Source organism: Pseudomonas sp. LP_7_YM, from assembly GCF_004364435.1.
In the GTDB taxonomy this organism is placed as follows: domain Bacteria; phylum Pseudomonadota; class Gammaproteobacteria; order Pseudomonadales; family Pseudomonadaceae; genus Aquipseudomonas.
On the sequence record NZ_SOCT01000010.1, the window covers coordinates 1 to 57,671 of the forward strand.

The following is a 57,671-nucleotide window of genomic DNA, read 5'->3' on the forward strand; positions in this document are numbered from 1 at the left end:
GCAATCTGGCGTTTCTGGGTCGCAATGACGACCAGGTCAAGATCCGTGGTTTCCGGATTGAGCTGGGTGAAATTGCAGCCCGATTGGCCGAGCATTGCTCCGTCCGCGAGGCGGTTGTAGTGGCGCAAGGCGAGGATACCAATAAGCGTCTGGTAGCTTACGTGGTGGCGCAGTCCGAAGTACAGGATACGCCGATAGACTCCGAGTCTGGCGTTGCGCTAGCGGGCGCGCTGCGTGATTACCTGAGTAGCCGTTTACCTGACTACATGGTGCCTTCTGCTTTTGTGCGAATGGAAAGTTTACCGCTGACAGGCAATGGCAAGCTTGATCGGCGGGCGTTGCCGGTTCCGGAGGGCAATGATTTTGCGCATGCGGTCTACGAGGCGCCGTTGGGCGAGATCGAGGTCACCCTTGCCTTGATATGGTCAGAATTGCTTGGCGTCGAACAAGTTGGTCGCCATGACAACTTCTTTGCCCTTGGCGGCCATTCACTTTTGGCGGTGCGGTTGATCGAGCGGTTGCGCCGGCAGGGCTTGAGCCTTGCTGTGCGTGATCTATTTCAGACGCCGGTGTTATCGGTGCTGGCTAGCACCCTTGGCCAACACCGCGAGGTGGTAGTGCCGCCCAATTTGATCAAGCCCGAGACGTGTAGAATCACGCCCGACCTGCTGCCATTAATCGATCTCGACCAATCGGATATCGACGTTATCGTTTCACAGGTACCTGGAGGGGCAGCCAACATCCAGGATATCTACGCGCTCTCACCCATGCAGGACGGCATTCTGTTCCACCACATGTTGGCAAAAGAGGGTGACCCCTATTTGCTGGTTGCCCAGATGGCCTTTTCTGATCGTGAAACCCTGGAACGCTATCTCTGCGCGGTTCAGCAGGTGGTAGACCGTCACGACATTTTGCGTACCTCCTTTGTTTGGGATGGGTTGTCTGGAGCCGCGCAAGTTGTCTGGCGACAGGCTCCAATCTCCATCACTGATATTGTTCTTGATCCGGCGGACGGCCCCGTTACCGAGCAGCTTTCCCGGCGCTTTGATTCTTGTCGGCACCGGATTGACCTGACCCAGGCGCCGGTGCTGCGCTTTATCGTCACCCATGACCCTGCTACAGACCGCTTCATTCTGATGCAGCTGCAGCATCACTTGATTGACGATGCTTCTTCATTGCAATTTTTTTATAACGAAGTGCAGGCTTTCCTCGCCGATCGCGGTGAGAAACTGCCGTCGCCTCAACCGTTCCGCAACCTGATCGGTCAGGTGCGGTCGGGTAAAAGCGTGGCCGAACATGAATGTTTCTTCAGGTCTATGCTGGCTGACTTAGAAGAGCCGACGTTGCCCTTTGGATTGGCAGAAGTGCATTTGGACGGCGCGCAGGTGGGGCAGACCCACCGCATGATTTCGGCTGAGCTCAATGACCGGTTGCGGGCGCAGGCCAGGCGATTGAATGTGAGTCTCGCCAGTCTGTGTCACGTTGCTTTTGCCCAGGTACTGGTGCGCACCAGCGGCCAGGAAAAGGTCGTGTTTGGTACTGTACTGTTTGGACGAATGCAAGCGGGCCACGGGTCAGATCGAGCCATGGGCATGTTCATCAACACGCTGCCGATCCGATTTGACTCAAGCGGCATTGATACCGCTGGGAGTGTCCAGCAGGCTCATGCCTGTCTGGCTGAGTTGCTCGCTCACGAGCATGCTTCGCTGGCGCTGGCACAAAGGTGCAGTGGGGTCGCTACAGGCACGCCGCTGTTCAGCGCGTTGCTCAACTATCGGCACAATGACCTTGCGGGTGCAGACAACATTGTCCAGACCATGGAGCAAATGCCAGGTGTTGAGTTCCTGAGTGAACAAGAGCGGACCAATTATCCGTTCACATTGTCAGTTGAAGATTTCGGTCAGTCCTTAGGGTTGACCGCTCAAGTAGTCACACCGTTCGATTCTGATCGTGTGTGTGGCTACATGGAGCAGGCGTTGCACAGCCTGGCGCAGACTCTGGAGCGCTCGCCGCACCGCCCGGTTCGACAGCTGAATATTTTGCCTGCGTCCGAACGTACAGTGCTGCTCAATACGTGGAACGCGACGGATGCATCCAGCCCGGATCATCTGTGCATTCATCATTTGTTTGAGGCGCAGGTGGCGCGCACTCCAAGGGCAACGGCGCTGATCTTTGAGGGCGAGGCGCTCAGTTATGCTGAGCTTAATGCCAGGGCCAATCGACTGGCACATCAACTGGTTGAGCGGGGCGTCGGGCCAGACCAACGGGTGGCGATCTGTGTCGAGCGCTCGACAGCGATGGTTGTTGGGCTTATGGCGATCCTTAAGTCAGGCGGCACCTATGTACCGCTTGATCCGGCTTATCCGGGAGATCGACTGGCTTACATTCTTACCGATACGGTGCCGGTTCTGGTACTGGCCGATGCGGCCGGGCGGCAGGTGCTAGGTGAGGCATTGCAGCCCTATACCGTGCTTGATCCCAATGAGATCTCGACGAAGGCTGATGCTAATTTCCAGGTGACCGGCTTGACACCCCGCAACCTCGCTTATCTGATCTATACCTCGGGTTCAACCGGACAACCCAAAGGCGTGATGATTGAACATCGTGGATTAGTCGCATCGACATTGGCAAGAACCACGGTATACAAGCCAAGTTTAGACACTGTATTTTTACTGCTGTCATCCATGGCGTTTGACAGTTCCGCGGCAGGCATTTTCGGAACGTTAACAACCGGGGGGGCCTTGTGTTTACCAGGCAGTAAAGCTGTCGTAGACCCACACATCATCAGCCGCCTTTTGATTGAAAACAAAGTCACCTCAGTGCTGCTGGTGCCATCTCTCGCAAGATTGGTTTTGCCGCAAGTCGCCCAACTTGGATATGGACAACTGCGTCAGGTAATCGTGGCAGGTGAAGTGTGTCCTGCGAAGTTGGTCCAGGAAGTGACCTCAGCATTTACTGCGGTTGAATTATTCAATGAGTATGGCCCGACGGAGGCGACAATCTGGGCGGCGGTCCATCGCTGTTCCTCTGATGACGTTGATCCGGTTCCGATAGGTCGTCCGATTTCAAACACACGAATTTACCTTCTGGACGCGTATGGCGAGCCTGTTCCGCTGGGTGCGGTGGGTGAGATGTACATCGGGGGCATGGGCGTTGCGCGTGGATATCTGAACTTGGCCGAACTGACGGATGAGCGCTTCTCGCTCGATCCATTTGCCGGCAAGCCCGACGCGCGAATGTATAAGACGGGGGACTTGGCTCGTTACCTGCCGAACGGGAACCTGGTGTTCCTGGGCCGCAATGACGACCAGATCAAGATCCGCGGTTTGCGGATCGAGCCGGGTGAAATTGCGGCCAGACTGACCGAGCATCCTTTCATCCGCGAGGCGGTTGTAGAGGTACAAGGGGTGGACTTGGACAAGCGACTGGTTGCTTACGTGGTGGCTCGGCCAGAGGCCTGGGTAAATGATGTCTTTATACTCAGCGCCGACTCCGGGGTGGGTCTATCGCTAGCTGGACGACTGCGTGATTACTTGAGTGAACGTCTACCCGACTACATGGTGCCGTCTGCTTTTGTACTGATTGAACGCTTGCCGCTAACCCCGAATGGCAAGCTTGATAGGCGAGCATTGCCTGTTCCCGAGGGGGAGGCCTTTGCCCATGAGGCGTATGAGGCACCGCAAGGTGAGATCGAGACGATCCTGGCTGCGATTTGGTCAGGATTGCTTCGGCTTGAGCAGGTCGGTCGCCATGACAACTTCTTCGTCCTCGGCGGCCATTCGCTCATGGCCGTCCAACTGATGCAGAAAGCCAGGAGTTATGGTTTGGAGTGCTCGTTGAGCGACATTTTTGAACACCCTCGATTGGCTAACCTTGCCACTCAGATTGCGCAGTCTCCTGTGCTCAACCTGCAGAACGGGGCGATCACGGTGCGCGCTGGCGGGACTGAGCCCCCGGTCTTTTTCGTGCCCTCGGGATTAGCCGATTATTCGTATGCTATATCGCTGGCCCAAAATATCCGCGCCAGCTGCCCGGTCCATGTACTGCCGTGGTCGGCCATTGGCGATTCCCTGCCTCATTCAATGGAGGACATGGCCGAAAGAATGATACCGCTCATCCGGGCGATCCAGCCTGAAGGGCCCTATCGGATCGCGGGATATTCCTCTGGAGGGATTCTTGCTTATGCCATCGTCCATGCGCTTATGTGCAAAAAGGCCAGCGTTGAATTTTTAGGCTTTATTGATGTTCCTGCGCCGCATAAGTTGCTTTATAAGAATCAGGATATTAAGCACTACTTTATCGAGCATGTTAAGGCTGTGGCGCCTGAGGCGGAGCGTCCTAAATTCGATATTTTAAATCCCGGGGATGAATTTGCTGAGTTGCTTAAGAAAGCACAGGGTTTGGGAGGCTATGATTTAAATGCCGACATCTCGGTGGAAACAGTCAAATGGCAAGCCATTTATCATTTTTCGCAGATCGCTGGCGCCTATACACCCTCTCCATTGCAGGTCAATATCCATCATTTCTACGCGGCTGACCGTGAGCGCACCTCTCTGCCGCAGGTTGATATGGCAGGTGGGTGGAGAGAGCGTTTACCTGACTTGGCGATTAATCATGTTTCTATTCCTGGAGGGCATGTCTCCATGATGGAGGACGTCGGTAATCGCATGTACTTGGCTGAAGCATTGAATCGAGCACTTTGTAAGCGGTAATGATTGAGCGTTTCGCTCATTTACGTGCAGGTGGGCTTGTCACTGCCCACTTGTATATTTGCTCAAGTAACCACTCAGGCGCCTGTCTACTGCTCCATTAGTGCGTCGCCTGCAGCGGGCTATTCATCAGCGTTAAATTATAAAAAAGGAGCAATTATGGCGAATCCCTACCGCGAACTTATCAACACTCCGGGTGTGATGGGGTTAGTGATCGCAAGTTCCATTGCCCGTCTGCCACAGGCAATGATCGGCATCGGCATCATTACCATGTTGGTGCAGCAGACGGGTCTTTATTGGCTGGCGGGCTCGGTCGCCGGTACTTTTACCTTGGCGAACGCGCTTATCGGTCCACAGGTGTCGAAACTTGTTGATATGCGGGGGCAACGCCGGGTTTTGCCCTTTGTGACGGCCTTCAGCATTGGTATGTTGCTTGCGCTGATCATTGCCGTCTATATGAGGGCTCCCGCCACACTGCTGTTTATTCTTGCGGTATTGGCGGGCACGATGCCAAGCATGCCCGCCATGATAAGAGCACGCTGGACGCAGCTTTTCCGTGGCAAGCCACAGTTACACACGGCCTTCTCTTTGGACACGGTTCTAACTGAACTCGCCTTTATCATTGGCCCACCACTTGCCATTGGTTTGAGCGTCAGCTTTTTCGCCGAAGCCGGGCCTCTTGTAGCCGTCCTGTTGCTGGTTGTCGGCGTGACTGCTTTTCTTATGCAGCGGCAGACAGAGCCGAAGGTGGTCTTGGGCATTAAACGGAGCGCAAACTCAACCCTGCTTATCCCCGGCGTTCGCACTATCGTGCTGGCGCTCTTGGCGATGGGTGTGATTGGTGGATCCGTCGACGTGGCGGTTGTTGCCTTCGCCAACGCACAGGGCTGGCCGGCGTCAGCCAGTTTCATCCTGGCAGCCTATGCGCTCGGCTCAATGATCGCGGGTCTGACGTTCGGCGCTTTAAGGATTGCTTTGCCGATTGAAAAGCAGTTCTTTAGCGGGGTGCTGATAACGGCAGCCACTGCGGTGCTGCCCATTCTTTCACCGGACGTCTACATCCTTTCCGGGATGCTGTTTGTGGCAGGTATGTCATTTGCGCCAACGATGGTCGTCGTCATGAATCTCGGTACGATCATTGTTCCACCGTCCAGGATCACCGAAGGACTTACGTGGATGACGACAGGCATCAGCATCGGCGTAGCGCTCGGTGGCGTATTGGCGGGCCTGGTCATCGACGCCTATGGCGCGCAGGCAGGGTTCGGTGTTGCGATTGTGGCGGGCGTGTCTATGGTGGTGATCGTGCTTTTGGGCCTGCGTACACTTCGTGCCACGTCTGCGGTTTGTGCCGAGCTGAACTTCTAGTGATCAGCACTCTGGACTTCGTCGGGGCATCGATCTGTCGGCCATGGACAATGCCCCTTCACGAAAAAAACACCCCGTCGAGAGAGGTGTTAGTGAGATTCGCAAATTTTTGCTTACACTATTTATTCGGTTATGGGGCATAAGCCTCGCGCAGGCTTATCAGGTAGGCGGAGAACTAAACCGTAGAGTTCCTAGACGGCTGCTCAACGGTCGCGGTCTGATCCAAAGTGTTGTGGACTGCGTCGGCCTCACACTCAGGAAACGGTTTGGTGTGATCCATTTCTTCCATCTCACCCATCGCCCGGTACTTCTTGCGTAACTCGTGCAGTTCTTTCTGATCCAGATTGTCCAGGCTCAATACGGCGTTCTGCGCGTCCTTGGTCACACGCAACAGTTCATCGATCTTGATGTGCATCTGGTCGGTGTCGCGGTTTTGAGTATTTTGTATCAGGAACACCATGAGGAAGGTGATGATGGTGGTAGAGGTATTGATGATCAACTGCCAGGTGTCGTTGTAATGAAACAGCGGACCCGTTGCAGCCCACACGCAAATCAACAGAATCGCGACGAGAAAGGTACGAGGGCTCCCGGTCCATTTCGATAATGCTTGCGCGAATTTGGAGAATTTCATTGCCAGTGTCCTTAGCTATCAGGGTTGATATTCAAGGGACCCCCGGACGGCTTCGAAATTTCTTTTTACAACATGAAATCTGCGGATGACTTCACAACCAGCCGAAAATTGCGCAGGCATTTTCGCTGCTGGCCTGGGCCAGTCGCTCGGCCGAAACGTTCATGATGCCGGCCAGTGCCGCACAGATTTTCGGTAAATGTTCGGGGCTGTTGCGCTGGCCGGGAAACATCGCCGGCGCCATGTCCGGGGCATCGGTTTCCAGCACAACGCTGTTCAGTGGCAGCTCGGTGAGAACCCGGTGCATGCGTAACGCCTGAGGCCAGGTTGCGGCTCCGCCCAGTCCGAGTTTGAACCCCAGTTTGATGTACTCCCTGGCCTCCTCACGACTGCCTGAGAAGGCATGCACGATCCCGCTTCGCTTGAGTTTGAAGCGCTTGAGCGTGGCAATGGTGTCGGCGTGGCTGCGACGCACGTGGAGCAAGGCAGGAAGATTGAGATCAGCGGCCATCTTGAGCTGGTTGTCGAACAGCGCTTGCTGCTGCGCTCTGTCCAGTGACTCGACGAAGTAGTCGAGGCCGATTTCGCCCACCGCACAGAGCTTGGGGTGCCCCGCGTACCTGGCGAGCCGGTCACGTAAATCCTCCACGTGCTCGGATCGATGCTCATCCAGATAGATCGGATGCAGGCCCAGCGCGGCGTAAATGGAAGGTTCGCTGAGTGCCAGATCCCACACCCGTTGCAGATTGCGCTGATGGACCCCCAGCACCACGATGCGATCTACTTGCAGCGCTCGGCAATGACTGAGCACGGCTTGACGATCGGCGTCGAAATCCTCGAAATCCAGATGCGTGTGGGTGTCGATCAACATCACGCTCAGGCCTCGTGAATGCGCTGTTTGAAAGTACGCACGATGGCATGGACACCAGGTTCGTACTGAGCCTGCTCGACGGCGGACAGCGCCAGTGTCAGTGCTTTCTCGGCAATCAAATGGTGTTGCTGCGCCATGGCATTGACGGGCAGCGGCAAGAAGTCCAGCAACTGCGTATCGCCGAACGTGCCCAGATGCAGCTGGGCGGGGTTCAAGCCGCGGGCGTGCAGCAGGTCGAATACTCCCTGTAACAAAACATAGGAAGTGGTGATCAGAGCGTCGGGAAAGTAGCCCAGGCGGTCCAGCATTTCGCCGGCAATGCGCAGCCCGCATTCGCGGCTGAAGGATTCGCCATGCTCGACGATGACCGAGCCGTTAAAGTTGTCCAGCGCGTCCTTGAAACCGTCGGCCCGGGCCTTGCTCACACTAAGCTCCGGGCGCGCACCGATCAGCGAGATATGCCTTGGTCGGGTTTCCAGCAGGCTGCGAGTCAGTTGTTGACTGGCGTCGTGGTCGTCGCTGACCACCGAGCAGAAGTGCTCGGGGTCCATTTCACGGTCAATGGCGATGACTGGAATGCCGTGTTTTTGCAGGTCACGATAGCTGTCATCGCTGGCAGGCAGGCAACTGGCGACAAACAGCGCATCGCATCGACGAGCACGAAACAGCTGCAACAATTGCAACTCGCTGATGGGATCATCGTCGGAACTGGCAATGAGCAACTGATACCCGCGGGCACGTGCGCCCTGTTCCAGCTGCTTGGCGATGCGCGCGTAGCTGGGGTTTTCCAGGTCCGGCAGGATGAAACCCAGTGTGCGCGTGTGCCGGCTGCGCAGGCCTGCAGCTTGCGGGTTTGGACGGAAGCCATGGGCCTCGACCACCGCACGCACGCGCTCGACCGTCGCATTGCTGATGCGCTGCTGTTCGGCCTTGCCGTTGATCACGTAACTGGCGGTAGTGACGGATACACCGGCCAGACGTGCAATATCAATGAGTTTCAAGCGGACGTTCCTTTTATTCTTTGGACGGAATGCGGGCAGGATTTTCATCGATTCATGGTCATCATTACAGCAGACCTGCGTCAGTCCGGATTTTTCGGACGCGGCTTGAATCAATCGACCGGCAGTGCTTCATTCCGCCGAGAATATCGAGTAACGTGCCGGCGCATTTAGATTAAACGATTCAGCAAACAGGTTTGTGGCGGTAAACGGTCCACAATGCGGGTCTAACGTTTAACACCAACGCTGCAGTCATTGGCCATTCGAGGCCTCAAAACAAGAATCAGGAGAAAGCGATGCTCGAGCTGACCGTTGAGCAAATTTCCATGGGCCAATCGGCCGTGGACAAACTCGCCGCGTTGCGATTGCTTGCTGATCTGCTGGTGGCCGACGGTCTGGTGGCCCCCGGTTATCTGCAAGGCCTGCAGGCGCGTGAGCAGCAGGGCTCGACCTTTCTGGGGCAGGGCATCGCAATTCCCCACGGTACGCCGCAAACCCGCGATCAGGTGTATGCCACCGGCGTGCGTCTGATGCAGTTTCCGCAAGGCGTGGATTGGGGCGAAGGGCAGATGGTTTATCTGGCCATCGGCATTGCCGCCAAGTCCGACGAACACCTGCGCCTCCTGCAACTGTTGACCCGCGCCCTGGGTGAAAACGATCTGGGCCAAGCATTGCGTCAGGCGCAGGATCCAGAGTCGCTGCTCAAGCTGCTGCAAGGCGCGCCGCAGGAGCTGGCGCTGGACGCGCAGATGATCAGTCTTGGCGCCTCGGTCGATGATTTCGAAGAACTGGTCTGGAACGGCGCGCGGCTGTTACGTCGCGCCGAATGCGTCCACAATGGCTTTGCCGCCGTGCTGCAACAAGTTGAACCGCTGCCGTTGGGCGATGGCCTGTGGTGGTTGCACAGCGAACAGATGGTCAATAAACCGGGTCTGGCATTCGTCACCCCGGACAAGCCGATGCGTCATCTGGGGCAGCCGCTTAGTGGTCTGTTCTGTCTGGCTAGCCTGGGGGAGTCTCATCAGGCGCTGCTGGAGCGCCTTTGCGCGCTGCTGATCGAGGGCCGTGGTCAGGAGCTGGGGCAGGCCACCAGCAGCCGCGCCGTGCTTCAAGCACTGGGGGGCGAGGTGCCGCCTGACTGGCCGAGCCAGCGCGTCACGGTGGCGAACTCCCACGGGCTGCATGCGCGGCCGGCAAAAGTGCTGGCGCAACTGGCCAAGGGTTTCGAAGGCGAAGTGCGCGTACGCATCGTCGACAGCACCGAAAGTCCGGTGTCAGCCAAGAGCCTGAGCAAGCTGCTGAGCCTGGGCGTCCGTCGTGGCCAGCAGCTGGAGTTCATCGCCGAGCCCACCATCGCGGGGGATGCCTTGCCGGCACTGATCGCGGCGGTGCTCGAAGGCCTGGGAGAAGAAATCGAACCCCTGCCGAGCGAAACGATCCCAGCGCCAATTCCCGCTGCAGTGGAAAAGCACCTGAGCGCTCCCGTCGCCGGTTCGCACGTCCAGGCCGTCCCGGCCGCGCCCGGGATCACCACGGGTCCGGCTCATGTGCACGTGTTGGCGGAGTTTGATTACCCGTTGACGGGCCAATCCCACCATGTCGAGCGAGAGCGTCTGCATGGCGCGCTGGCGCAAGTCCGCGAGGACATCGAAGGGCTGATCCAGCGCAGCACCGCCAAGGCCATCCGCGAGATTTTCATCACACACCAGGAAATGCTCGACGACCCCGAGCTGGTGGATGAAGTCGTTCTGCGCCTCAAGCAGGGTCAAAGCGCTGCCGCTGCGTGGGCGCAAGTGATCGAGTCCGCTGCCCGGCAACAGGAAAAGCTTAAAGACGCATTGCTGGCCGAGCGCGCTGCGGATCTGCGTGATGTCGGTCGCCGCGTATTGGCACAGATCTGCGGTGTCGATGATCTGGTCGAGCCCGAAGAACCCTACATTCTGGTTATGGAAGAAGTCGGTCCTTCCGACGTGGCCCGGCTCGATCCGGCACGCGTTGCCGGAATCGTCACCGCACGCGGTGGCGCCACCTCCCACAGCGCAATCGTCGCCCGAGCGCTGGGTATTCCGGCGCTGGTAGGGGCCGGTGATGCAGTGCTGTTGATCAAATCCGGCACAGTCCTGCTGATCGATGGCCAGCGCGGCCGCCTCGATGTAGCGCCGGACGAGCAGACGTTGCAACGCGCATTGCTCGACCGCGACACCCGTGAGCGTCGGCTGAAAGCGGCGGCTGCCTTGCGCAAGGAGCCGGCTATCACCAGAGACGGCCACGCTGTCGAGGTGTTTGCCAATATCGGTGATAGCGCCGGGACCCCCGCTGCGGTCGAGGAAGGTGCCGAGGGTATTGGCCTGCTGCGTACGGAGCTGCTGTTCATGGCCCACAGCGCTGCTCCCGATGAAGCCACGCAAGAGGCCGAATACCGCCGCGTGCTTGATGATCTTCAGGGCCGGCCACTGGTGGTGCGAACCCTTGATGTCGGGGGCGACAAACCCTTGCCTTACTGGCCGATCGACAAGGAAGAAAACCCGTTTCTGGGCGTGCGCGGGATTCGTCTGACCCTGCAACGCCCCGAGGTAATGGAGAGCCAACTGCGTGCGCTTCTTCGCGCGGCTGACAACCGTGCGCTACGAATCATGTTCCCTATGGTCGGTACCGTCGAAGAATGGCGTCTGGCGCGGGACATGGCCGAACGCTTGCGTGCGGAAATTCCGGTGGCAGACCTGCAACTGGGCATCATGATCGAAGTGCCATCGGCAGCACTGCTGGCTCCTGTGCTGGCCAGGGAAGTGGACTTTTTCAGCGTCGGCACCAACGACCTGACGCAGTACACCCTGGCCATCGACCGTGGGCATCCAACCCTGTCAGCTCAGGCCGATGGTTTGCATCCAGCGGTGTTACAGCTGATCGACATCACCGTGCGGGCCGCCCACGCCCACGGTAAATGGGTCGGTGTTTGCGGCGAGCTCGCAGCGGACCCTCTGGCCGTACCGGTGCTGGTTGGTCTGGGCGTGGATGAGTTGAGTGTCGCAGCGCGCAGTATTGGCGAGGTCAAAGCCTGCGTACGTGAATTGAATGTGACCGGTGCCCGAAAGCTTGCGCAAGCCGCGTTGGCCGTCGGCAGTGCCGCTGAAGTGCGTGCCCTCGTGGAGGGGTTGTAATGGCGAAAATTCTGACATTGACCACTAACCCGGCCCTGGACCTGACGGTGCAGTTGGGCCCGTTGCAAGTGGGGCAGGTCAACCGCAGCGAAGCGATGCTCAGCCACGCGGCGGGCAAGGGCATCAACGTCGCCCAGGTGCTGGCAGACCTTGGGCATACACTGACCGTGGCGGGCTTTCTGGGGGTCGATAATCAACAGCCGTTCGAGTCGCTGTTTGACCGGCGCGGTTTCGTCGATGAGTTCGTACGCGTGCCGGGGGAAACCCGGAGCAACATCAAGTTGGCCGAAAGCAGCGGTCGGATCACCGATCTGAACGGCCCCGGCCCGCAGGTGAGCCTTCAGGCGCAACAGTCGTTGGCGACCCGTATCGAACAGATTGCGGGCGACTTCGATGCCGTGGTGGTCGCAGGCAGTCTGCCCAGAGGGGTCGATGCGCAGTGGCTTAAAACCTTGCTGCTGCGACTCAAGGCGATGGGCCTGAAGGTCGCGCTGGACACCAGTGGCCAGGCCTTGCGTGCAGGACTGCAAGCCTCGCCCTGGCTGATCAAACCCAACACCGAAGAACTGGCCGACGCGCTGGATGCCCCGATCATTTCCATCGCCGCCCAGGCTCAGGCTGCAGCTGCCCTGCGGCAGCGCGGGATCGAGCATGTGGTGATTTCGCAAGGCTCCGAAGGCGTGCATTGGTTCAGTGCCGACGTAGCATTGCAGGCACTGCCGCCCAAGGTCAGTGTGGCGAGCACTGTAGGTGCGGGCGATTCACTGCTGGCAGGGATGGTTCACGGTCTGCTCAGCGGACACAAGCCCGAGCAGACGCTGCGCACCGCCACTGCGATTGCCGCGATGGCGGTGACCCAGATCGGTTTCGGCATCAATGACACTGTGCAACTCAAGCGGCTGGAAGGCGGCGTCAATGTGCGCGCCATGACCGAATAAGAAGAGAGGAAGTGTGATGAAGTTAGCCATTGTCACGGCATGTCCGAACGGCAAGATCAGCAGTGTCCTCAGTGCACGACTGCTCGACGCCGCGGCCCAGCGTCAGGGCTGGAGTACCTGCGTCGAGGTGCATGACCCTCGCCATCCCGAAAAGCGCCTCAGCGCGCAGGAAGTCGAAAGCGCCGACTGGGTGCTGGTGGTCAATACCGGGCCGCTGGACCTGACCCGTTTCGCAGGCAAACGTCTGTATCAAGCGACGCCTTCCCGAGCATTGCAGGATATCGATGCCTTCATGGGGTCGGCGGGCGAACTGGCAACGCTGTATACCGCCAGCGAAAGCGCCGAAACAGTCGCCGTCGCTACTGCCGCCAAGACGCCGCGTCTGGTGGCGGTAACAGCCTGCCCAACCGGCGTGGCGCACACATTCATGGCTGCCGAGGCGATCCAGCAGGCGGCCAGGAAACTCGGCTATGACCTGCAGGTGGAAACCCAAGGCTCGGTCGGCGCACGTAACCCGCTTAGCGATCAGGCCATTGCCGACGCCGACGTGGTGCTGCTGGCCGCCGATATCGAAGTCGCCACTGAACGATTCGCAGGCAAGCGCATTTATCGTTGCGGCACCGGAATTGCGCTCAAACAGTCCGAAACGACATTGAAAAAAGCCTTGGCTGAAGCTGCGGTCGAATCCACCGCAGCAGCCTCATCGGCACCCGCCAAAAAAGAAAAGACCGGGGTCTACAAGCACTTGCTGACCGGTGTGTCGTTTATGCTGCCGATGGTGGTGGCGGGTGGTCTGTTGATTGCGCTGTCATTCGTTTTCGGGATTCATGCCGCCGAAGAGCCGGGCACGCTGGCGGCCGCGTTGAAACAGATCGGCGCCGGTGCAGCCTTTCAGTTGATGGTGCCGCTGTTGGCGGGTTACATCGCCTATTCCATCGCTGATCGTCCAGGGCTGGCGCCGGGGATGATCGGCGGAATGCTGGCGACGACCCTGGGTGCCGGCTTCATCGGCGGGATCATCGCAGGGTTTCTGGCGGGCTACAGCGCAGCGCTGGTCAATCGCTATGCGCGGCTGCCGGCCAGCGTCGAAGCTCTCAAACCGATCCTCATCATTCCACTGCTCGCCAGCCTGTTCACCGGTCTGGTGATGATCTATGTGGTCGGTAAACCAGTGGCGGACATGCTGGAAGGTCTGACCCACTTCCTCGATACCATGGGCACCGCCAACGCTGTTTTGCTGGGTGTTTTGCTCGGGGCCATGATGTGCGTCGACTTCGGTGGACCGATCAACAAGGCTTCATACGCGTTCTCCGTAGGGTTGCTGGCATCGAGCAGCGGCGCACCTATGGCGGCGACCATGGCCGCCGGTATGGTGCCGCCCATCGGGATGGGCATTGCCGCGCTGATTGCACGCGGCAAGTTCGCCCAGAGTGAACGCGAAGCAGGCAAGGCGTCGTTCGTGCTGGGGCTGTGCTTCATCTCCGAAGGCGCGATCCCGTTCGCTGCGAAAGACCCGTTGCGGGTGATCCCGGCCAGTGTCGTCGGTGGCGCACTGACCGGGGCACTGTCGATGTTCTTCGGCTGCAAACTCATGGCGCCCCACGGCGGACTGTTCGTGCTGCTGATCCCCAATGCGATCAACCACGCGTTGTTGTATCTGCTGGCTATCGTCGTTGGCAGTGTGGTGACGGGCGTGTTGTATGCGCTGCTGAAACGACCTGAGGTGGTTGAACTGGACGCGGTGCCAGCGGGGGCCTGATTTCTGGCTTCTGCGCAAAGGGGAGTCCGGCTTGCCAGGGAGGGGGTGCGCAGCGGCCACAGAACCGGCTGACGCGGTGTGGCTGTCATGCCGCGTGTTCCGGATTTGCTACCGCCTGGCGCCAGCGCCGGTCAGCCGGACTCCCACGCGCTGCGGCCAGAAGCATCTGCGTGAGCCCGTTGTCACATTCTCCCAACAATCCATTGTTAGGTTCCCTTCTTTGGCATTCGCTTGAGGGGGATGAAAATGACTCAGTTGGACCTGACACGCCGCCGCATCATTCAAGCCGCTGGCGCTGGATTCCTGTTGCCGGGCTTGGCGCCTGCGGTCATCGCGTCGTTCAAGGATCGACCGAAAATGACCGACGGCGTGCAGTCCGGCGACCTGCTGGGAGATCGCGCCATGGTCTGGAGCCGCGGCGATCGGCCTTCGCGCATGGTGGTGGAATGGGACACCCGCAGCATGTTCAGCAATCCGCGCCGCGTAGTTTCAACGCTTGCCGATCAACGCAACGATTTCACAGCACGTGTGGAGCTGACCGGCTTGCCCGCCGATCAAGCGATCTACTACCGAGTGTTCTTCGAAGATGCGCAAAGCGGCGTTGCCAGCGAGCCTTGGTTCGGGCATTTGCGCAGCGTACCGCAGGCCCAGCGCGACATTCGTTTTGTCTGGAGTGGCGACACGGTGGGGCAGGGCTTCGGCATCAACCCCGATATTGGCGGGATGCGCATCTACGAAGCCATGCGCCTGCGTCTGCCGGACTTCTTTATCCACAGCGGCGACACCATTTACGCCGACGGCCCGGTGCCTGCCGAAGTGGTTACCGAAGGCGGGCGTATCTGGCGCAATATCACCACCGAAGAAAAGAGCAAGGTCGCCGAAACCCTCGACGAATACCGCGGCGCCTATCGCTACAACCTGATGGACGAAAACCTGCGCCGCTTCAACGCCGAAGTTCCGCAGATCTGGCAGTGGGACGACCATGAGGTGAGCAACAACTGGTCTCCGAGCAAGCAGCTGGACGAACGCTACAAGGTCAAGGACATTCAACTGCTGGCCGCGCGTGAACGCCAGGCATTTCTGGAATATGCGCCAAAGCGCCTGCAAAGCGCCGACAATGGCGGTCGGATTTACCGCAAGCTTGCGAGGCGTTGTTCCAGACATTGAAAACCCTGCGTCTGGAAATGGCCTCTCGCAAATGAATTTACACCTATACAAGACTTTGCCCCTGTATCTTTTTGCGGTTGTACGACAACTGCGCAAAACCTGGTAACACTTACCACCTCGCTGGCCTATCATTAGCCACCTAACAACGGCTCAGGGTTTGGCGTGCATGCTGGCAATTTTTTGGGAAACCCTGAACATCACCGCACCGGTATTCGCCATGCTGTTTCTGGGCGTGGTGCTCAAGCGGGTAGGCTGGATCAACGATAGCTTCATTCACACCGCATCCTCGCTGGTGTTCAATTGCACCATGCCTGCACTGCTGTTCCTGGGCATCATCCACGCCGACCTGCAGGCGGCTTTGCAACCGGGTGTGCTGATCTATTTCATCATTGCGACGGTGCTGGGGTTCGCGCTGGTCTGGGGCTGGGCGATCTATCGTGTGCCTTTCATCGAACGCGGCATCTACGTGCAAGGCGCGTTTCGCGGCAATAACGGCGTCATCGGCCTCGCGCTGGCGGCGAGCATGTATGGCGATTACGGCATCTCCCTCGGCGCCATCCTCGCCGCACTGGTGATCCTGTTCTACAACACCCTCTCGACGGTGGTGCTGGCGGTCTACAGCCCGGTGATCAAATCCGACCCGTGGAGCATCTGCAAAAGCGTCGTGGCCAATCCGCTGATCATCAGCATCGTCGCAGCGACCCCCTTCGCCTACTTCGGCATCGGCTTGCCGAAATGGCTCGATACGTCCGGCAACTATCTGGCGCAGATGACCCTGCCGCTGGCGCTGATGTGCATTGGGGGCACGCTGTCGCTCAAGTCCCTGCGAGAGAGCGGCGGGCTTGCAGTGAGCGCGAGCATGATGAAGATGGTCTGGCTGCCGCTGGTCTGTACTTTAGGCGCCTGGTTGCTGGGTTTCCGTCATGCCGAACTGGGCATTCTGTTTCTGTACTTCGGCGCGCCGACGGCATCGGCCAGCTTCGTCATGGCCCGTGCCGCTGAGGGCAACCATGCCCTGGCTGCGTCGATCATCGTCATGACCACGCTGGCGGCAGCGGTCACCACCAATATCGGGATTTTCATTCTGCAGTGGGGCGGGTGGATCTGACGTGGACGCCGCATTCCGCGGGAGCACTGTCGAGGGTTGGTTCAGTGCTGCCGTCGCCATGCGCGAACGGTGCTGACCAGCACGCACACACCCAACGTCGGCAACGCATAGTGAGTCATCAGGCGCTCCAGCCGCTCCGCCAGCGGCATGCCGGTGGCGAACGAGATGATATGCAGCCCATATACCGCATATAGCCCCAGCAGCAGCAGCCCCTCGAGCCGAGTGATCCGATACCCGGAATAAAACAGTGGCAGGCACAGCACGGCGACGCCAAGCATCACCGGCAGATCGAAATCCATTGCATTGGGAGAGATCGACAGCGGCCCTGATGCGATCAGCGAAGTGAGCCCGAGCACGCCCAACAGGTTGAACAGGTTGCTGCCGATGATGTTGCCCACTGCGATATCCCGTTCCCTGCGCAGTGCGGCGATCAGCGAGGTCATCAGTGCGGGAAGCGAAGTGGCTACGGCAATGACCGTCAGGCCGATGACCCGCTCCGACAGCCCCAGATCCTGGGCAACTACTACTGCAGACTCCACCAGCAGGTGACTGCCTAGAATCAGCAGCGTCAGTCCGCAGGCCATCAACCCCAGGCGGCCGAGAATCGGCCAGACCTTACGCCGCGTGGTCTCGTCGTGGGCGCTGAAATGTCGTGCGCCGTGAGCGAACTGTCGTACCACCACCGCCAGATAGCCGGCCATGGCCAACAACAGAATGACCCCGTCCAACTTGCTCAACACGCCATTCCAGGCCAGCCCGGTAACCAGAGCGGTAGCGCCGATCATCAATGGCAGGTCGACTCGCACCAGTTGCCGGGCCACGCGCAGCGGGATGATCAGCGCCGACAGGCCGAGGGTCACCAGAATATTGAAGATGTTGCTGCCGATGACGCTGCCCACCGCGATGTCGGTGCTGTCGGTTAGCGCCGCTTGCAAGCCGACGGCCATCTGCGGCGCGCTGCTCCCGAGGGCGACAACGGTCAGGCCCAGAAACAGCGGACGGGTTTTCAGCAGGGCAGCCAGCGCTACGGCGGCACGCACCGACAGGTCGGCACCGATAATCATCAACAGCAGGCCGCCTGACAGGGCGATCAGGGTCGGCAGCGGCAGGTTTGATAGCGCGAGAATTCAGGGCACCTTTCAGTCGAGAGCTTGAACGCGCACTTGGGCGGTTCCGCTGCGCAGCATACCCAATTGTTCGGCGGCTGCGCGGGATACGTCGATCAATCGCCCGCGAACATGCGGGCCGCGATCATTGATACGGACGATGACCTTGCGATCGTTGTCCAGGTTGGTGACTTGCACGCGGGTGCCAAATGGCAGTTGGCGGTGAGCGGCAGTCAGGGAATTCTGGTCCAGGCGTTCACCACTGGCAGTGCGTTTGCCCTGATGACGCGAACCGTAATACGAGGCCGTTCCGGTAGCGTTGTAACCGTGTGGATCGATGATGCCTTCACTGGCGCAACCGGCCAGCAAAGAGAGCAGCGCAAAAGCGCCAAGGAGCCTCCACATGGGTCGCAGTCCTGATCGTGCCCACGCTCCGCGTAGGCATATAGCTCGTGATGCTGCGCGTCGCAAAAAACGGACGCGGAGCGTCGGAAGGGCCGTTCCCACGCTGAACGTGGGAACGAGCAAACACAGGTCGGGCGTTAACCTTCCAGCTTGCGCTTGAGCAGTTCGTTGACCTGCTGCGGGTTGGCTTTGCCTCTGGACGCTTTCATGGCTTGTCCGACGAAGAAACCGAACATCTTGCCGCGCTTGGCTTCATCGGCTGCGCGGTACTGTTCGACCTGCTCGGCGTTGGCCGTCAGCATGTCGTCGAGAATCGACTCGATGGCGCCGCTGTCGGTCACTTGCTTCAGGCCGCGCTGTTCGATGATCTCGTCAGCGCTGCCTTCACCATTGGCCATCGCCTCAAAGACCATTTTGGCGATCTTGCCGGAGATGGTGTTGTCAGTGATGCGTTGCAGCATGCCACCCAGTTGCTCGGCGCTGACCGGCGATTCGTCGATCTCCACGCCTTGCTTGTTCAGCAGTGAACCCAGTTCGACCATGACCCAGTTGGCGGCAAGCTTCGCGTCACCGCCGATGCTGACTACCTTCTCGAAGTAATCCGCCTGTTCACGGCTGGAGGCCAGCACGCTGGCGTCATACAGCGACAAGCCGAATTGCGACTGGAAGCGCTCGCGCTTCTGCGGTGGCAATTCCGGCAGCGTGGCGCGGGTCTGCTCAAGGAACGAATCCTCAATGATCACCGGCAGCAGGTCAGGGTCGGGGAAGTAACGGTAGTCGTTGGCTTCTTCCTTGCTGCGCATGGCGCGGGTTTCGTTGGTGTTCGGGTCGTACAGGCGGGTTTGCTGAATGACCTTGCCACCGTCTTCGATCAGGTCGATCTGACGCTGGATTTCGCTGTTGATCGCCTTCTCGATGAAGCGGAACGAGTTGACGTTTTTGATCTCGCAGCGCGTACCGTATTCGACCTGGCCTATCGGGCGAATCGACACGTTGCAGTCGCAACGCAGCGAACCTTCGGCCATGTTGCCGTCGCAGATACCCAGGTAGCGCACCAGTGCGTGCATTGCCTTGACGTAGGCAACGGCTTCCTTGGCCGAACGCATGTCCGGCTCGGAAACGATTTCCAGCAATGGCGTGCCAGCGCGGTTCAGGTCGATACCGGTCATGCCGCTGTAGTCTTCGTGCAGGCTCTTGCCGGCGTCTTCTTCAAGGTGCGCGCGGGTGACGCCAATACGCTTGATGGTGCCGTCTTCCAGGGTGATGTCCAGGTGACCCTTGCCGACAATCGGCAACTCCATCTGGCTGATCTGATAGCCCTTGGGCAGGTCCGGGTAGAAGTAGTTCTTGCGGGCGAACACGTTGTGCTGGCCGATTTCGGCGTCGATGGCCAGGCCGAACTTGACCGCCATCTGCACCGCTTCCTTGTTCAGCACTGGCAGCGTGCCGGGCATGCCCAGATCGACGAGGCTGGCCTGGGTGTTGGGCTCGGAGCCGAACGTGGTGGCGCTACCGGAGAAAATCTTCGATTGGGTGGTGAGCTGGGTGTGAATCTCCAGCCCGATGACGACTTCCCATTGCATGTGTTTTCTCCTTAGAAGCCGGCCGGCGAGCGGGTGTGCCAGTCGGTTACCAACTGATATTGGTGAGCGACATTAAGCAGGCGGCCTTCCTCGAAGTACGGCGCGAGCAGTTGCACGCCCACCGGCAAGCCGTCGGCGAAACCGGCTGGCATCGACAGGCCAGGCAGGCCCGCGAGGTTGGCGGTGATGGTGTAGAAGTCTTCCAGGTATTCGGCGATCGGGTCGGCGTTCTTGGCGCCGATTTTCCAGGCCGGGTTCGGCGTGGTCGGGCCGAGGATTACGTCGACGTCCTTGAACGCGTTCATGAAGTCGTTCTTGATCAAGCGACGAATCTTCTGTGCCTGCACGTAATAAGCGTCGTAGTAACCGGCGGACAGGGCATAGGCACCGACCATGATCCGGCGCTGCACTTCAGGGCCAAAGCCTTCGCCACGGGAGCGCTTGTACAGGTCAGTGAGGTCTTTCGGGTCTTCGCAGCGATAGCCGAAGCGTACGCCGTCAAAACGCGACAGGTTGGAAGACGCTTCTGCGGGGGCGATCACGTAGTAGGCAGGGATTGCATGCTGCAGATTCGGCAGGCTGACTTCCTTGACCACTGCGCCGAGCTTTTTAAGCTCCTCGACGCAGGCCTGGACCAGATCGGCAATGCGCGGATCGAGACCGGCGCTGAAATATTCCTTCGGCACGCCGATGCGCAGGCCCTGCAGCGAACCGTCGAGGCTGGCGCTGTAATCAGGGACTGCCTGCTCGATGCTGGTGGAGTCGTTGATGTCGAAACCGGCCATGCCCTGCAGCAGCAGCGCGCAGTCTTCGGCGGTGCGTGCCATCGGTCCGGCCTGATCGAGGCTCGACGCGTAGGCGATCATGCCCCAGCGGGACACCCGGCCGTAAGTCGGTTTCAAACCGGTGAGGTTGGTCAGCGCAGCAGGCTGGCGAATCGAACCGCCGGTGTCGGTGCCGGTCGCGGCAGGCAGCAGGCGTGCGGCAACGGCAGCAGCCGAACCGCCGGAAGAGCCACCTGGCACGTGGTCCAGATTCCACGGGTTTTTCACTGCGCCGTAATGGCTGGACTCGTTGGCCGAACCCATCGCGAATTCGTCCATGTTGGTCTTGCCCAGCGTCACAGTGCCCGCAGCAGCCAGTCTGGCGACGACGGTGGCGTCATACGGCGCCTTGAAGTTGTCGAGCATCCTGGAGCCGCAGCTGGTGCGGATGCCCTTGGTGCAGAACAGGTCCTTGTGCGCCAGCGGGGCACCCAGCAGCGCGCCGGTTTCGCCTGCGGCACGACGGGCATCGGCGGCCTGGGCTTGGGTAATGGCCAGGTCTTCAGTGATGGAAATGAAGCTGTTGACCTGCGGATCCACCTGCGCGATACGCGCCAGCAGGGTGCGGGTCAGTTCTTCGGAGGAAAACTTTTTTTCGGCGAGTCCGCGAGCGATCTCGGCCAGAGTCATTTGATGCATTGCAGGCTCATTCCCTTAGTCGAGGACTTTCGGAACCAGATAAAGGCCGTCTTCGACCGCTGGTGCGATGGCTTGATAGGATTCGCGGTGATTGGTCTCGCTGACCACGTCTTCACGCAGGCGTTGCGAGGCTTCAAGCGGGTGCGCTAGAGGTTCGATGCCGGTTGTGTCGACCGCCTGCATCTGGTCAATCAGCCCGAGAATGCTGTTCAGTGCTTCAGTAGTACGCGGGATATCGGCGTCATTGAGGCCCAGTCGAGCCAGATGAGCGATTTTTTCCACGTCGGAGCGATCAAGCGCCATGGGGTTCTCCAGTGGAATGCGTACGGAATGCGCCGTACGTCAGATTGCGGAACACTACGCGATTTAGACGGTCATAACGCCGCGATCGTCGAGGGTAGTGCTCGGAAAACCGCCAATTTAGCATATTGGCTCCTTGCCCAAAATCCCTGTCGTTGTTAGAGTTTGCCGCACTTTTTTACCCACGCGTTCCCTAGGGTCCCTTTCCCATGTTCAAGAAACTGCGTGGCATGTTTTCCAGTGATCTTTCCATCGACCTGGGCACTGCCAACACCCTTATTTACGTGCGTGAGCGCGGTATTGTCCTGAACGAGCCATCGGTTGTGGCCATCCGGACCCACGGAAATCAGAAGAGCGTTGTTGCTGTCGGGATGGAAGCCAAGCGTATGCTGGGCCGTACCCCGGGCAACATCGCGGCCATTCGCCCGATGAAAGACGGCGTGATCGCCGACTTCAGCGTGTGCGAAAAGATGCTGCAGTATTTCATCAACAAGGTTCACGAAAACAGTTTCCTGCAGCCAAGCCCGCGCGTGCTGATCTGCGTACCGTGCAAATCCACCCAGGTTGAGCGTCGCGCCATTCGCGAATCGGCCCTGGGTGCAGGTGCACGTGAAGTATTTCTGATCGAAGAGCCGATGGCCGCTGCCATCGGTGCCGGCCTGCCGGTCGAAGAAGCCCGCGGCTCGATGGTCGTCGACATCGGTGGTGGTACCACCGAAATCGCTCTGATCTCGCTCAATGGCGTCGTTTATGCCGAATCCGTGCGCGTCGGCGGCGACCGCTTCGACGAAGCGATCATCACCTATGTCCGTCGTAACTACGGCAGCCTGATCGGCGAGTCCACCGCAGAGCGCATCAAGCAGGAAATCGGCACGGCCTATCCCGGCGGCGAAGTGCGTGAAGTCGACGTACGCGGTCGTAACCTGGCCGAAGGTGTGCCACGTGCCTTCACCCTGAACTCCAACGAAGTGCTGGAAGCGTTGCAGGAATCTTTGGCAACCATCGTTCAGGCAGTCAAGAGCGCGCTGGAGCAATCGCCTCCGGAGCTGGCCTCGGACATCGCCGAGCGCGGTCTGGTGCTGACCGGTGGCGGCGCACTGCTGCGTGACCTGGACAAACTGCTGGCACAGGAAACCGGCCTGCCGGTGATCGTCGCCGAAGACCCACTGACCTGCGTTGCGCGTGGCGGTGGTCGTGCGCTGGAAATGATGGACAAGCACACCATGGACCTGCTCTCCAGCGAATAAGTCGCCGGATTGCTACTGTGTGAGCTGAACGGGTGGCACTTTGCGGTGCTGCCTGTTCGTGTCTGATCTGCTGATGTCCTGCTGCTGTATTGAAAGCTCGATGCTGCAAGTCTGGCACTCCGTATTTCCATCAACCGCACCAGGCCGGTTTCATGTCCCATGAATAAGCACAGCCAAACACAAGCATCCCTGGAAGGAGCGGCCCATTAAACCGCTTTTCTCAAAGGGCCCGTCGTTGGGCGTTCGTCTCTTGGTGCTGGTCGTCCTCTCCGTGGCCGTCATGGTGGTGGATGCACGCTTCACGCTACTCAAGCCTGTGCGCAGTCAGATGTCGCTGGTGCTGATGCAGTCCTACTGGATTGCCGATCTGCCCGAGCGTTTGTATCAGGGTGTCGCCAGCCAGTTCGGCAGTCGCACCGAGCTTGCCGCCGAAAACGAGAAACTCAAAACCGAGAACCTGCTGCTGCAGGGCCGCCTGCAAAAGCTGGCTGCCTTGACCGAGCAGAACGTTCGGCTGCGCGAATTGCTCAATTCATCCGCGCTGGTCAACGAGAAGGTTGAAGTGGCCGAACTGATCGGCATGGACCCCAACCCCTTCACCCATCGCATCATCATCAACAAGGGTGAGCGCGACGGCGTGGTACTGGGTCAGCCGGTGCTTGATGCGCGCGGTTTGATGGGGCAGGTCGTCGAGTTGATGCCCTACACCTCCCGAGTCCTGCTGCTCACCGACACCACCCACAGCATTCCCGTGCAGGTGAACCGTAATGGCCTGCGTGCGATCGCCAGTGGCACCGGTAATCCCGAGCGTCTGGAGTTGCGCCATGTGGCCGATACCGCCGACATCAAGGAAGGCGACCTGCTGGTGAGTTCCGGGCTGGGGCAGCGTTTCCCGGCCGGTTATCCGGTGGCGACGGTGAAGGAAGTGATTCACGATTCCGGCCAGCCGTTTGCCATCGTGCGGGCGGTGCCTACCGCCGCGCTGAACCGCAGCCGTTATCTGTTGCTGGTCTTTTCCGATGGCCGTTCGCCTGAAGAGCGTGCGGCTGATGCTGCGCAGCAGCAAGAATCGCTCGAGCGTCAGACCGCCGACCCTTCTGCAGTGCCTTCGGCGACGGTACCCGGTGCTACGCCTGCGACGACCCCGAACAAACCGGTTGTACCCGCCACCGTGCCTAAACCCGCCGAGACCGGTCACAGCACCTCATCAGCTCCGGCGGCTGCGCCTGTGCCTGCTGCTACGCCTGCCAGGCCTGCGGCGAGTAAACCTGCCGCCAAGCCTCAGGCCAGGCCCGCCAAACCGGCCACGCCGACAGCGACTCCTGCAGCCCCGCGTGAGAGGGAGGAATAATGGTTCGTCATGCTCCTGCACGAAATGGCTGGGTGGTCTGGTTGACCTTCGCCATCGGCCTGCTGCTCAGCGTCTCGCCGCTGCCGCAATTCATGGAAATCTTCCGTCCGCTGTGGCTCGCGCTGCTGCTGGCATTCTGGGCGCTCACGCTGCCACACAGGATCGGCATGGTCACTGCGTGGATGCTCGGTCTGGCTGAAGACGTGCTTTACGGGACATTGCTGGGGCAGAACGCGTTGATCCTGACGTTGATTACCTTTCTGGTCCTGTCCCTGCAACAACGCTTGCGGATGTTCCCGATGTGGCAGCAGTGCCTGGTGATTCTGGTGATCTTCGGCATCGCGCAGTTGATCCAGCTGTGGCTCAGCGCCCTGACCGGCAACCGTCAGCCGACCCTGGCGCTGGTCTTGCCTGCATTGGTCAGTGCATTGTTGTGGCCATGGGTCAGCTACGGTCTGCGCGGCTTGCGCTCGCGATTGAAGATCAACTGAGGCTTTACCCGTAAAACGGTCTGGCCCGTACTTCTGTCGGGAGTTCTTCGTCTGAGCGCTTGCATCGCGAATGAATTGGCTCACGCAGAGACTGGGGTGCCCGTTTGAATGTGCGCTTGTCGGGTAACGGATGTTTTCACGCAACGCCCAAGCTTGTGATTACTGACACGGAGACGTCCCATGCCCCAACTTCTTCTCGCCTCCGGCTCCCCGCGCCGTCGTGAACTGCTGACTCAGATAGGTGTGCCGTATATCACGCTCAGTGCGGATATCGACGAAACCCCGCTCAAGGACGAAGCGGCATTGGCCTATGTCCAGCGTCTGGCCCGCAGCAAGGCCGAAGCCGGTCTGCTGCAGTTGGTCAACGACTCTGCCTACTCCACCGCCTGCGTACTTGGCGCCGACACTGCCCTCGTGCTCGATGGGCGCATTCTCGGCAAGCCTGTCGACCAAGCTGACGCCCTGGCCATGCTCGCTGCCCTGTCCCATCGCGAACACGAAGTGCTGACCGCCATCGCGGTGGTGGACGAGCAGCACTGTGAAACCCGCGTGGTCAGCAGCCGCGTGCGTTTTCGTTCGATTTCTGTGCAAGAGGCGCGGGCTTACTGGGCCAGTGGCGAGCCACAGGACAAGGCAGGCAGTTATGGGATTCAAGGACTGGGGGCGGTGTTCGTGGAAAGCCTCAGCGGCAGTTATTCCGCTGTGGTTGGCCTGCCGTTGTGCGAAACCGCAGAACTCCTGCAGCGTTTCGGCATACCCTGTTGGCAATGCCTGGAAGGTGACAAGCCATGAGTGAAGAGATTCTGATCAACATCACGCCGATGGAGTCGCGCGTGGCCGTCGTCGAGAACGGGGTTTTGCAGGAAGTGCATGTCGAGCGGACCCAGCGTCGCGGGATCGTCGGCAATATCTACAAAGGCAAGGTCGTACGTGTGCTGCCGGGGATGCAGGCGGCATTTATCGATATCGGTCTGGATCGCGCGGCCTTCATCCACGCCTCGGAAATTTCAATGCGCGAGGGGCCTGCGGTGGAGACCATCAGCTCGCTGGTCCATGAAGGCCAGAGTCTGGTAGTGCAGGTTACCAAAGACCCGATCGGCACCAAGGGCGCGCGCCTGACCACTCAGTTGTCCATCCCCTCGCGGTATCTTGTTTACATGCCACGCACGGCCCACGTCGGCATCTCCCTGAAAATCGAGGACGAGGCCGAGCGGGAACGCCTCAAGCAGGTCGTCAGCGATTGCGTGGCCAAAGAAGGGATCAAGGAAAAGGGCGGTTTCATCCTGCGCACGGCGGCCGAAGGCGCTGGCACCGATGAGATCATGATGGACATCCGCTACCTGCGCCGTCTCTGGGATCAGATTGGCGAGCAGATCAAGACCATTGGCCCCGCCACCGTGATCTATGAAGACCTCGGTCTGGCGCTGCGCACCCTGCGTGATCTGGTCAGTCCGCGTACCGAGAAAATCCGTATCGACTCTCGGGAGACCTTCCAGAAAACCACTCAGTTCGTCGCGGAGCTGATGCCGGAAATCGCCGACCGTCTTGAGCACTATCCAGGCGAGCGGCCGATTTTCGACCTCTACGGCGTGGAAGACGAAATCCAGAAGGCCCTGGAGCGTAAGGTGCCCCTTAAGTCCGGCGGCTACCTGGTGATCGACCCTGCCGAGGCGATGAGCACGATCGACGTCAACACTGGCGCATTCGTTGGCCATCGCAACCTGGAAGAAACAATTTTCAAGACCAACCTGGAAGCGGCGACCGCCATTGCCCGGCAACTGCGGCTGCGCAACCTGGGCGGGATCATCATCATCGACTTCATAGACATGGAAGATGGCGAACATCAGCGTCAGGTTCTGCGCACACTGGAAAAGCAGCTGGAGCGCGACCACGCCAAAACCAACATCATCGGCATCACCGAACTGGGTCTGGTGCAGATGACCCGCAAGCGCACCCGCGAAAGCCTTGAACAGGTGCTGTGCGAACCGTGCAGCAGCTGTCAGGGCCGCGGCAAGCTGAAGACCCCAGAAACCATCTGCTACGAGATATTCCGCGAGATCCTGCGCGAGGCGAGGGCCTATCAGGCGGTGGGGTATCGGGTGCTGGCCAACCAGAAGGTTGTCGACCGGCTGCTTGATGAAGAGTCCGGCAACGTGGCGGAACTCGAAGTGTTCATCGGCAGGACCATTCGATTTCAGGTTGAAACCATGTATTGCCAGGAACAATACGACGTTGTACTGCTCTGATTCTGCTCAAAATGTTGCTTGAAAGCACCGCGCCGGGCTTCGTGCGGTTATTGAACCGATGGAAAAAGCCCAATGGGCCGACGGCAGCGATGCCCTTCAAAGAGAATGATGCGTGGCCAATGAGCTTTTCCGGGACTGTCTCCCGACCGCACGAATGAGCCAGATGCCGCTTGCAGGCTCACTGTCTGGGGGCGTGGCCACATGGAACGTCTGATGCGATTCTTCGGCGCGCTGACGCGTTGGGGCCTGAGCCTGTGCGCGCTGGTTCTGGTGGTGATCGCGTTGTACGTCAGCGTCGGCCGTCAATTGGCGCCGATGGTCGCCGAGTATCGTGCGGATGTGGAAAACAAGGCCCAGGCAGCCGTCGGTATGCCGGTCAGCATTGGTCGTCTTGAGGGCAGCTGGAGCGGCTTTGCGCCGATCTTCGTCGCGCGGGATGTAACGGTCGGGCAGGGCTCGTCGGCGTTGCGTCTGGATCAGGTGCGCGCGGTGCCCGATCTCTGGGGCAGCATCAGGGCCCGGCAAGTGCGCATCGCCCGGCTTGAACTGGACGGCGTGCAATTAGGGCTCAAGGAGGACAAGGACGGCCACTGGGCGCTGCAAGGCTTCCCGGTGCAGGATGACAAGCCTTTCGATCCCGGCCAGGTGCTGAAACAGATGCAGACGATCGCGACGCTGTCGTTGTTCGACAGCCAGATCACCCTGCAGCCTTATCAACAGTCGCCGCTGACCCTCACCTACGCCAGCATGACCCTCAAGACCGGGCGCTTTCACCAGCGTCTGGACGCCAGGGTGACATTGCCTGATGGCCAGCCGCTGTCGCTGAACGTGCGCTCAAGAATCCGTGCTGACGCCTGGCGCGATGCAGAGGCTGAAGCGTATTTGAGCCTGCCACAAAGTGAATGGTCCAAATGGCTGCCCAAAAGCGTGACACGCGACTGGACTGTCAAGAATCTCAAGGCCGGTGGAGAGTTCTGGTTGACTTGGGGCAAGGGCCATCTGCAGTCGGCCGTGGCCCGGCTCAACGCCCCGCAGTTCAAGGGGGCTTACGCCGAACGCAAGGCGGCGAAGATCGACAATCTTGCGCTCAATGCCTGGTTTCAGCGCGACGACACCGGTGCCGCGCTGTTGCTGGATTCCCTGGCGATGGACATCGCTGGCAAACGTTGGGAAAGCCAGGTTCAGCTCAGGCAAACCGCAGCGACGTCCGACAGCGAAGAGTTGTGGCACGTACAGGCTGATCGGTTGGATCTGACGCCCGTCACCCCGTTGCTTGATTCTCTGGCGCCATTGCCGGAAAAGCTGATGGTGGTGCTCGATCACCTGAAGGTTACCGGTGGCATGCGCAACGTTCTGGTGGACTACCGCCCGCACGCTGAAGGCGCCAAGCGTCTGAGCTTTGCTGCCAATCTGGACAAGGTCGGATTCAGCGCTTACCACGGTGCTCCAGGCGCCGGAAACGTCAGTGGTGCCATCAGCGGCGATCTGGGACGGGGTGAACTGCGCCTGAACACCGACGACTTCATGTTGCATCTGGACCCAATCTTCAAGAATGCCTGGAATTACCATCACGCCGAGGCGCGCCTGACCTGGGCGTTGGACGACAAGGGCTTCACCCTCATAGCCCCTTACATCAAGGTGGTCGGTGATGAAGGCAAGATTGCCAGCGACTTCCTGATTCGCCTGCATTTCGATCAAAGCCAGGAGGACTACATGGACCTGCGCGTCGGTCTGGTCGACGCCGACGGACGCTATACCTCCAAATACCTGCCAGCGGTTCTCAGTCCCGCGCTGGACCAGTGGCTGCGCACCGCGATACTCAGCGGTCACGTCGATCAGAGTTTTTTCCAGTATCAAGGCTCGCTCAATCACGATGCTTCGGACGTCGCACGGGTCATCAGCCTGTTCTTCAAGGTTCGCAATGCCGATCTGGCGTTCCAGCCGGGCTGGCCGCAACTGACAGGGGTGGACGGCAACGTGTTCGTGGAAAACAGCGGCGTGCGTATCCGCGCCACCAAGGGCCAGTTGCTGGGCACTCAAGTGCGTAATGTCGCAGTGGACGTACCTCATGTGGCGACCGGCCAGACCAGCCATCTGCTGGTGGACGGCGACTTCGACGGCCGCCTGCAGGACGGCATGAAGATTCTGCAGGAGGCGCCCATCGGCACCGGTCAGACCTTCGCCGGCTGGCAGGCCGACGGGCCGCTGCAAGGCCATATCAATCTGGACATCCTGCTGGTCAAAGGCCAGGAGCCCAAGGTCGTGGTGGACTTCAACACCAGCAATGCGCGTTTGAAGCTGGCTGATCCGGTGCTTGACCTGACCCAGCTCAAGGGCAACTTCCGGTTTGATTACGACAAAGGCCTGAGCGGCAAGAACATCAAAGCGACGGCGTTCGACAGACCGGTCGCTGCCGAGATCTTCGCCGAGGGTAAACCGGGGGCCCCGGTGACGCGCATCACGGCCAACAGCCAGATTACCGTCAAGCGGCTGACCGACTGGTTGGACGTTACCCAACCGTTGCCAGTCTCGGGTGACTTGCCGTACCAACTGCAGTTGACCCTCAACGGCGCAGAGAGCCCGTTACAGATCAATTCCAATCTCAAAGGTGTGGCTGTCGATCTGCCAGCGCCTTTCGGCAAAACTGCGGATGAGAGTCGCGACACCGATTTTCGTATGAACCTGCAGGGGCCCGAGCGGCGCATCACTGTAGGTTACGGCAACCTCGCGAATCTGGCGCTCGCCGCGCCAGGGGGCAAGTTCGCGGATGCACGCGGCGAACTGTTCCTTGGAGAGGGCGGCGCTGTCGTGCCTGACAGCAAGGGGCTGCGCGTCCGCGGCTCGTTATCGGAACTGGACATCGCGCCGTGGCAGGCAATGGTCGAACGGTATGCAGGTAATGATTCCGGTGGCGGCGCCAAACAGCTGCTCAGCAGCGTCGATCTGCAAATCGGCAAGTTGACAGCCATGGGCACAACCCTGGATCAGGCCAATGTTCAACTCAAGCGCAACAACGCCAGTTGGGGCCTGTCGCTGGACAGCTCGAAGATAAAAGGCACGGTAACGCTGCCAGACAACAAAGCCACGCCGACGGATATCGATCTGTTGTACGTGCGGTTGCCAGCAACGGATCCCAAACCCGTCGTCGTCGAAAATGCGCCTGATCCACTGGCCGACGTTGACCCTCGTAACATCCCAGCGCTGAACATTAAGATCACTCAGTTGTTCCAGGGCAATGATCTGATCGGTGCCTGGTCGCTGAAGGCACGTCCGACCGCCAACGGCCTTCAGCTCAACGACCTGGATCTTGGCCTCAAGGGAATATCGCTGCTCGGCAACGCCGGTTGGGAAGGCGCCCCCGGATCGACCAGCAGTTGGTTCAAGGGGCGGGTAGCTGGCAAGAATCTCGCGGACGTACTGAAGGCCTGGGGGTTCGCGCCGACGGTGACCAGTCGGGAGTTCGAGATGAACGCTGATGGCCGCTGGCCGGGTTCGCCTGCGTGGGTGGGCCTCAAACGTTACTCAGGCAGTCTCGATGCCACGCTGAAAAACGGTCAGTTCGTCGAAGTGGAGGGCGGTGCTCAGGCTCTGCGCGTGTTCGGGCTGCTCAACTTCAACTCCATCGGTCGCCGTCTGCGCCTGGATTTCTCCGATTTGCTGGACAAGGGCCTCAGTTATGACCGGGTCAAGGGACTGTTGGTCGCCAGCAACGGCGTCTATGTCACGCGCGACCCGATCACCATGACTGGACCGTCGAGCAATCTTGAACTCAATGGCACACTGGATATGGTGCGTGACCGCATTGATGCCAAATTGCTTGTAACGTTGCCCGTGACCAACAACCTGCCGATTGCCGCGCTGATCGTGGGTGCGCCAGCGATTGGTGGCGCGCTGTTTTTGGTCGACAAGTTACTGGGTGATCGCGTGGCGCGTTTTGCCAGCGTGCAGTACAAGGTCCAAGGCCCGGTGAAGGACCCTAAACTCACGTTCGATAAGCCGTTCGAAAAGCCGCAGTAAGCGAAACGCAGGCCCTTGCGTTCGTTGATAGGGCGTATGCAGATCGGTGGGAGTGAGGCTGTTCACGATAGGGGCCATTACATCTTTAGCGGATGCAGGGTCTCAAGCCAGCCTTCTGCCGATGGCGGCCCGACCAGGCTCACTCTCTCAGGTGTTCTTGTTCGCTGCAGATCTCGGAGTACAGTGCAGTTTTACCGATCAAGGAGCGCCTATGTCCTTCGCTGTGATTCAGATGGTCAGCCAGAGTGATGTCCAGGGCAATCTGGATAAAGCTCGTGCGCTGCTGGAGCAGGCCGCGGCGTCCGGTGCGAAGCTTGCGGTGTTGCCGGAAAACTTTGCGGCCATGGGTCGTCGCGACATTGCTGCCATCGGACGCGCCGAGGCAGTGGGTGAAGGCCCGATCCTGCCGTGGTTGAAACTTGCTGCTCGCGACCTCACGTTATGGATTGTCGCCGGGACATTGCCGCTGCCGCCTGAAGGCCAGCCGGAAGGCAAAGTCACGGCGTGCTCGCTGTTGGTCGATGATCGGGGCGAGCAGGTTGCGCGCTATGACAAACTGCACCTGTTCGACGTGGATGTGGCCGATACACGGGGGCGTTATCGTGAATCCGACGACTATGCTCATGGCAGCAACGTGGTCGTCGCCGATACACCTGTGGGAAAGCTGGGCCTGACCGTGTGTTACGACCTGCGCTTCCCCGAACTGTATACCGCCCTGCGTGACGCCGGAGCTGAACTGATTACCGCGCCGTCGGCCTTTACTGCCGTGACCGGCGCGGCGCACTGGGAAGTCCTGCTGCGTGCGCGTGCCATCGAAACCCAGTGTTACCTGCTGGCGGCCGCGCAAGGCGGCGTGCACCCGGGGCCAAGGGAAACATTTGGACACGCGGCGATCATAGACCCATGGGGCCGCGTGCTGGCCGAGCAGGCACAAGGTGAAGCTGTGCTGCTGGCCGAACGAGACAGTGAAGAACAAGCGTCCATACGGGCGCGAATGCCGGTTACCAACCACCGGCGATTTTTTTTGCAGGACGCCTTGCGGCCTGCCAACACCCCGGAGTGAATATGAGCGACTTGTCCTCTGTCAGCGAACACCTTCTGGCGCCAGGCGGCCTGAGCATCGACAGCCTGCAATCGGTGCTGGGAGAGCTTGCCGGTCCCGGGATCGACGCCGCTGACCTGTATTTCCAGGGCCAGATTTCCGAGTCCTGGGCGCTGGAAGACGGCATCGTCAAGGAAGGCAGTTTCAACCTTGACCAAGGCGTTGGCGTGCGGGCACAGTCTGGTGAGAAAACCGGCTTCGCCTACAGTAACGCGATCACCCCCGATGCATTGAGTCAGGCCGCACGCGCTGCCCGTTCGATTTCCCGCGCCGGGCAGAATGGTCGTGTGCAGGCGTTCACCACTCAAGACGTCACCCAGTTGTACGCGCCGGATAACCCGCTGGAAGTCATCAGCCGCGCCGAGAAGGTCGAGCTGCTCAAGCGTGTCGACGCCGCCACCCGGGCGCTGGACCCTCGCATTCAGCAGGTTACCGTTAGCATGGCCGGTGTATGGGAGCGCATTCTTGTCGCCTCCACCGATGGCGGATTGGCTGCCGACGTTCGCCCGCTAGTGCGCTTCAACGTCAGCGTGATCGTCGAGCAGAACGGCCGTCGCGAGCGCGGTGGGCATGGCGGTGGTGGCCGTACCGACTACCGCTACTTCCTAAGCGACGATCGCGCCATGAGCTATGCCCGCGAAGCCTTGCGCCAGGCGCTGGTCAATCTCGAAGCGATCCCTGCACCAGCGGGTACGCTGCCGGTGGTGCTGGGTTCGGGCTGGTCCGGCGTGCTGTTGCACGAAGCGGTGGGGCATGGTCTGGAAGGCGACTTCAACCGCAAGGGCAGTTCGGCCTACAGCGGTCGCATGGGCGAGAGGGTCGCTTCCAAACTCTGCACCATTGTCGATGACGGCACTCTGGCCGGTCGTCGCGGCTCCCTGAGTGTGGACGACGAAGGTACCAAAACCGAATGCACCACGCTGATCGAAAACGGGGTGCTCAAAGGTTACATGCAGGACAAGTTGAACGCGCGGCTGATGGGCGTTGCCCGCACCGGCAATGGTCGTCGCGAGTCGTACGCCCACCTGCCAATGCCACGCATGACCAACACCTACATGCTCGGCGGTCAGAGTGATCCGGCGGAAATCATCGCCTCGGTGAAGAAGGGCATCTACTGCGCCAACCTGGGCGGCGGTCAGGTCGATATCACCAGCGGCAAGTTCGTCTTTTCCACCAGCGAAGCCTATTTGATCGAGGACGGCAAAATTACCACGCCGGTCAAAGGCGCGACGCTGATTGGCAACGGTCCTGAATGCATGAGCCGGGTGTCGATGGTCGGTAACGACCTGTCGCTGGACAGCGGCGTGGGTACTTGCGGCAAGGACGGGCAGTCGTTGCCGGTGGGTGTGGGCCAGCCGACCTTGAAAATCGATGCGATCACTGTGGGTGGCACAGGCGCTTGATCAGGCCTTGTTTGGTATTGCGCCGGGTGCTATGTCACCCGGCGCAGCAGCTTTAACGCAGTCCGCGCTTGGCTTCGTCCAGTTCGCGGATGTATTTGAAGATTTTGCGGATCGCAGTAGGGGCCTTGCTCTGCCTGGCCTCGTGCTGGGCGTGACGGATGAGGGAGCGCAGGTGCTGACGGTCGGCGTCCGGGTATTCGACGACGAACTGTTCAAGCACCTCGTCAGTACCGGTTACCAGACGATCGCGCCAGCGCTCCAGATTGTGAAAGCGCTCGTTGTACTGGCGCGTGGAAGCGTCGAGCTGGTCGAGCAGAACCAGGATCTCGTCCAGGTTCTGATCGCGCATCAGCCGGCCGATGAACGAGATGTGGCGTTTGCGCGCGATATGCGCGGTGTGCTTTGGAGCATCGGCCAGTGCCCGACGCAATTCGTCGGTCAGCGGCAGCTTGGCCAGCACATCGGGCTTGAATGTCGTCAAGCGTTCGCCCAGATCCACCAGAGCGTGCAGCTCTTTTTTGATCTGGGTTTTGCTTTTCTCTCCGTCGAAGGAGTCGTCGTAAGAATCAACCATGGGGGCAGTCCGCAAATAAACGCCGCCATGATAACCAGTCAGGGGCCAATTGTCCGGCCCGGCTGCCGAAATCGGAATTTGATGGAGTAAGTCATGAGTGCATCAGAAAGCGTCGGCCCGCAGGCCTTGCCGGCACTGCAACAGCAGGTTGAGCAAATCGTCGCCGAAGCCAGGCGTCAGGGCGCGACGGCCTGCGAAGTGGCGGTGTCCGTGGATCAAGGGCTATCGACCTCGGTTCGCCAGCGTGAAGTGGAAACCGTCGAGTTCAATCGCGATCAGGGTTTCGGCATCACCTTGTACGTTGGCCAGCGCAAAGGCTCGGCCAGCACCTCGGCCAGCGGCCCTGACGCGATTCGTGAAACCGTCGCCGCTGCCTTGGCCATCGCCAAGCACACCTCCGAAGACGAGAGTTCAGGTCTTGCCGATGCCGCGTTGATGGCCAAGGAACAACCGGACTTTGACCTGTTCCACCCCTGGAATATCACTCCGGAAGAAGCGATCGAGCGAGCGCTGACCTGTGAAGCGGCCGCATTCGATGCGGACAGCCGGATCAAGAATGCCGATGGCACCACGCTGAACGTGCATCAAGGCTGCCGCGTGTATGGCAACAGTCATGGCTTTATCGGCGGCTATGCATCGACTCGTCACAGCCTGAGCTGCGTGATGATCGCCGAAAAAGATGGCCAGATGCAGCGCGATTACTGGTACGACGTTAGCCGTCAGGGCGAGTTGCTAATGGATGGCCGGTTGATTGGTCAGAAAGCTGCCGAGCGTGCAGCAAGCCGTCTGGGCGCGCGCCCGGTGCCGACCTGCGAAGTCCCGGTGCTGTTTTCGGCTGAACTGGCAGGCGGGCTGTTCGGCAGTTTCCTGGGTGCCATTTCCGGCGGCACCCTGTACCGCAAGTCGTCGTTTCTGGAGGGCGCCATGGGGCAGCGTCTGTTTCCGGAATGGATGACCATCGATGAGCGCCCGCATCTGATGCGTGCCATGGGCAGCTCGGCGTTCGACGGTGATGGCCTTGCGACGTACGCCAAGCCCTTCGTCGAAAACGGCGAGCTGGTGTCTTACATCCTCAGCACCTACTCGGGCCGCAAGCTGGGCCTGCCCAGTACAGCGAACGCAGGCGGCGTGCATAACCTGTTCGTCTCCCATGGCACCGAAGGTCAGGCTGCGCTGATCCGCCGTATGGGCCGTGGACTACTGGTCACCGAGCTGATGGGCAGTGGGCTGAATATGGTGACTGGCGATTATTCGCGCGGTGCGGCAGGGTTCTGGGTGGAAAACGGCGAGATCCAGTTTCCGGTTCAGGAAGTAACCATTGCCGGCAACATGCGAGATATGTTCAAGCAGATCGTCGCCGTTGGCAGCGATCTGGAACTGCGCAGCAACATCCGCACCGGGTCGGTGTTGATCGAGAAGATGATGGTGGCGGGGAGCTGATCGTCCCCAAATTCAAGGCACTCCCCAAAGGCCTGCACCGGTTTCGGTGCAGGCCTTTTTATTGCGCGTCAATCGGCCTAATCCCACAAGGGGACTGGATTGTCCCCACTTGATTGTTCCCACGCTCCTCGTGGTAACACCTCCCCGGCCGCTCTGCGTCCACCTCAAACTGACGCCCAGCGTCTGGGTTGCATCCCTAGGCAGAGCGTGAGGACGATCAACCGCATTCACACAGCTGAGACCCATCCTCCCTTCGTTGGGGTTGTTTTGATTCTTAAACTCATTTAATAATGAATATCATTCGCTAAGTGAGCCGAGGTCATGGGTACTGTCCTGCACGAGTCGCCTTATCTGGAAAACTGGCGTGCGCTGAGTCTACGGGTTCGCTGTGCCCTTGACCCTGATGAGGCGGTGGTGGCCTTCGTGATTCCCCATCACAACCTTGCGGATTTGCAACTGAGCCTCAATCAGCCGGAGGAGAGCGCCGAATACCTGTGTTCGGCGCATCAATGCCTGCTGCAAGTGATCCCGAGTTCGCACCTGACGCCTGCATTACGTCAGACCGCGTTTCGCCACAGCAACAAGACATACAGCGAACTGTCGGGCTTCATCAACGAACACGGTGAATACCCGCGCACCCAACGCCTGCTCGATAGCAGCGGCGAATACTCATGCTCGGCGCTACAGCGCAACGCCGCAGCCGCCGGCACCTTGTCATTCGGAGTCCATTGATATGCCGTATACCTTGCCTGCCTTGCCATACGCCTACGACGCCCTTGAGCCGCACATCGATGCGCAGACCATGGAAATCCACTACACCAAGCACCATCAGACCTACATCAACAACCTCAACGCTGCCGTCGAGGGCACTGAATTCGCTGAGTGGCCGATTGAAAAGCTGGTCGCCAGCGTCGGTCAGTTGCCGGAAAAGCTGCGCCCGACGGTCATCAACCAAGGCGGCGGTCATGCCAACCACTCGCTGTTCTGGGACGTCATGAGCCCCAAAGGCGGTGGCCTACCAACGGGCGGCCTGGCCGAGGCCATTGATGCGCAACTGGGTGGCATCAAGGCCTTCAAGGAGGCGTTCACCAAAGCCGCGCTGACCCGTTTTGGCAGTGGTTGGGCCTGGCTGAGCGTTACCCCTGAGAAAAAACTGGTGGTTGAAAGCAGCGGTAACCAAGACAGTCCGCTGATGAATGGCAACACGCCGATTCTTGGCCTCGACGTCTGGGAACACGCTTATTACCTGCGTTACCAGAATCGTCGCCCGGAATACATCGCCGCGTTTTACAACGTCGTGAATTGGGACGAAGTCGCCAAGCGCTATCTGTCGGCTATTGGCTGAGCGATTCATAACAACAAGTAAGGCGGTTTATGCGCTCGGCGTTTCTCACCATCAGCAGCGGACGGTTGTTGCGTCTGGCCGTGGGTTCGATTCTGTTACTGGCCGGTACGGGATTACTGATCGCACAAGGGCTTTCGTGTTTGAGTCTTGAGCCTGGGATGCTGCGAGCGCTGCAGGGCGGAGCAATCTGCGCCCTGGGCACCGCTCTGGGCGCGGTGCCGGTACTGGTGATTCGCGGCATGCCGGTGGCGGTATCCGACGGCTTATTGGGGTTTGGCGCCGGGATCATGCTCGCTGCGACCGCGTTCTCCTTGATCGTGCCGGGGCTGAACGCTGCTCAGGGCCTGGGTTTCTCGCAGTGGGGCGCTGGCGCCTTGATCAGCTTCGGCATCCTCGCCGGGGCGGTCGGGCTGTTCGTCGTCGACACGTTGGTCTCGCAGGGGCCACACCTGGCCGATGTCGCAGAAAAACCGGCGATCCCCTCCAATATCTGGCTATTCGTCATCGCCATCATTGCCCATAACATTCCCGAAGGCATGGCGGTTGGCGTGTCGGCGGGGGGCGGTCTGGCCCATGCCGACAGTCTGGCGATGGGCATTGCGTTGCAGGACGTGCCTGAGGGCCTGGTCATTGCGCTGGTGCTCGCTGCAGCGGGTATGTCGCGGCTCAATGCCTTTCTGATCGGTGCTGCTTCGGGTTTGGTCGAGCCGGTTTTTGCCGTGCTCTGTGCCTGGCTGGTGGAAATTGCCACGTGGCTGCTGCCTATCGGTCTGGCCCTGGCGGCGGGCGCGATGCTGTTGGTGGTGACTCATGAAATCATCCCCGAATCGCGCCGCAACGGGCACGACAAGATCGCCAGCCTCGGGCTGCTGCTTGGTTTTTGTCTGATGATGGTGATGGATACGGCGTTGGCGTGAATGTGGATGACCTGTGGAGCGAACTCATTTGCGAAGCAGCGGTATGGCTGGCCGAGATGTATCGTCTGTACTGGCCAATCGCGAATGAGTTCGCTCATACAGGTGCTGTGTTTGCTGCTGGATGGCGCATGGGGCTCTTGGAGGTTTCAACCTTGCCTGAGCCTGGACACTGTTGCGCTGTCCGGCGTGCCGCCAAAGAACGCATCAATCACCTTTTGAAACAGCGGACTCTGCGGGGCGACGCTGGCAAACAACGTCATGCTCGAACGTAGCTTCAGGTCGTCCGGCGAGCCCATGATTTCGGTAGCGCTGCGCTGGCGCCATTGAAGCAGAGCGCTGCAGCAACTTTCCAGCCGCGCACCCAGGCAGGGATGCTGCAAATACGCCAGTGCCTCTTCGCGACCTGAAATGCCATAGCGCTGCGCCATTTCGCTGTGACCGAGCCCCTTCAATTGGGGAAAGACGAACCACATCCAGTGACTGCGTTTGCGCCCGTTGCACAGCTGCGACAGAGCTGTTTCAAAGACAGGTTCTTGGGCATCGAGAAAGCGTTGCAGGTCGTATTCATCGTTCATTTGGAGTCTCCCGCATCAACGGCGCTGCCAGCGACAGCGCATAAGTAATAAGACTGCCATGACGCGCAGGGTTCACGGCCTTTTCAGGGGCGTTGCCCGTGCGCCTATAAAAACCCTTATAATCCTGCGTCTATTTCTTCCTGATGCGAGATCTGCCGTGAGCTTACCGCCGTGCCCAAAATGCAATTCCGAGTACACCTATGAAGACGGCACCCAGCTGGTCTGCCCGGAATGCGCCCACGAGTGGTCCGCCGACGGCGTGGCCGAGGCCAGCGATGAAGTCAAGATCATCAAGGACGCGGTCGGCAATACCCTGCAGGACGGCGACACCGTGACCGTGATCAAGGACCTGAAGGTCAAGGGTTCATCGCTGGTGGTCAAGGTCGGCACCAAGGTCAAGAATATCCGCCTTGTGGACGGCGACCACGACATCGACTGCAAAATCGACGGCATCGGCGCGATGAAGCTGAAGTCGGAGTTCGTGAAGAAGGGTTGAAGCGCGCATGTGTAGGAGCGCGCTTGCCGGCGAATGATTGTTCCCACGCTGCGCGTGGTAACACCGCCTGATGATTGTTCCCACGCTGCGCGTGGTAACACCGCCTGATGATTGTTCCCACGCTCCGCGTGGTAACACCGCATTGGACGCTCTGCGTCCACTCAAGCCAGCGCGCAGCGTTAAAGGCTGCGTTCCCACGCTGAGCGTGCGGAACGATCACTGCCTTTGCGACAGCATCGACCCACGATAGCCTGCAAGTTGATGATTGTTCCCACGCTGCGCGTGGTAACACCGCCTTGGACGCTCTGCGTCCACTCCAGGCCGACGCGCAGCGTTGAAGGCTGCGTTCCCACGCTGAGCGTGCGGAACGATCACTGCCTTTGCGACAGCATCGACCCACGATAGCCTGCCGGTTGCATGGCTGACTGTCCTGATCCGCCCCAGGCCTATGCGAGCGGCTGAAGCCCTTGCAACAGCTGCGCGCGGCTAGTCGCTCATCCCCGGCAACTTCATCCCGAACGTATTCACACCGTCTTCACTGCGCACGAATACCGTGCCGCCGTGCATCAGTGCAATGGCTTTAACGATCGCCAGCCCCAGGCCATGATTGGCACCGCTGTTGCTGCGTGAGGCGTCGACCCGGTAGAAGCGCTCGAACAACTTGGGCAAGTGCTCACCGCAAATCTGCGCACCGGGGTTGGCCACGCCGATACTCACGTGATTCCTCTCTTCAGCGATATCCACATGAATGACCTGTCCCGGCAGGGTGTGCTGCACCGCGTTGTGCAGCAGGTTGATCAGCGCGCGCCGCAGATGGGCTTTTTCAATGGGCGCGCTGGCATCGCCGCGCACCTGAACCCGCACCTGCGCGTCTTCCAGAATGAAGTCCAGATAATCGAGGGTAGTGGCAACTTCCTCGGCCAGTGACGACTCCGTCAGCTCGGTGGCCTTGCTGCCTTGATCGGCGCTGGCCAGGAACAACATGTCATTGATGATCGAACGCAGTCGCTCCAACTCTTCCAGATTTGATTGCAGGACTTCGAAATAATGCTCGGCAGAACGCCCGCGGGTCAGTGCTACCTGGGTCTGGCCGATCAGGTTGGTCAACGGCGAGCGCAGTTCGTGGGCGACGTCGGCGTTGAACGACTCCAGCCGCGAATACGCTTGCTCGACGCGTTCGAGCGTGGAGTTGAACGAGGTCACGAACTGATCCAGTTCAGGTGGCAACGATGACAAGCGCAGGCGCCCGGACAACCGCGGCGGCGCCAGTTTGCGCGCTTCCAAAGACAGGTCGAGCAACGGCTTGAGACCGATGCGCGCTACCCAGTAACCCAGCGCCGACGCCAGCGCGATACCGACAGCCGCCAGACTGATCAGGGCGATCAACAGCGAGTGCTGGGTCTGCCAGAAGGTTTGGGTGTCGATAGCGGTGAGAAAGCGTAATGGGGGTCGCTGATCCTTGGGCGGGAACTGGCTGACCAGGACTTTGAACGGATAGTCGTGCCCGCGCAGATTCAGATTGCGCATACCCAGCGAACCATTGGCGAACTGGCGGATTTCGTCGTCGGGGTTGCCGAATTCGTAGGTGGGGTTGTCACTGACAACCCAGAAGCGCAGGCGCTTGTCTTCTTCGCTGAGCAGCTTGAGCTTGGCGTTGATCTTGGTCCAGTGTTCGGGATTGCCATAACGCTGCACCGCCGATTCGAGCACGCTGTAACGCGCATCGACTTCAGCCGCCGGAAGCAGGCCCAGGCCCTTGTCCACTTGAAGATACAAGGCCCAACCGATCAGCAGGAACACCAGCAACGCCACCAGGGCGAACATGCCGCTCAGGCGCAGGGCGATGGAATTACTCGCCACGACGGCTCTCCAGCACGTAGCCCATGCCGCGAATGGTGTGCAGCAGTTTTTGCTCGAAGGGCCCGTCGAGCTTGGCACGCAAGCGTTTGATCGCCACTTCGACTACGTTGGCGTCACTGTCGAAATTGATGTCCCAGACCATCTCGGCAATCGAGGTCTTGGAGAGGATTTCACCCTGACGACGAGCCAGCACACTGAGCAGTGAGAATTCTTTGGCGGTCAGGTCCAGACGCGAACCCGAACGCGTGGCCCTGCGGCTGATCAGGTCGATCCACAGGTCGGCGATGCTGATCTGCACCGGCTCATGCCCGCCACTGCGGCGAGTCAACGCCTGTAGGCGGGCCACCAACTCCAGAAAGGAAAACGGCTTGCCCAGATAATCATCCGCGCCTTCGCGCAAGCCGCGGATGCGATCATCGACGTTTTCGCGGGCCGTGAGCATGATCACCGGTGTTTGCTTGCGCGCGCGCAGCGCACGCAGCACGCCATAGCCATCGATCCCGGGAAGCATGACGTCGAGAATGATCACCGCATACTCGTTCTCCAACGCCATGTGCAAACCTTCGATGCCATCCCGAGCAACGTCCGTGGTGTAACCCTGCTCGGTCAGGCCGCGGTGCAGGTAATCAGCGGTCTTTTCTTCGTCTTCGATTATCAGGACACGCATCGGCCCACTCTCACTTTTCTATGCTTATTGTTCAGTCGTAAGTGTCGCAGCAGTTTTTTGGCCCGTTGAAGGGGGAATCGGAGTCGCTGTCGGATGCCTGCGATGGAAGATTCGCTCCAGTTGCAGGTAAATCACTGGCGTGGTGAACAGCGTTAGCGCCTGGCTCACCAGCAAACCACCTACCACCGCAATACCCAGCGGCTGACGCAACTCGGCACCGACACCGTAGCCGAGCATAAGCGGCAGGGCGCCAAGCAGTGCCGCCAGAGTGGTCATGATGATGGGCCGGAAACGGGTGATACACGCCTCATAAATGGCGTCCTGCGGCGAAAGCCCTCGCTGTCGCTGGCCCTCCAGCGCGAAGTCCACCAGCAGAATGCCGTTTTTCTTGACGATGCCGATCAGCAACACGATACCGATAAGGCCCATGATCGAGAAATCCTGGCCCATCAGCCACAACAGCAACAGCGCGCCGATGCCGGCGGAGGGCAGGGTAGAGATGATAGTCAGCGGATGCACGAAGCTCTCATACAGCACGCCAAGTATGATGTACACCGCCACCAGCGCCGCAAGGATCAGCCAGGGCTGATTGGCCAGCGAACTCTGAAACGCCTGAGCTGCGCCTTGAAAGTTGCCGATGATAGAGGCTGGCATGCCAATCTCGTTCTTGGCCTGATCGAGTAACTGCACCGCATCGCCCAGGGCCACGCCCGGCGACAGGTTGAACGACAGGTTGGCGGCCGGGAACATGCCGTCGTGGCTGATCGACAGTGGCCCCATCTTCGGCGCTCCGACCTTGGCCAGTGCCGACAACGGCACCATTTCGTGAGTCAGCGTCGAGCGCAGGTAGAAGTAGTTCAGGCTTTCGGCCTTGCCACGCTGTGAAGGGTCGAGTTCGAGAATGACTTTGTACTGGTTGATGTCGGTCTGGTATTCGTTGATCTGCCGCTGGCCGAATGCGTCGTACAACGCCTGATCGACGTCAGCGGTGGTCAGGCCAAAACGTGCTGCGGCGCTGCGGTCTATATCCAGATGAGTGACGCTGCCGCCCAATTGCAGATCGTTGGACAGGTCGCGAAAGGCGGGGCTCGTTCTCAGCTTCTCTGTAAGCTTTTGCGTCCATTCGTTAAGCAGTGCGCCGTTATTGCTCTTGAGTACATATTGATACTGCGCACGGCTCGGACCGGAGCTCAGGTTGATGTCCTGCCCGGCGCGCAGGTACAGCACGATGCCGGGGATTTTTGCCAGCTTGGGGCGAATGCGGTCGATGAACTCGCTGGCAGAAACGTCGCGGTGCTCACGATCCTTCAGCGCAATCCACACCCGGCCATTGGCGATGGTCTGATTGCTGCCACTGACGCCTACCGAGTGAGAGAAGGCTTTGACTGCCGGGTCGGCACCGATGATTTTTGCCAGCTGTTTATGTTTCTCCACCATGTCCGGATAGGAAATATCTGCCGCGGCCTCGCTGGTGCCCAACACCATGCCAGTGTCCTGAACCGGAAAGAAGCCTTTGGGGATCAGCACATAGCCTGCCACCGCCAGCATCAGGGTCAGGCCGAAAAGGCCCAGCATCAGGCGTTGGTGAGCGAGGGCATAGCGCACACCACGGGCGTAGTGAGCCAATAGTTTTTCGCCGAAACCGGGCGTGGTGCTGGGGTCGTGTTTCGGCGCGCGCATGAACAGCGCGGCGAGGGTCGGTGCCAGGGTCAGCGAGACCAGCACCGAGATCAGAATGGTCGAGGTTGCGGTCAGCGCAAATTCCTTGAACAACCGTCCGACCACCCCGCCCATGAACAGCAGTGGAATGAACGCGGCAATCAGCGAGAAGCTGATCGACACCACGGTAAAGCCGATCTCGCCGGCGCCCTTGATCGCTGCATCACGCATGCTTTCGCCGGCTTCCAGGTGCCGGTGGATGTTTTCCACCACCACGATCGCGTCGTCGACCACGAAACCGACAGCCACCACGATCGCGACCAGCGTCAGGTTATTCAGGCTAAATCCCAGGACATACATCAGAGCGAAACTGGCCACCAGCGAAACGCCCAATACGGCGGTGACGATCAGCGTTGCCGACCACTGGCGCAGGAACAGTGCCATTACCGCGATCACCAGCACGATAGCGATCAGCAGGGTCATTTCCACTTCGTGCAACGAGGCGCGGATGGTCTTGGTGCGGTCGCTGAGTACCGTGACGTCCACCGATGCCGGAAGCATTTCCTGCAAGCGCGGCAGCTCTCCCAGTACCCGATCCACAGTCTCGACGATGTTGGCGCCCGGCTGGCGGAAGACCACGACGTTCACGCCTTGCTGATCCCCCGACCAAGCGTTGACGTAGGCGTTTTCCGAGCCGTTGATGACGCGCGCGACATCGCGCAAGTGAACCGGGGCGCCATCCTTGTAGGAAACGATCAGTTGTTCGTAATCCTGAGCCTGAAACAGCTGGTCGTTAGACGCCAGTGTCGAGATGCTGTCCTTGCCGTACAGCGCGCCCTTGGCCAGGTTGAGGCTGGTCAGTTGCAAGGTGCTGCGCAAGTCGGCCAGGGTCAGGCCACGGGAGGCCAGTTTTTCCGGCGCTGCCTGCACCCGAATGGCAGGGCGCCGTTGACCGGTGATGGCGACCTGGCCGACGCCGTTGATCTGACTCAGTTGCCGGGCCAGCAGCGATTCGGTGATATCGCTGAGTTCGGTGGCCGGCATCAGGCTGGAGCTGACGCTGAGAATCAGCGCCGGGCTGTCGGCGGGGTTGACCTTGCGCCAGGTTGGCGCCGTCGGCAAATCGACCGGCAGCCGACCCGATGCGGTGTTGATCGCGGCCTGGACCTCTTGAGCGGCGGTATCGATGCTCTTGTTCAGCACGAATTGCAGGGTCAGGTTGGTCGAACCCAAGGCACTGCTGGACGTCATCTGGGTCATGCCGGGGATGGCGCTGAATTGCACTTCAAGGGGCGTCGCCACCGACGAGGCCATGGTTTCCGGGCTAGCCCCGGGCAGGGTTGCAGAGACTTGAATGGTGGGGAATTCGGCTTCCGGCAACGGCGCGACCGGCAGCCGTGGAAAGGCGATGCAACCCAACAGAACCAGGGCCAAGCTCAGCAAGGCGGTGGCGATGGGGTGATTCACGCACCACGCGGAAATTGATCCATGGCCCTTCATTTAGCCGCTCCAGCAGTTGCGGAGGCTGCCAGGGTGTCCACGGGCTCAGCATTCACCACCTCGATGCGCGAGCCGTTCTTGAGTCGCGACTGGCCATCGCTGACCAGCACATCATTGGCGTTCACACCGCTGATCAGCACCAGGTCGCTGTCCTGATACAGCACCGTGACCGGCACCACTTCAACGCTGTCGCCCTTGACTCGATACACGAAGTGCTGATCCATACCGCGCTGCACGACTTGCGGTGGGACTTTCAGGGCGTCGCGATCAATGGCTGTCTGAATCCGCACGGTGACCAGCTGCCCGGGCCACAGTTTTTCGGCAGCGTTCTCGAACACCGCTTTGGCGCGAATGGTGCCTGTGGTGGCGGCCACCTGATTGTCTATCAGGGCAAGCTCGCCCTCGCCCAGTAACGTACCGCTGGCACCTTCGCCTGCGTACGCGCTGACCTTGGCTGGAGCAGGGGAGGCGAGCAGGTTGTGCAGCGTGGGGAGCATTTGTTGCGGCAGGGAAAATTCCACGGAGACTGGGTCGATCTGGGTCACCGAGAACAGGCCGGTCGCATCGCTGACCCGCAGAAAATTGCCTTCGTCGACATTGCGAATGCCGACGCGGCCGGTGACCGGGGAGCGAATCTGGGTGTAGGAAAGTTGTACCTGCGAGGCATTGATCGACGCCTGATTGCCCAGCACGGTGGCCTTAAGCTGATTGACCAGCGCTTGTTGCTGGTCGTATTGCTGTTTGGAGATGCCATTGTCGGCGCTCAGCAATGTGTAGCGTTTGAGGTTGATTTCGGCGACGTCCAGTTGCGCCTGACTCTGGCCCAATAGCGCCCTGGCCTGTTCCAGCGTGGCCCGAATGGCGCGGTCGTCAATGGTCGCCAACAGTTCCCCTGCCTTGACCTGCTGACCTTCCTTGACCATCAGTCTGGTCAATATGCCGTCGACCTGCGGGCGGATTACCACACTTTGCAGCGATAACACCGAGCCGATACCGGTGACGTAGCGCGGCACATCGTGCCTGACCACGTTGATGACCTGAACCGGCACCGGTGCCGGCGTACTGGCCTTTTTTTCGGCAGGACGCTTGATCGACCAGACACCTACGGCTAGCAACAGCGCAAGAGTGGCGACGGCCAGCACAGATTTATTTTTTTTGTACATACAGGGATAACGCCAGCAGATGCATGGGAAGGCGGACAATCGGTAGCCCTCTTTATAAACCTTCGACCCGGTCAGCAAAATGACTGCTACCTGTCAATATTGTCAGTTGAACAAGAGAGCACCATGAAGTCGGGTAGAGAAAGGATGCGCAACAGCGATCCTTCGGATGATAGAAATTCCTACACGTAGGTTCGTAAATTCTGATCGAGTGTTTGGGACTTGGATGATTGTTATGCGTGGGCGTTACTCCGGTATGCCCCAGCGAAACGTAAAAAGGCCGGCTGGACGCTTTTTTCGATCTTTTTTATCAAAACCTTCTTCCTGTTCACGCCACTGGCTGCAGTAGCAGGGGAACGTGCTTTCCTGTTCCACGGACAACTGGTCAACGCTGGATGTGATACCCGGCTGCTCAGCAATCCACAAGAGTTAAACGGACTCAAATTCCTCAAAGTGAACGAGAGCCTCAGCCTCGAGTTGATCAGTCACGATGATGCGTGCGACAGCATGGCAGTGCCTGTGTCAGCGGCTTACGCCGAGCGAGTATCACGTGTGGTCGATGCACGTTGCGGCATCGTGACCTTGACCTATCAGTAATCCAGAAAGTACCCACTGCCAGAGTGGGAAAGTGCCAGAGTGAGAAAGCCGCGTCAGGGAGTCCGGTCGGGACGGTTTTATGTATTCGTCAGTTTTCGACGTCTCACACCTTCCTGATAAAGATTGGCCAAACCTTTTTTTGATGAGCTTTTGCAAAGCCGCTTGTTTCGAGGGGGAAGGTTTGGTCGCTCACGTCATACAGAAAATTCTGTCATACGCCACTGTCGTTTCCACAAGTTCCAGGTAGGGAGCCTGACATCCTGTTATGGAGCGCCTGCTTATAGTTTCGTCGTCCTTTTGGGCACACACGAAATGACACAAGGAACGTCGTGAGCATGAAAAAGATTTCTCTTTCTTTGGCTGTCGTAGCCGCAATGGGTTTCACCTTGGCAGGCACTGCCAATGCGGCAAACAATGGGCGGCTGGTCTTCAACGGCACCCTGACAGATATCACTTGTGATATCGGCGCAGGTGCCGGTGCAAGTGCGGGCAGCAATCCGGGTGACATCAACGTCGACCTGGGTAACGTATCGTTCGCAGACATCGGCCGGTTTGCGGACAACAAACTGGAGACTGCATCGCCGATTCAATTGCTGGTGACCTGCACCGGCGGCGCTGCAGCGTACGACACCGTGACCATGCGCTTCGTCGCGCGTCAGGGCAGCGGTCTGGATACCCGCGATCAACGACTGCTGCGCACCACTGGCGCGGCCGACGGTGTGGGCATCGGCCTGCTGAACTCTTCTTACCAACTGATGGATCTGAGCGGTAATGAAACCATCCCCGCCCCGCTGATTCAGGACGGCGCGGGTGGTGCCACGGCTGAACTCAACTTCGGTGCGGTGTATGTACTCAACACTGCCGCCACCAATCCTGGCAACGCCGATGGCTTCCTGCCGTTTGTGATGGACTATCAGTGATCCCACCGGCGGACGAGCCCGGCTCGTCCTGCCGCCCTCTGATTTCGAGAAGCCCCCACCATGTTCTTTCCCCATCTTCGACGCGTGGTGCTGTGGTCGTGCTCAGCTTTGGCAACGACGCTGGCCGCCCATGCCCAGGCGGGCATCGTGCTGAACACGACACGCGTCATCTACCCGGCTACCGACAAGGAGGTGAACCTCCAGGTGCACAACACCGGCACCGGCGAAATCCTGGCGCAGTCCTGGCTCGAGACCGACAGCGATGGCCCTTCGGTGATCAGTCCATTGTTCGCGGTCACACCGTCTCTTGCGCGACTGCCCGGAAATGCCAGGCAATTGATCAGGATCATCTACTCCGGCGAGGGCCTTGCGACCGACCGCGAGTCAGTGCTCTGGCTCAATGTCCAGGAAATACCCCAGACCGCCCGTGAGAACGAACTGCAGATCGCCGTTCGGCAACGCATCAAGTTGTTCTATCGGCCACAAGGGCTGGTCGAGGATCCGCTCAAGGCTGCTCAATCACTGCGATGGCAGCTCAGCGATGGGCATCTCGAGGTCACGAACCCCGGGCCTTATCACGTCTCGATGATCAAGCTTTCTGTCGCCCGCCAGGGGCAGGTAGCCCTTAAGGAGGACAGCCGGATGCTTGCGCCCGGGGCGCGAGTGCAACTGCCGTTGAAGCCGATGAAACAATCAGGACCTGTGGACCTTACGTTCATCAGCATCAACGATTTCGGTGCTCAGGAGCCTTACCGCGCCAAAGTCTCCGGTGAGCAAGCGATTGAGGCCTACAGGGCTGATTCACGGCCTGACTAACCGCCACGCCGGTCGACATGTTTTTTTGACCCCTTTAGCTGGATGTACATCCGGCTTCAGCGTCGCACGCCTGTAAGAAAGGATCTGCAGTGCATCGACACTCAGTGTACGAGTGAAATCAGCGAATGGAACGGCGAGACAAAAGCACCAAGGGATGTCATTCCAGACGCGTTCTGTCATGCAGCCGCAGGTCCGCATCGAGACCGGAGACCAAGCCACCGCATCACCCGTTGTCCATTCGCATCGCCGCTCTCGCCGCATGGGTGTTCGGTTCCAGCGCCATGGCAGTGGCCGACAGCGCCAATGAAAGGGGTGCCCCGGCTTCGGCATCAGTCGGAGTGAAGTTCAACACTGCGTTCATTCAAGGCACGGAGCAACCCATGGATCTGGACAGTTTTCTTCAAGGTAACAGCGTGGTGCCAGGCACTTACCGAGTCGACATCTTCGTCAACCGGGTACTGAGTGGACGGCGTGACATCAGCTTTATGGCGAACCCGGCCAGCGGTGCGATCGAGCCCTGCCTGAACCTGGAAATGCTGGCGCAGTTCGGGATGGACATCTCCGGTCTGAACCGCGCAAACGGTGCGGTCGACTCGTGTTTCGATCTGTCGGCGAAGGTCGAATTCGCCCATGTCGAGTACCAACCCGACCGGCTGCGGCTGAATATCAGCATCCCCCAGGCGAGGATGTTGCGCAGCACGCGTGGCTATGTATCGCCGGAGTTGTGGGACGAGGGCGGGACAGCCGCGTTCGTCAATTACAACTTCAGCGGCGCGCGTCGGACCCGTGCCAGTCAGACTCAGGATCAATACCATCTCGGCCTGCGTAACGGATTGAACCTGGGAGCATGGCGGCTGCGCAACGAGTCTACGCTGGGCTACGGTGCCGGTCAGCCGTATCGTTTTCGCAGCAACCGCACTTTCGTCCAGCGCGATATAACTGCGCTCAAGAGCCAACTGACGCTGGGGGAAACCTTTACCGATTCGCAGGTGTTCGACAGTGTGCGCTTCATTGGCGCGATGCTCGCTTCGGATGAGGGCATGCTTCCCGACGGCGAGCGGGTTTACGCGCCGACCATTCGGGGGATTGCCGAAACCAACTCGACCGTGGAAGTACGTCAGAACGGATTCTTGCTGTACAGCAGTAGCGTGTCGCCGGGGCCGTTCGAGGTATCCGACATCTACCCCAGTGGCTCGAACGGCGATCTGGAAGTTACCGTGATCGAGGCAGACGGGCGCAGACGCGTATTCATTCAAGCCTACGCGTCGTTGCCAATCATGGTGCCCAAGGGTGCGTCGCGTTACAGCCTCGCCGCTGGTCATTACGACAGCCATAATGAGTCCGCAGCGTCGCCCGCATTCACCAGCGCAACGCTGGTTCATGGTTTGACGGACTGGCTCACCGTCGCCGGCGGTGCTCAAGTGGCCGAAGATTTTCAGGCGGGCAACATCGGCGCGGGTATCAATACCGGGCTGGGTGCGGTCTCATCGGACCTCACCCAGTCCGTCAGCCAGCAACAGCACCGGTCCTACTCGGGGCAAAGCCTGCGAGTGCGCTACGCCAATACGTTGAACCTGACCAACACCACGTTGGCGTTGGCCGGTTATCGCCGCTTCACCGATCATTACCGCACCTTGGATGAGCATGTCGAAGAACGGCAGCCACTTCGCGGAACTGCCTCAGGACGGGCCAAGGATCGCCTTGAATTCAACCTGACGCAGTCGCTGGCCGCGCAGTCTGCCTCGTTGAGCTTCACAGGTTCCGAACAGCGCTATTGGGACTCGGCGGCCAAGAGCCGGCAGCTTTACCTGTCGTGGAGTGCCGCCTGGGGCAGCCTCGCCTATGGCATTTCGCTGGAGCACAATCAGACGTTGCAGCACGACGGCCAGAGGCAATCCGACAACCGCATCGCGCTCACATTGAACCTGCCGCTGGGGGGCAGCTCGTCTTCTTCACGGATTTTCTTCAATGCCGTGCGTGACAGCACGGGCGGCGCCAATATGCAGGGCGGTATCAACGGGCAGGCATTCGATGACCGTGACACTTTTTACGCCTTGCAGGCCGGGAATGACAGCCGCTCAGGGACCAGCGGTTTCGGCAAGATCAACACGACGGCATCGTTCGGGCGCTTCGATGCCGGGTATGGTCAGGGCCGTGACTACCGCACCGTAAACGTTGGCGCAAGCGGCTCGGTGGTCGCCCACGCGGGGGGTATAAATGTTGGCCAGCCGCTGGGTGAAACGTTCGCCCTGGTGCAGGTCAGGAATGTTGCCGGCGCTCGCCTGGGCAATCACAGCAACGTCGAAACGGCCGGCAACGGCTACGCCATTGTTCCTTACACCCAGCCTTATCGCGCCAATTGGGTCAGCCTCGATACCCGTCAATTGGGCGCCGACATTGAACTGGAGAACGCCTTGACCCAGGTCATACCGCGCCGGGGTGCTGTGCCGGTGGTCGCTTTCAGGGCCCAGGTCGGGCGGCGAGTACAGTTCGAACTGGTGCGCAACGATGGCAGCGGTTTGCCTATGGGTGCTGTGGTTGAGGATCAACACGGCAAGCCGCTGGCGGCCATTGATCCTGCCAGCCGCGCTTTGGTGTTGAGCGAGGAGGAGAGCGGGGAGTTGGTCGTGAAATGGTCCGATCAGCAATGTCGCGCGCATTTCGATCTTCCTCCCCGAGACCCGCAACGCACCTATGACAGGATCAAGGTGGCCTGCCTGTGAAGTGGCCGACGACGGTGTTTGTGGCCATCGCGTTTTTTTGCAGCGACGCCGATGCGGTGGTGTCGTTGGCCGGGACTCGCTTGGTGTTCGATGGCCGGTTCCACGAGACGACGATTGACGTCAGCAACCCCGGCAACTCTCACGTGCTGATTCAGGCATGGCTGGCGGACCCGCGCACTGGTACGGCTGCCGTGCCCAATCTGCCGTTCGCGCTGACTCCCCATCTGGTGCGGTTACGCGCCCACGACAGGCAGACGTTACGCCTGCTTTACCAGGGAGTCGGCATGCCTGCTGATCGCGAATCGCTGCTGCATCTGTATGTGCTGGAAGTGCCGCGTCGCAGTGAGGCCAGCCAACAGTTGAGCATTGCCGTACGCCAGCGCATCAACGTGTTCTATCGCCCGGCCGGGCTGCCTGGCGATCCCCCCGACGCGGCGCAGAAGCTTTCCTGGCGATGGGATGAGGCCGCACGCGCCACGCTGACGGTGCACAACCCGACTCCGTTCCATGTGTCGTTGCACCGGCTGGCCTTTAACGAGGTCGGGATCGCAGAGGACCTCATGCTCGAACCTTTTTCGACGCATTCACTGCCGCTGCCGAAAGCGCTGGAAGGACACGCCGGGGAAGGAGCTTTGTATTTCAAGGCGCTGACCGATTACGGCGGGCTGCGCGACTTCTGTGCGCAATCGCGAGGCAGCTCGTCATTCAACGCCTGGCTACGCCCACCCGCCGTTCAATCATCCATAGGGACATGTCAACCATGATCACCCTCTCTCTTTTACGCGGGTGCTCAGCGCTTGTGCTTTTTCTGCTGGTACCCGCCGCATCGATGGGCATGACCTGCAAAACCCAGGGGGCGAGGGAGACCGTCGTGCATGCCGACCTGGGCAGCACGGTCGCTATCCCCTCGACGCTGCCGGACGGCAGCGTGGTCTGGCGCTCGGCGCGGGAACATCTGAGCATTGAATGCGCACGAGAGCACCCCGGGCCTGCGGAGGATGTCGTGCTGTATCTGAACCCTGAAAACCTGCGGATCGGCCAGGGCATCCGGGCAGGGCTTACGCTCAACGGTATCGACTACGTGCAAAGCGCCGGACGGATTCCCACGCAACAGGTAGTTCCGGCCTGCATCGAGGGCGCCAGCAACATCCAGGCATGTCCAAAGGTCACTTTCAGCCTGCCGTTTTCGGTATTTATCGAGAAGTACGGTTCTACGCCGCCATCAGGCATTGCCAGCGATCTGCTCAACTATCGGATGTTTCAGGTCGACAGCGCCAACGGCATGCACCCGCTGCCGGATACCAACCTCAACTACGTCATCAACAACCTGAGCGGCCTTCGATTCGTTGCCTGCAATGCGCATATGCGGTTGCTGCCGGAGACAGTGGAGTTTGGTCCGGTGCCAATCAAGGACGTACGCGTGGGCGAGGTGGCGGCGTTTCAGCGATTCGCCCTTGCGGCCAGCCGCACTTGCGACTCGCCGTTCAGCCTCGATGCGCGGTTCACGCCGGTGTCCGGGAGGTTGTCCGGTGACGTATTGCTACCGACGGGCAACGCCAGTATCGGCATCCGCATCACCCATGCACCGGCGCATCGGCCGATTCGTTTCAACGAGCCGTTTCGTGTAATCGACCTGCCGGATGGCACGTACTCCGCCACCGCCGATTTCAATGCCGAACTGGTATGGCAGACCCGTACGCCGGTGGCCGGGCCGTTCTCGGCGGAGGTGATGGTGGATCTGTTCTACAAGTAATCATTGATCGCTTGCTGCGGGCGATGGGACGGGGATTCAGGTATGCTGCGCCGCTTACAGGCCGAGCCTGTCACCCATCGACCGTTTTGCGATACGGAGCTTTCATGACCACCCCCGAACATACGCCAGCTCCCGACAATGTCGCCGAACCCGAGGCCCATGCGGAAGCCGGTGAACAGAAACCGGTGATCCCGACCTTCGGTTTCCCGTTCAAGCCGGGAGAGCTGATGCAGGCGAAAAAGGATGCCTCGTATTACAAAGGGCCCGGGAAGTCGAACCACGATAAACGCCCCGGCGCCGCTCCTTCCGGCACTCGTCGTTCGATGGGCAAGCGCTGACGGACTCCTCTCAGCCAGCGCCTGCCAGAAGCAAGTGCCCATGCCTCATCGCGGTTCCAGTTCGCAGCGCTGAACGTAGTGCATCCCGGCACGCTCATACAGGCGGCGGGCCGTCAGGTTGCTTTCCCTGACCTTGAGATCGACATGCCTTTCACGGCGCTCGGCAAAGGTCTCGAATACCTGACCCAGCAGCGCAAGGCCTATCCCACGGCCTTGCGCCCGGGGATGAACCACCAGATTGCGGATGAACGCGCTGGTCCAGCAGTGGGCTACCGCTACCAGTCCCGCTGCATCCCCTACAAGAAAACACAGGTGCCGATCAAATTCAGGATCGTCCTCGAAGCCGCGCAGCCATGGCTCGAAGTCAGGCACCCGCCCACCGCCCAGTTCGGTGCCCAGCGCCAGCAACCGGTGAGCCTCCCCAGCGTTTTCGACGCTGAGGGCCGCCAGGCTTAGCGAGGAGGGCCCGTCCTCAGTGCGGTGAGGCGAGCTGAGGTCGCGTCGCATCAGCCAGTAATGACTGGTGGATGCAGCGTCCGGGGTGGGTCTCAGATCCCTTGGGCTTCGACCGTACGGGCGGCTTCGATCAAGCATCGTGTCAGCTCGGGTGAGGAAAATTTGGTCAGTACAGCGTTGGCACCGGCCGCCTTGGCCTTTTCGGCGTTCATCGCGCTGTCCAGCGAAGTGTGCAACAAGACGTACAGTTCATGGAAATCGGGCGTCTCGCGCAAGGTGCGGGTGAGTGCGTAGCCGTCCATCTCCGACATCTCGATATCCGATACCACCACGTTGATCTGCTGCTCGGTGCCTTGCAGATCCAGCAATTGATCAATCGCCTCGCGAGCACTGCGCGCCGTATGGCACTCGATGCCCAGATTGCGGAGGGTGATGACCGATTGCTGCAGCGCAACCTGACTGTCATCGACTACCAGAATGCGTGCCTTGCTCAGAACCTCGGCTTCCGCAGGGCTGAGTTCGTTGGAGTGTGCTTCTATCCTCGCCGGGGCGATGCCGTGGATAACCTTTTCGATATCCAGCACCTGAACAAGGGTGCCATCCACCTGGGTGACACCGGTAATGAACGACTTGTTGCCAGAGCCAAATGGCGGCGGACGGATATCGGTGGTCAGGCAATGCACGATCTTGCTTACAGCCTGCACGTGCAGCCCCTGTTTCGAGCGGCTGACATCCGTGACGATCAGGCAGCCGCCGTCCGGGTCGATCAGCGGACGTTCGCCGATGGCCCGGCTCAGGTCGATCACCGATAGCGAATTGCCGCGCAATGTTGCGATCCCTTTGACGTGCGGATGCGATTCCGGCATGCGGGTGAGAGTAGGGCAGGGGATGATTTCACTGACCTTGAGCAGGTTGATCGCCATCAGCTTTCCGCTGCGTAACGTGAACAGCAGAAGCGAGAGCGAATCTGCTCGAACGTTTTTGGACATATGAACCTTCTGTCATGCAGTGTCTGTATGCGCTTGGCGCTACAGCTGTCGGTAACGGTGTATCGACCCCTGAAAGGCAGCCTTTAACCTTTTTGGCAGATACCGGTATCTGCTGTCAGCGCCGCCCGTAGTCAAAATGACCAGTAAGGAGTCGTAATGACTACGCGCAGGCTTGGTCATAATGACATTTGTCAGTTATCTAACTGATTTTATTGAATATTAAAGCTGGCACGCATTCTGATACAGAGGGGTACTCATCTTCCAGTCTCAGGGGACTCCCATGTTGAATGCTTCAGATCGTGCCATCGTCAAAGCTACTGTGCCATTACTGGAAAGCGGCGGTGAGGCGCTGGCCACTCATTTCTACAAGAAATTGCTTGGCAGATACCCGCAGGTGCGTCCGCTGTTCAATCAGGCGCATCAGGCCAGTGGCGCCCAACCCCGTGCGTTGGCTAATGCCGTATTGATCTATGCCCGCCATATAGACCAACTCCAGGAGTTGGGCGAGCTGGTCACCAGGATCATCAACAAGCATGTTGCTTTGCAGATATTGCCAGAGCATTACCCCTTGGTTGGCGAGTGCTTGTTAGAGGCCATCCGTGACGTGCTCGGCGCCCAGGTCGCGACCGATGCGGTCATTGCCGCTTGGGGGAATGCCTACTGGCAACTGGCCAATATCCTGATCGGAGCCGAAAAGGACATCTATGAGGAAAAAGCCCGGGCACCGGGCGGCTGGCGTGGAGCTCGCGAATTCAAGCTGGTGGCCAAAGTGCCGGAGAGTGCCGAGATCACTTCGTTCTATCTCGCCCCGGCTGACGGGCAGCCAATTGTTGAGTTCATCGCGGGCCAGTACATCGGGCTGCAACTGTTTCTGGGGGGGGAAGAGCTTCGTCGCAATTACTCGCTCTCCGGGTTGGTGCGGGATAACCAGTACCGGATCAGCGTCAAGCGCGAAAACGGTGGTCGCGTCTCCAGCCACCTGCACGATGAATTGAATATAGGCGATAGCATCAACCTGTTCACGCCGTCGGGCGAATTCACGCTCAGGCAAAGTGACAAGCCGTTGGTCCTGATCAGTGGCGGAGTCGGCATCACGCCGACCCTGGCCATGCTGCAAGCGGCGCTGGAGGGTCCACGGCCCATTCATTTCATCCACTGTGCACGCAATGGTTCTGTCCATGCGTTCCGGGACTGGATCGAAGAACTGGTCAGCAAGCATTCTCAGCTCAAACGCTTTTACATTTACGATGAAGAGGACCACGCCAGTCCGCCTGCCGACGCTACAGGGTTGCTGGATCAGTCGCGCCTCGAACAGTGGCTGCCAGAAAGTCGTGACCTGGATGCCTACTTGCTCGGGCCGCAAGGTTTCATGGCCGCCGTCAAGCGTCAGCTGAGGGCGGCGGGTGTGCCAGACGAGCAGGTCCACTATGAATTCTTCGGGCCTGCAACCGCGCTGGAGTGATCTGAATAAACGTCAGGAGAGCGCAGTTCGCTGCGACAAATAGACGCACGCTTTCTATATAAAGAGGGCGTGCGGCATTAGGTCTCTGCGGCAAAGCGTCGCACTCCACCTATATAGAAGAATCTGAATTTTCGTCCGTGGGTTGTTGCGCGGGTTTGGTTAATGTTTGGCTAATGGCCGTGTGTTCACCATCGGCGCCGGCGTGCGGATGCGACGATGGTAGAATTGCCGGCTTTCCCGCCCACTTCGGGGCGCGCGCGAAGACAGATCTTCTCGATCTGGATGGACACCACATTCAAAGGGCATGTGAATGACTGACAAGATTTTTTTCCTGCAACGTGAAAAGCAGTTTCTGGTACTGCTGGGTATCATCTGTCTGGCCCTCATCGGCGGGGCGCTGTACATGCAGGTGGTATTGGGCGAGGCGCCTTGCCCGCTGTGCATCCTGCAGCGCTATGCCTTGTTGTTTATTGCCATTTTCGCGTTCATCGGCGCTGCGATGCCGAGCCGTATGAGCCTTAGCGTTTGCGAACTGCTGGTCACCCTCAGCGCGGTTGGGGGAATGGTCGCGGCAGGGCGCCATGTCTGGATTCAGACTCATCCCACCGAAAGCTGCGGTATCGACGTGCTGCAGCCCATCGTTGACGGGCTGCCGTTGGCATCGCTGTTTCCGCTTGGCTTTCAAGTGGGTGGTTTCTGCGAGACGCCATATCCGCCAGTCTTCGGACTTTCGTTGGCGCAGTGGGCATTGATGGCTTTTGTTCTTACGGTAATTCTGGTACCCGTAGGTGTCGTTCGAAACCGCATGAAAGCGCGTTAATTACAAAGTGTTGCACAAAACGAAGCCCCAATTCCTTAGGGAATATGGGGCCTTTGCTGGATTTTCAGGTGCGGCATAGGGGTTCATTATTACCGAATCGGAAATTAACTGTTGCGCAGAAACTCATAGTCAATAAAACTTTACGTATCTACAATCGCCCCCACTTAACGCCCCCATCACTTGATGGACGTCGTAAATCGAGGTCGGAAAGCGTTTTTACGCCTTTGTAGACGCCGTCTGGATGGCCTCTTTGAGTCGAATCCGAATGTATGCGCCAAGGGATTTGTACCGCTTTGCGGTTGCCACCATTCGAATAAGAAACCACAGCTCAACCCGGATTTGTTACGAGGCCGCAAGCTTCTTGACAGGCCCCTGTTCAATCCCAAAAATTTGCCAGCACCTGGCAGGGTGAAGTGTTGGCGGTCGAAACCCAACTGCGATGCGAAAGCTGCTTTTAGAGGTCGTGAGATGAGTAAAAAAAGGTACCCCAGGTTTTTTGGCTTCTTGGCCCTTTTCAGCATGCTCCTGCTCAGCGGGTGCGATTACACCTTGCTGAATCCCAAGGGCCATATTGGCGTGCAAGAGCGTGACCTGATTGTCACCGCTACGTTGCTCATGCTGCTGGTGGTGGTGCCGGTCATTTGCATGACCATCATCTTCGCCTGGAAGTATCGCGCGTCGAACAAGAACGCCACCTACACCCCTGACTGGGCACATTCGACCAGAATCGAACTGGTTGTCTGGGTGATCCCGATGATCATCATCGCCATTCTCGGCTACTTCACCTACAAGTCGACTCACGCCCTGGACCCTTACCGTCCGCTCGAGTCTGACGTCAAGCCGGTGACTATCGAAGTCGTGGCGCTGGACTGGAAGTGGTTGTTCATCTACCCGGAACAAGGCATTGCTACCGTCAACAAGATCGTGTTCCCGGCCAACACGCCGGTCAATTTCCGCATCACTTCCGATGCGGTCATGAACTCGTTCTTCATTCCGGCATTGGGCGGCCAGATTTACGCCATGGCCGGCATGCAGACCAAGTTGCACTTGATCGCCAATGAAAATGGCGAATTCGACGGTATCTCCGCCAACTACAGTGGCGCGGGTTTCACCGGCATGAAATTCAAGGCAACCGCCACCTCACAGGCAGATTTCGATGCCTGGGTTGCCGAGGTCAAGAGTTCACCTA

At 59.5% G+C, this 57,671-nt stretch carries 45 protein-coding genes and 1 pseudogene (1 of these 46 running past the window's edge); 30 read left to right on the top strand and 16 right to left on the bottom strand.

All coding sequences use genetic code 11. The annotated features are described in order from the left end of the window. Positions 1-71: 71 nt before the first annotated feature. Together EC915_RS19530 and EC915_RS19535 are read left to right on the top strand one after the other, a co-directional pair. The gene (locus tag EC915_RS19530) at positions 72-4,712 is read left to right on the top strand and encodes a non-ribosomal peptide synthetase (RefSeq protein WP_256658792.1); all 4,641 of its coding nucleotides are present in this window, start codon (positions 72-74) and stop codon (positions 4,710-4,712) included. 156 nt (positions 4,713-4,868) lie between these two features. Then, on the top strand, positions 4,869-6,074 hold the full coding sequence (locus EC915_RS19535) for an MFS transporter (protein ID WP_133752158.1): 1,206 nt from the start codon (positions 4,869-4,871) through the stop codon (positions 6,072-6,074). Positions 6,075-6,249: 175 nt separating this feature from the next. Here the strand turns inward: EC915_RS19535 and EC915_RS19540 are convergent, their stop codons facing one another. The 3 genes from EC915_RS19540 to cra all read right to left on the bottom strand — a co-directional run bounded on the left by EC915_RS19540 (position 6,250) and on the right by cra (position 8,574). Then, positions 6,250-6,705 carry a low affinity iron permease family protein gene (locus tag EC915_RS19540; protein WP_133752159.1) on the bottom strand — a complete coding sequence of 152 codons (456 nt, stop codon included), beginning with the start codon at positions 6,703-6,705 and terminating at the stop codon, positions 6,250-6,252. A gap of 91 nt (positions 6,706-6,796) precedes the next feature. Continuing rightward, a complete protein-coding gene (locus tag EC915_RS19545) occupies positions 6,797-7,582 on the bottom strand; it encodes a TatD family hydrolase (protein WP_133752271.1) in 786 nt (261 codons plus the stop codon). Beyond that, positions 7,579-8,574 (bottom strand): catabolite repressor/activator, encoded by a 996-nt coding sequence (cra, locus tag EC915_RS19550; RefSeq protein ID WP_133752160.1) that lies wholly within the window; start codon positions 8,572-8,574, stop codon positions 7,579-7,581. Before cra ends, EC915_RS19545 begins: the two co-directional genes overlap by 4 nt. A gap of 293 nt (positions 8,575-8,867) precedes the next feature. Between cra and ptsP the strand changes: the two genes are divergently transcribed. From ptsP to EC915_RS19575, 5 genes and pseudogenes are all read left to right on the top strand, one after another. Next, on the top strand, positions 8,868-11,729 hold the full coding sequence (ptsP, locus tag EC915_RS19555; protein WP_133752161.1) for a phosphoenolpyruvate--protein phosphotransferase: 2,862 nt from the start codon (positions 8,868-8,870) through the stop codon (positions 11,727-11,729). After that, complete coding sequence (gene pfkB, locus EC915_RS19560) at positions 11,729-12,667, top strand: 1-phosphofructokinase (RefSeq protein WP_133752162.1); 939 nt, start codon at positions 11,729-11,731, stop codon at positions 12,665-12,667. Before ptsP ends, pfkB begins: the two co-directional genes overlap by 1 nt. 16 nt (positions 12,668-12,683) lie before the next feature. Next, positions 12,684-14,426 carry a PTS fructose-like transporter subunit IIB gene (locus EC915_RS19565; protein WP_133752163.1) on the top strand — a complete coding sequence of 581 codons (1,743 nt, stop codon included), beginning with the start codon at positions 12,684-12,686 and terminating at the stop codon, positions 14,424-14,426. A 246-nt stretch (positions 14,427-14,672) separates the two neighbouring features. Beyond that, positions 14,673-15,572, top strand: a pseudogene (locus EC915_RS19570) (alkaline phosphatase); the annotation flags it as partial. A 187-nt stretch (positions 15,573-15,759) separates the two neighbouring features. Further along, entirely contained in the window at positions 15,760-16,701 is a 942-nt protein-coding gene (locus tag EC915_RS19575; protein WP_133752164.1) for an AEC family transporter, read from the top strand. A gap of 41 nt (positions 16,702-16,742) precedes the next feature. Here the strand turns inward: EC915_RS19575 and EC915_RS19580 are convergent, their stop codons facing one another. From EC915_RS19580 to gatC, 5 genes are all read right to left on the bottom strand, one after another. Next, the gene (locus EC915_RS19580; RefSeq protein ID WP_133752165.1) at positions 16,743-17,795 is read right to left on the bottom strand and encodes a calcium/sodium antiporter; all 1,053 of its coding nucleotides are present in this window, start codon (positions 17,793-17,795) and stop codon (positions 16,743-16,745) included. Between the two features lie 45 nt (positions 17,796-17,840). After that, the gene (locus EC915_RS19585; protein WP_133752166.1) at positions 17,841-18,212 is read right to left on the bottom strand and encodes a septal ring lytic transglycosylase RlpA family protein; all 372 of its coding nucleotides are present in this window, start codon (positions 18,210-18,212) and stop codon (positions 17,841-17,843) included. 137 nt (positions 18,213-18,349) lie between these two features. Continuing rightward, positions 18,350-19,795 (bottom strand): Asp-tRNA(Asn)/Glu-tRNA(Gln) amidotransferase subunit GatB, encoded by a 1,446-nt coding sequence (gatB, locus tag EC915_RS19590; RefSeq protein WP_133752167.1) that lies wholly within the window; start codon positions 19,793-19,795, stop codon positions 18,350-18,352. Positions 19,796-19,806: 11 nt separating this feature from the next. Further along, the gene (gene gatA, locus EC915_RS19595) at positions 19,807-21,258 is read right to left on the bottom strand and encodes an Asp-tRNA(Asn)/Glu-tRNA(Gln) amidotransferase subunit GatA (protein WP_133752168.1); all 1,452 of its coding nucleotides are present in this window, start codon (positions 21,256-21,258) and stop codon (positions 19,807-19,809) included. A gap of 15 nt (positions 21,259-21,273) precedes the next feature. Next, positions 21,274-21,561 (bottom strand): Asp-tRNA(Asn)/Glu-tRNA(Gln) amidotransferase subunit GatC, encoded by a 288-nt coding sequence (gene gatC / locus EC915_RS19600; RefSeq protein ID WP_133752169.1) that lies wholly within the window; start codon positions 21,559-21,561, stop codon positions 21,274-21,276. 206 nt (positions 21,562-21,767) lie between these two features. On the opposite strand from gatC, the gene mreB reads away from it, so the two are divergent. The 8 genes from mreB (at position 21,768) to tldD (ending at position 33,415) form a co-directional block, all read left to right on the top strand. After that, on the top strand, positions 21,768-22,805 hold the full coding sequence (gene mreB / locus EC915_RS19605) for a rod shape-determining protein MreB (protein ID WP_020292894.1): 1,038 nt from the start codon (positions 21,768-21,770) through the stop codon (positions 22,803-22,805). Positions 22,806-23,040: 235 nt separating this feature from the next. After that, a complete protein-coding gene (gene mreC / locus EC915_RS19610; protein WP_372237932.1) occupies positions 23,041-24,156 on the top strand; it encodes a rod shape-determining protein MreC in 1,116 nt (371 codons plus the stop codon). After that, entirely contained in the window at positions 24,156-24,647 is a 492-nt protein-coding gene (gene mreD, locus EC915_RS19615; protein ID WP_133752171.1) for a rod shape-determining protein MreD, read from the top strand. The genes mreC and mreD overlap by 1 nt, the downstream gene beginning before the upstream one ends. A 180-nt stretch (positions 24,648-24,827) precedes the next feature. Next, positions 24,828-25,439 carry a nucleoside triphosphate pyrophosphatase gene (locus EC915_RS19620; protein WP_133752172.1) on the top strand — a complete coding sequence of 204 codons (612 nt, stop codon included), beginning with the start codon at positions 24,828-24,830 and terminating at the stop codon, positions 25,437-25,439. After that, the gene (gene rng, locus EC915_RS19625; RefSeq protein WP_133752173.1) at positions 25,436-26,893 is read left to right on the top strand and encodes a ribonuclease G; all 1,458 of its coding nucleotides are present in this window, start codon (positions 25,436-25,438) and stop codon (positions 26,891-26,893) included. The genes EC915_RS19620 and rng overlap by 4 nt, the downstream gene beginning before the upstream one ends. A gap of 201 nt (positions 26,894-27,094) precedes the next feature. Continuing rightward, positions 27,095-30,910 carry a YhdP family protein gene (locus EC915_RS19630; protein ID WP_133752174.1) on the top strand — a complete coding sequence of 1,272 codons (3,816 nt, stop codon included), beginning with the start codon at positions 27,095-27,097 and terminating at the stop codon, positions 30,908-30,910. Between the two features lie 211 nt (positions 30,911-31,121). Continuing rightward, on the top strand, positions 31,122-31,973 hold the full coding sequence (locus EC915_RS19635; protein WP_133752175.1) for a carbon-nitrogen hydrolase family protein: 852 nt from the start codon (positions 31,122-31,124) through the stop codon (positions 31,971-31,973). A 2-nt stretch (positions 31,974-31,975) separates the two neighbouring features. Then, positions 31,976-33,415 carry a metalloprotease TldD gene (gene tldD, locus EC915_RS19640; protein WP_133752176.1) on the top strand — a complete coding sequence of 480 codons (1,440 nt, stop codon included), beginning with the start codon at positions 31,976-31,978 and terminating at the stop codon, positions 33,413-33,415. Positions 33,416-33,467: 52 nt separating this feature from the next. On the opposite strand, the gene yjgA is transcribed toward tldD, so the two are convergent. After that, on the bottom strand, positions 33,468-33,989 hold the full coding sequence (gene yjgA / locus EC915_RS19645; protein ID WP_133752177.1) for a ribosome biogenesis factor YjgA: 522 nt from the start codon (positions 33,987-33,989) through the stop codon (positions 33,468-33,470). Between the two features lie 93 nt (positions 33,990-34,082). Between yjgA and pmbA the strand changes: the two genes are divergently transcribed. From pmbA to EC915_RS19665, 4 genes are all read left to right on the top strand, one after another. After that, positions 34,083-35,429: a metalloprotease PmbA gene (pmbA, locus tag EC915_RS19650; protein WP_133752178.1), complete on the top strand. Its 1,347-nt coding sequence runs from the start codon at positions 34,083-34,085 to the stop codon at positions 35,427-35,429. Between the two features lie 321 nt (positions 35,430-35,750). Further along, positions 35,751-36,161, top strand: a complete 411-nt coding sequence (locus tag EC915_RS25350) for a hypothetical protein (RefSeq protein WP_133752179.1) — start codon at positions 35,751-35,753, stop codon at positions 36,159-36,161. 1 nt (position 36,162) lies between these two features. Next, positions 36,163-36,774 (top strand): superoxide dismutase, encoded by a 612-nt coding sequence (locus EC915_RS19660; protein WP_133752180.1) that lies wholly within the window; start codon positions 36,163-36,165, stop codon positions 36,772-36,774. 29 nt (positions 36,775-36,803) lie between these two features. Beyond that, positions 36,804-37,691: a ZIP family metal transporter gene (locus tag EC915_RS19665; RefSeq protein WP_133752181.1), complete on the top strand. Its 888-nt coding sequence runs from the start codon at positions 36,804-36,806 to the stop codon at positions 37,689-37,691. Between the two features lie 146 nt (positions 37,692-37,837). Here EC915_RS19665 and EC915_RS19670 read toward each other — a convergent pair whose 3' ends face one another. Next, a complete protein-coding gene (locus EC915_RS19670) occupies positions 37,838-38,266 on the bottom strand; it encodes a DUF1810 domain-containing protein (RefSeq protein ID WP_133752182.1) in 429 nt (142 codons plus the stop codon). A 157-nt stretch (positions 38,267-38,423) separates the two neighbouring features. On the opposite strand from EC915_RS19670, the gene EC915_RS19675 reads away from it, so the two are divergent. Further along, positions 38,424-38,762 (top strand): zinc ribbon domain-containing protein YjdM, encoded by a 339-nt coding sequence (locus EC915_RS19675; protein ID WP_166651044.1) that lies wholly within the window; start codon positions 38,424-38,426, stop codon positions 38,760-38,762. A gap of 486 nt (positions 38,763-39,248) precedes the next feature. On the opposite strand, the gene EC915_RS19680 is transcribed toward EC915_RS19675, so the two are convergent. From EC915_RS19680 to EC915_RS19695, 4 genes are read right to left on the bottom strand one after another with little or no spacing between them, the layout of a single operon-like run. Then, entirely contained in the window at positions 39,249-40,622 is a 1,374-nt protein-coding gene (locus EC915_RS19680; RefSeq protein WP_133752184.1) for a heavy metal sensor histidine kinase, read from the bottom strand. Further along, the gene (locus EC915_RS19685; protein ID WP_133752185.1) at positions 40,612-41,289 is read right to left on the bottom strand and encodes a heavy metal response regulator transcription factor; all 678 of its coding nucleotides are present in this window, start codon (positions 41,287-41,289) and stop codon (positions 40,612-40,614) included. The genes EC915_RS19680 and EC915_RS19685 overlap by 11 nt, the downstream gene beginning before the upstream one ends. A 24-nt stretch (positions 41,290-41,313) precedes the next feature. Next, a complete protein-coding gene (locus EC915_RS19690) occupies positions 41,314-44,448 on the bottom strand; it encodes a multidrug efflux RND transporter permease subunit (RefSeq protein WP_133752186.1) in 3,135 nt (1,044 codons plus the stop codon). Beyond that, on the bottom strand, positions 44,445-45,611 hold the full coding sequence (locus tag EC915_RS19695; RefSeq protein ID WP_133752187.1) for an efflux RND transporter periplasmic adaptor subunit: 1,167 nt from the start codon (positions 45,609-45,611) through the stop codon (positions 44,445-44,447). Before EC915_RS19695 ends, EC915_RS19690 begins: the two co-directional genes overlap by 4 nt. 219 nt (positions 45,612-45,830) lie before the next feature. On the opposite strand from EC915_RS19695, the gene EC915_RS19700 reads away from it, so the two are divergent. The 7 genes from EC915_RS19700 to EC915_RS19730 all read left to right on the top strand — a co-directional run bounded on the left by EC915_RS19700 (position 45,831) and on the right by EC915_RS19730 (position 52,755). Then, on the top strand, positions 45,831-46,205 hold the full coding sequence (locus EC915_RS19700) for a hypothetical protein (RefSeq protein WP_133752188.1): 375 nt from the start codon (positions 45,831-45,833) through the stop codon (positions 46,203-46,205). 335 nt (positions 46,206-46,540) lie between these two features. Beyond that, positions 46,541-47,125 carry a fimbrial protein gene (locus EC915_RS19705; RefSeq protein ID WP_133752189.1) on the top strand — a complete coding sequence of 195 codons (585 nt, stop codon included), beginning with the start codon at positions 46,541-46,543 and terminating at the stop codon, positions 47,123-47,125. 60 nt (positions 47,126-47,185) lie between these two features. Further along, a complete protein-coding gene (locus tag EC915_RS19710; RefSeq protein ID WP_133752190.1) occupies positions 47,186-47,941 on the top strand; it encodes a molecular chaperone in 756 nt (251 codons plus the stop codon). Between the two features lie 281 nt (positions 47,942-48,222). Then, positions 48,223-50,664 (top strand): fimbria/pilus outer membrane usher protein, encoded by a 2,442-nt coding sequence (locus tag EC915_RS19715; protein ID WP_256658793.1) that lies wholly within the window; start codon positions 48,223-48,225, stop codon positions 50,662-50,664. Continuing rightward, on the top strand, positions 50,661-51,428 hold the full coding sequence (locus tag EC915_RS19720; RefSeq protein WP_133752192.1) for a molecular chaperone: 768 nt from the start codon (positions 50,661-50,663) through the stop codon (positions 51,426-51,428). Before EC915_RS19715 ends, EC915_RS19720 begins: the two co-directional genes overlap by 4 nt. Continuing rightward, positions 51,425-52,417 (top strand): fimbrial protein, encoded by a 993-nt coding sequence (locus EC915_RS19725; RefSeq protein ID WP_133752193.1) that lies wholly within the window; start codon positions 51,425-51,427, stop codon positions 52,415-52,417. Before EC915_RS19720 ends, EC915_RS19725 begins: the two co-directional genes overlap by 4 nt. 104 nt (positions 52,418-52,521) lie before the next feature. Continuing rightward, on the top strand, positions 52,522-52,755 hold the full coding sequence (locus EC915_RS19730; RefSeq protein ID WP_133752194.1) for a hypothetical protein: 234 nt from the start codon (positions 52,522-52,524) through the stop codon (positions 52,753-52,755). 45 nt (positions 52,756-52,800) lie between these two features. On the opposite strand, the gene EC915_RS19735 is transcribed toward EC915_RS19730, so the two are convergent. Then, a complete protein-coding gene (locus EC915_RS19735; protein WP_133752272.1) occupies positions 52,801-53,262 on the bottom strand; it encodes a GNAT family N-acetyltransferase in 462 nt (153 codons plus the stop codon). A 41-nt stretch (positions 53,263-53,303) separates the two neighbouring features. Then, on the bottom strand, positions 53,304-54,200 hold the full coding sequence (locus tag EC915_RS19740; RefSeq protein WP_133752195.1) for a chemotaxis protein CheV: 897 nt from the start codon (positions 54,198-54,200) through the stop codon (positions 53,304-53,306). A 280-nt stretch (positions 54,201-54,480) separates the two neighbouring features. Here EC915_RS19740 and hmpA point away from each other — a divergent pair, with 280 nt between their 5' ends. The 3 genes from hmpA to cyoA all read left to right on the top strand — a co-directional run. Further along, the gene (gene hmpA, locus EC915_RS19745; protein ID WP_133752196.1) at positions 54,481-55,662 is read left to right on the top strand and encodes an NO-inducible flavohemoprotein; all 1,182 of its coding nucleotides are present in this window, start codon (positions 54,481-54,483) and stop codon (positions 55,660-55,662) included. Positions 55,663-55,972: 310 nt separating this feature from the next. Then, positions 55,973-56,482 carry a disulfide bond formation protein B gene (locus EC915_RS19750; RefSeq protein WP_133752197.1) on the top strand — a complete coding sequence of 170 codons (510 nt, stop codon included), beginning with the start codon at positions 55,973-55,975 and terminating at the stop codon, positions 56,480-56,482. Between the two features lie 468 nt (positions 56,483-56,950). Then, positions 56,951-57,671, top strand: the 5' portion of a protein-coding gene (gene cyoA, locus EC915_RS19760; protein ID WP_133752199.1) for a ubiquinol oxidase subunit II. 215 nt of this gene lie beyond the right edge of the window; only the first 721 of its 936 coding nucleotides appear in the window; its start codon is at positions 56,951-56,953; the stop codon falls past the right edge of the window.

Bases quoted from the DNA above. Each gene is read 5' to 3' on its own strand.
- EC915_RS25350 (WP_133752179.1), top strand. From the start codon at position 35,751: ATGGGTACTGTCCTGCACGAGTCGCCTTATCTGGAAAACTGGCGTGCG.
- hmpA (WP_133752196.1), top strand. From the start codon at position 54,481: ATGTTGAATGCTTCAGATCGTGCCATCGTCAAAGCTACTGTGCCATTA.
- EC915_RS19735 (WP_133752272.1), bottom strand. From the start codon at position 53,262: ATGCGACGCGACCTCAGCTCGCCTCACCGCACTGAGGACGGGCCCTCC.
- EC915_RS19575 (WP_133752164.1), top strand. From the start codon at position 15,760: ATGCTGGCAATTTTTTGGGAAACCCTGAACATCACCGCACCGGTATTC.
- EC915_RS19705 (WP_133752189.1), top strand. From the start codon at position 46,541: ATGAAAAAGATTTCTCTTTCTTTGGCTGTCGTAGCCGCAATGGGTTTC.
- EC915_RS19715 (WP_256658793.1), top strand. From the start codon at position 48,223: ATGGCAGTGGCCGACAGCGCCAATGAAAGGGGTGCCCCGGCTTCGGCA.
- EC915_RS19665 (WP_133752181.1), top strand. From the start codon at position 36,804: ATGCGCTCGGCGTTTCTCACCATCAGCAGCGGACGGTTGTTGCGTCTG.
- gatC (WP_133752169.1), bottom strand. From the start codon at position 21,561: ATGGCGCTTGATCGCTCCGACGTGGAAAAAATCGCTCATCTGGCTCGA.
- EC915_RS19565 (WP_133752163.1), top strand. From the start codon at position 12,684: ATGAAGTTAGCCATTGTCACGGCATGTCCGAACGGCAAGATCAGCAGT.
- EC915_RS19585 (WP_133752166.1), bottom strand. From the start codon at position 18,212: ATGTGGAGGCTCCTTGGCGCTTTTGCGCTGCTCTCTTTGCTGGCCGGT.
- EC915_RS19740 (WP_133752195.1), bottom strand. From the start codon at position 54,200: ATGTCCAAAAACGTTCGAGCAGATTCGCTCTCGCTTCTGCTGTTCACG.
- pfkB (WP_133752162.1), top strand. From the start codon at position 11,729: ATGGCGAAAATTCTGACATTGACCACTAACCCGGCCCTGGACCTGACG.
- gatB (WP_133752167.1), bottom strand. From the start codon at position 19,795: ATGCAATGGGAAGTCGTCATCGGGCTGGAGATTCACACCCAGCTCACC.
- rng (WP_133752173.1), top strand. From the start codon at position 25,436: ATGAGTGAAGAGATTCTGATCAACATCACGCCGATGGAGTCGCGCGTG.
- EC915_RS19685 (WP_133752185.1), bottom strand. From the start codon at position 41,289: ATGCGTGTCCTGATAATCGAAGACGAAGAAAAGACCGCTGATTACCTG.
- EC915_RS19630 (WP_133752174.1), top strand. From the start codon at position 27,095: ATGGAACGTCTGATGCGATTCTTCGGCGCGCTGACGCGTTGGGGCCTG.
- EC915_RS19730 (WP_133752194.1), top strand. From the start codon at position 52,522: ATGACCACCCCCGAACATACGCCAGCTCCCGACAATGTCGCCGAACCC.
- EC915_RS19695 (WP_133752187.1), bottom strand. From the start codon at position 45,611: ATGTACAAAAAAAATAAATCTGTGCTGGCCGTCGCCACTCTTGCGCTG.
- pmbA (WP_133752178.1), top strand. From the start codon at position 34,083: ATGAGTGCATCAGAAAGCGTCGGCCCGCAGGCCTTGCCGGCACTGCAA.
- mreB (WP_020292894.1), top strand. From the start codon at position 21,768: ATGTTCAAGAAACTGCGTGGCATGTTTTCCAGTGATCTTTCCATCGAC.
- EC915_RS19690 (WP_133752186.1), bottom strand. From the start codon at position 44,448: ATGAAGGGCCATGGATCAATTTCCGCGTGGTGCGTGAATCACCCCATC.
- EC915_RS19725 (WP_133752193.1), top strand. From the start codon at position 51,425: ATGATCACCCTCTCTCTTTTACGCGGGTGCTCAGCGCTTGTGCTTTTT.
- gatA (WP_133752168.1), bottom strand. From the start codon at position 21,258: ATGCATCAAATGACTCTGGCCGAGATCGCTCGCGGACTCGCCGAAAAA.
- EC915_RS19620 (WP_133752172.1), top strand. From the start codon at position 24,828: ATGCCCCAACTTCTTCTCGCCTCCGGCTCCCCGCGCCGTCGTGAACTG.
- EC915_RS19750 (WP_133752197.1), top strand. From the start codon at position 55,973: ATGACTGACAAGATTTTTTTCCTGCAACGTGAAAAGCAGTTTCTGGTA.
- ptsP (WP_133752161.1), top strand. From the start codon at position 8,868: ATGCTCGAGCTGACCGTTGAGCAAATTTCCATGGGCCAATCGGCCGTG.
- yjgA (WP_133752177.1), bottom strand. From the start codon at position 33,989: ATGGTTGATTCTTACGACGACTCCTTCGACGGAGAGAAAAGCAAAACC.
- tldD (WP_133752176.1), top strand. From the start codon at position 31,976: ATGAGCGACTTGTCCTCTGTCAGCGAACACCTTCTGGCGCCAGGCGGC.
- EC915_RS19540 (WP_133752159.1), bottom strand. From the start codon at position 6,705: ATGAAATTCTCCAAATTCGCGCAAGCATTATCGAAATGGACCGGGAGC.
- EC915_RS19710 (WP_133752190.1), top strand. From the start codon at position 47,186: ATGTTCTTTCCCCATCTTCGACGCGTGGTGCTGTGGTCGTGCTCAGCT.
- EC915_RS19535 (WP_133752158.1), top strand. From the start codon at position 4,869: ATGGCGAATCCCTACCGCGAACTTATCAACACTCCGGGTGTGATGGGG.
- EC915_RS19635 (WP_133752175.1), top strand. From the start codon at position 31,122: ATGTCCTTCGCTGTGATTCAGATGGTCAGCCAGAGTGATGTCCAGGGC.
- mreD (WP_133752171.1), top strand. From the start codon at position 24,156: ATGGTTCGTCATGCTCCTGCACGAAATGGCTGGGTGGTCTGGTTGACC.
- EC915_RS19670 (WP_133752182.1), bottom strand. From the start codon at position 38,266: ATGAACGATGAATACGACCTGCAACGCTTTCTCGATGCCCAAGAACCT.
- EC915_RS19660 (WP_133752180.1), top strand. From the start codon at position 36,163: ATGCCGTATACCTTGCCTGCCTTGCCATACGCCTACGACGCCCTTGAG.